Annotated in this window: 59 protein-coding genes, 1 tRNA gene and 1 pseudogene (1 of these 61 only partly in view); 30 read left to right on the top strand and 31 right to left on the bottom strand. The window is 56.7% G+C overall.

Annotated features, from left to right (window positions below; all coding sequences use genetic code 11):
- Positions 1-154: 154 nt before the first annotated feature.
- Positions 155-949 (bottom strand): annotated as a pseudogene (locus ACR0JE_RS00575) (enoyl-CoA hydratase); the annotation flags it as partial.
- 49 nt (positions 950-998) lie between these two features.
- Here ACR0JE_RS00575 and ACR0JE_RS00580 point away from each other — a divergent pair.
- Positions 999-1442, top strand: a complete 444-nt coding sequence (locus ACR0JE_RS00580) for a PaaI family thioesterase (protein ID WP_480541529.1) — start codon at positions 999-1001, stop codon at positions 1440-1442.
- Positions 1443-1501: 59 nt separating this feature from the next.
- Here the strand turns inward: ACR0JE_RS00580 and ACR0JE_RS00585 are convergent, their stop codons facing one another.
- A complete protein-coding gene (locus ACR0JE_RS00585) occupies positions 1502-1729 on the bottom strand; it encodes a YjiS-like domain-containing protein (RefSeq protein WP_170536815.1) in 228 nt (75 codons plus the stop codon).
- Positions 1730-1828: 99 nt separating this feature from the next.
- Between ACR0JE_RS00585 and ACR0JE_RS00590 the strand changes: the two genes are divergently transcribed.
- The 5 genes from ACR0JE_RS00590 to ACR0JE_RS00610 all read left to right on the top strand — a co-directional run bounded on the left by ACR0JE_RS00590 (position 1829) and on the right by ACR0JE_RS00610 (position 5802).
- Entirely contained in the window at positions 1829-3232 is a 1404-nt protein-coding gene (locus tag ACR0JE_RS00590; RefSeq protein ID WP_480862264.1) for an aminotransferase-like domain-containing protein, read from the top strand.
- 13 nt (positions 3233-3245) lie between these two features.
- Positions 3246-3767, top strand: a complete 522-nt coding sequence (locus ACR0JE_RS00595) for a GNAT family N-acetyltransferase (protein ID WP_480862266.1) — start codon at positions 3246-3248, stop codon at positions 3765-3767.
- Between the two features lie 152 nt (positions 3768-3919).
- A complete protein-coding gene (rplM, locus tag ACR0JE_RS00600) occupies positions 3920-4378 on the top strand; it encodes a 50S ribosomal protein L13 (protein WP_039536983.1) in 459 nt (152 codons plus the stop codon).
- Between the two features lie 6 nt (positions 4379-4384).
- Entirely contained in the window at positions 4385-4870 is a 486-nt protein-coding gene (gene rpsI / locus ACR0JE_RS00605) for a 30S ribosomal protein S9 (RefSeq protein ID WP_010440030.1), read from the top strand.
- A gap of 212 nt (positions 4871-5082) precedes the next feature.
- Positions 5083-5802, top strand: coding sequence for a class I SAM-dependent methyltransferase (locus tag ACR0JE_RS00610; RefSeq protein WP_480862268.1), 720 nt, complete (start codon positions 5083-5085; stop codon positions 5800-5802).
- A gap of 38 nt (positions 5803-5840) precedes the next feature.
- Here ACR0JE_RS00610 and ACR0JE_RS00615 read toward each other — a convergent pair whose 3' ends face one another.
- The 9 genes from ACR0JE_RS00615 to ACR0JE_RS00655 all read right to left on the bottom strand — a co-directional run bounded on the left by ACR0JE_RS00615 (position 5841) and on the right by ACR0JE_RS00655 (position 14543).
- Entirely contained in the window at positions 5841-7001 is a 1161-nt protein-coding gene (locus ACR0JE_RS00615; protein WP_170536808.1) for an ABC transporter substrate-binding protein, read from the bottom strand.
- Positions 7002-7027: 26 nt separating this feature from the next.
- A complete protein-coding gene (locus ACR0JE_RS00620; RefSeq protein WP_480862270.1) occupies positions 7028-8914 on the bottom strand; it encodes an AMP-dependent synthetase/ligase in 1887 nt (628 codons plus the stop codon).
- 5 nt (positions 8915-8919) lie between these two features.
- Positions 8920-9693 (bottom strand): ABC transporter ATP-binding protein, encoded by a 774-nt coding sequence (locus ACR0JE_RS00625; protein WP_480862272.1) that lies wholly within the window; start codon positions 9691-9693, stop codon positions 8920-8922.
- A complete protein-coding gene (locus ACR0JE_RS00630; RefSeq protein WP_480862274.1) occupies positions 9690-10454 on the bottom strand; it encodes an ABC transporter ATP-binding protein in 765 nt (254 codons plus the stop codon). Before ACR0JE_RS00630 ends, ACR0JE_RS00625 begins: the two co-directional genes overlap by 4 nt.
- A complete protein-coding gene (locus ACR0JE_RS00635) occupies positions 10451-11548 on the bottom strand; it encodes a branched-chain amino acid ABC transporter permease (protein ID WP_480862276.1) in 1098 nt (365 codons plus the stop codon). The genes ACR0JE_RS00630 and ACR0JE_RS00635 overlap by 4 nt, the downstream gene beginning before the upstream one ends.
- Before the next feature lie 3 nt (positions 11549-11551).
- Positions 11552-12427 (bottom strand): branched-chain amino acid ABC transporter permease, encoded by an 876-nt coding sequence (locus ACR0JE_RS00640; protein WP_480541511.1) that lies wholly within the window; start codon positions 12425-12427, stop codon positions 11552-11554.
- Positions 12428-12465: 38 nt separating this feature from the next.
- Positions 12466-13494 carry an alcohol dehydrogenase catalytic domain-containing protein gene (locus ACR0JE_RS00645; RefSeq protein ID WP_480862278.1) on the bottom strand — a complete coding sequence of 343 codons (1029 nt, stop codon included), beginning with the start codon at positions 13492-13494 and terminating at the stop codon, positions 12466-12468.
- A gap of 196 nt (positions 13495-13690) precedes the next feature.
- Complete coding sequence (locus tag ACR0JE_RS00650) at positions 13691-14236, bottom strand: hypothetical protein (protein ID WP_480862280.1); 546 nt, start codon at positions 14234-14236, stop codon at positions 13691-13693.
- Positions 14237-14453: 217 nt separating this feature from the next.
- A tRNA-Ser gene (locus ACR0JE_RS00655) sits at positions 14454-14543 on the bottom strand.
- 123 nt (positions 14544-14666) lie between these two features.
- On the opposite strand from ACR0JE_RS00655, the gene ACR0JE_RS00660 reads away from it, so the two are divergent.
- The 9 genes from ACR0JE_RS00660 to ACR0JE_RS00700 all read left to right on the top strand — a co-directional run bounded on the left by ACR0JE_RS00660 (position 14667) and on the right by ACR0JE_RS00700 (position 22143).
- Positions 14667-15509, top strand: a complete 843-nt coding sequence (locus ACR0JE_RS00660) for a DUF2059 domain-containing protein (RefSeq protein ID WP_480862282.1) — start codon at positions 14667-14669, stop codon at positions 15507-15509.
- Positions 15509-16309, top strand: coding sequence for a DUF2059 domain-containing protein (locus tag ACR0JE_RS00665; protein ID WP_480862284.1), 801 nt, complete (start codon positions 15509-15511; stop codon positions 16307-16309). The genes ACR0JE_RS00660 and ACR0JE_RS00665 overlap by 1 nt, the downstream gene beginning before the upstream one ends.
- A 208-nt stretch (positions 16310-16517) precedes the next feature.
- The gene (locus tag ACR0JE_RS00670; protein WP_480862286.1) at positions 16518-17177 is read left to right on the top strand and encodes a 50S ribosomal protein L21; all 660 of its coding nucleotides are present in this window, start codon (positions 16518-16520) and stop codon (positions 17175-17177) included.
- Between the two features lie 11 nt (positions 17178-17188).
- Positions 17189-17458 carry a 50S ribosomal protein L27 gene (gene rpmA, locus ACR0JE_RS00675; protein ID WP_039535512.1) on the top strand — a complete coding sequence of 90 codons (270 nt, stop codon included), beginning with the start codon at positions 17189-17191 and terminating at the stop codon, positions 17456-17458.
- A gap of 93 nt (positions 17459-17551) precedes the next feature.
- Positions 17552-18160 carry a LysE family translocator gene (locus ACR0JE_RS00680; protein WP_480862288.1) on the top strand — a complete coding sequence of 203 codons (609 nt, stop codon included), beginning with the start codon at positions 17552-17554 and terminating at the stop codon, positions 18158-18160.
- Positions 18157-18693: a GNAT family N-acetyltransferase gene (locus ACR0JE_RS00685; RefSeq protein WP_480541497.1), complete on the top strand. Its 537-nt coding sequence runs from the start codon at positions 18157-18159 to the stop codon at positions 18691-18693. Before ACR0JE_RS00680 ends, ACR0JE_RS00685 begins: the two co-directional genes overlap by 4 nt.
- 37 nt (positions 18694-18730) lie before the next feature.
- A complete protein-coding gene (obgE, locus tag ACR0JE_RS00690; protein WP_480862290.1) occupies positions 18731-19765 on the top strand; it encodes a GTPase ObgE in 1035 nt (344 codons plus the stop codon).
- A complete protein-coding gene (gene proB / locus ACR0JE_RS00695; protein ID WP_480862292.1) occupies positions 19753-20859 on the top strand; it encodes a glutamate 5-kinase in 1107 nt (368 codons plus the stop codon). Before obgE ends, proB begins: the two co-directional genes overlap by 13 nt.
- Positions 20860-20880: 21 nt before the next feature.
- The gene (locus ACR0JE_RS00700; RefSeq protein WP_480862294.1) at positions 20881-22143 is read left to right on the top strand and encodes a glutamate-5-semialdehyde dehydrogenase; all 1263 of its coding nucleotides are present in this window, start codon (positions 20881-20883) and stop codon (positions 22141-22143) included.
- On the opposite strand, the gene ACR0JE_RS00705 is transcribed toward ACR0JE_RS00700, so the two are convergent.
- Positions 22140-22736, bottom strand: a complete 597-nt coding sequence (locus ACR0JE_RS00705; RefSeq protein ID WP_480541489.1) for a histidine phosphotransferase family protein — start codon at positions 22734-22736, stop codon at positions 22140-22142. The genes ACR0JE_RS00700 and ACR0JE_RS00705 overlap by 4 nt on opposite strands.
- 43 nt (positions 22737-22779) lie before the next feature.
- On the opposite strand from ACR0JE_RS00705, the gene ACR0JE_RS00710 reads away from it, so the two are divergent.
- From ACR0JE_RS00710 to tsf, 5 genes are all read left to right on the top strand, one after another.
- The gene (locus tag ACR0JE_RS00710) at positions 22780-22962 is read left to right on the top strand and encodes a DUF3553 domain-containing protein (RefSeq protein ID WP_480541487.1); all 183 of its coding nucleotides are present in this window, start codon (positions 22780-22782) and stop codon (positions 22960-22962) included.
- Between the two features lie 100 nt (positions 22963-23062).
- The gene (gene olsB / locus ACR0JE_RS00715; protein ID WP_480541485.1) at positions 23063-23818 is read left to right on the top strand and encodes an L-ornithine N(alpha)-acyltransferase; all 756 of its coding nucleotides are present in this window, start codon (positions 23063-23065) and stop codon (positions 23816-23818) included.
- Complete coding sequence (gene olsA, locus ACR0JE_RS00720; protein WP_480541483.1) at positions 23784-24659, top strand: lyso-ornithine lipid O-acyltransferase; 876 nt, start codon at positions 23784-23786, stop codon at positions 24657-24659. Before olsB ends, olsA begins: the two co-directional genes overlap by 35 nt.
- Positions 24660-24825: 166 nt before the next feature.
- Entirely contained in the window at positions 24826-25626 is an 801-nt protein-coding gene (rpsB, locus tag ACR0JE_RS00725; RefSeq protein ID WP_480862297.1) for a 30S ribosomal protein S2, read from the top strand.
- Between the two features lie 76 nt (positions 25627-25702).
- Complete coding sequence (gene tsf, locus ACR0JE_RS00730; protein WP_480541479.1) at positions 25703-26578, top strand: translation elongation factor Ts; 876 nt, start codon at positions 25703-25705, stop codon at positions 26576-26578.
- 338 nt (positions 26579-26916) lie between these two features.
- Here tsf and ACR0JE_RS00735 read toward each other — a convergent pair whose 3' ends face one another.
- The 3 genes from ACR0JE_RS00735 to ACR0JE_RS00745 all read right to left on the bottom strand — a co-directional run bounded on the left by ACR0JE_RS00735 (position 26917) and on the right by ACR0JE_RS00745 (position 29243).
- On the bottom strand, positions 26917-27672 hold the full coding sequence (locus ACR0JE_RS00735) for a LuxR family transcriptional regulator (RefSeq protein WP_480862299.1): 756 nt from the start codon (positions 27670-27672) through the stop codon (positions 26917-26919).
- Entirely contained in the window at positions 27669-28118 is a 450-nt protein-coding gene (gene aroQ, locus ACR0JE_RS00740) for a type II 3-dehydroquinate dehydratase (protein ID WP_480549220.1), read from the bottom strand. The genes ACR0JE_RS00735 and aroQ overlap by 4 nt, the downstream gene beginning before the upstream one ends.
- A 123-nt stretch (positions 28119-28241) precedes the next feature.
- Positions 28242-29243, bottom strand: coding sequence for an NADPH:quinone oxidoreductase family protein (locus tag ACR0JE_RS00745; protein WP_480862302.1), 1002 nt, complete (start codon positions 29241-29243; stop codon positions 28242-28244).
- Between the two features lie 123 nt (positions 29244-29366).
- Here ACR0JE_RS00745 and ACR0JE_RS00750 point away from each other — a divergent pair, with 123 nt between their 5' ends.
- Both ACR0JE_RS00750 and ACR0JE_RS00755 read left to right on the top strand, forming a co-directional pair.
- Complete coding sequence (locus tag ACR0JE_RS00750) at positions 29367-30185, top strand: SDR family NAD(P)-dependent oxidoreductase (protein WP_480862304.1); 819 nt, start codon at positions 29367-29369, stop codon at positions 30183-30185.
- Between the two features lie 13 nt (positions 30186-30198).
- The gene (locus ACR0JE_RS00755) at positions 30199-31227 is read left to right on the top strand and encodes a phosphotransferase family protein (RefSeq protein ID WP_480862306.1); all 1029 of its coding nucleotides are present in this window, start codon (positions 30199-30201) and stop codon (positions 31225-31227) included.
- 27 nt (positions 31228-31254) lie between these two features.
- Here the strand turns inward: ACR0JE_RS00755 and ACR0JE_RS00760 are convergent, their stop codons facing one another.
- Entirely contained in the window at positions 31255-31860 is a 606-nt protein-coding gene (locus ACR0JE_RS00760) for a DsbA family protein (RefSeq protein WP_480862308.1), read from the bottom strand.
- A 167-nt stretch (positions 31861-32027) separates the two neighbouring features.
- Here ACR0JE_RS00760 and ACR0JE_RS00765 point away from each other — a divergent pair, with 167 nt between their 5' ends.
- Both ACR0JE_RS00765 and ACR0JE_RS00770 read left to right on the top strand, forming a co-directional pair.
- Complete coding sequence (locus ACR0JE_RS00765) at positions 32028-33260, top strand: serine hydrolase domain-containing protein (RefSeq protein ID WP_480862310.1); 1233 nt, start codon at positions 32028-32030, stop codon at positions 33258-33260.
- Between the two features lie 49 nt (positions 33261-33309).
- The gene (locus tag ACR0JE_RS00770; protein WP_480862312.1) at positions 33310-34173 is read left to right on the top strand and encodes an acyl-CoA thioesterase; all 864 of its coding nucleotides are present in this window, start codon (positions 33310-33312) and stop codon (positions 34171-34173) included.
- Here the strand turns inward: ACR0JE_RS00770 and ACR0JE_RS00775 are convergent.
- The 12 genes from ACR0JE_RS00775 to ACR0JE_RS00830 form a co-directional block, all read right to left on the bottom strand.
- A complete protein-coding gene (locus ACR0JE_RS00775; protein WP_480862314.1) occupies positions 34170-34937 on the bottom strand; it encodes an SDR family oxidoreductase in 768 nt (255 codons plus the stop codon). The two genes, ACR0JE_RS00770 and ACR0JE_RS00775, sit on opposite strands and share 4 nt — an antisense overlap.
- A gap of 156 nt (positions 34938-35093) precedes the next feature.
- On the bottom strand, positions 35094-36323 hold the full coding sequence (locus ACR0JE_RS00780; RefSeq protein WP_170536735.1) for an acyl-CoA dehydrogenase: 1230 nt from the start codon (positions 36321-36323) through the stop codon (positions 35094-35096).
- Positions 36324-36454: 131 nt separating this feature from the next.
- Positions 36455-37144: a phosphate regulon transcriptional regulator PhoB gene (gene phoB / locus ACR0JE_RS00785; RefSeq protein ID WP_480862316.1), complete on the bottom strand. Its 690-nt coding sequence runs from the start codon at positions 37142-37144 to the stop codon at positions 36455-36457.
- A 12-nt stretch (positions 37145-37156) separates the two neighbouring features.
- The gene (gene phoU, locus ACR0JE_RS00790; RefSeq protein ID WP_480541755.1) at positions 37157-37858 is read right to left on the bottom strand and encodes a phosphate signaling complex protein PhoU; all 702 of its coding nucleotides are present in this window, start codon (positions 37856-37858) and stop codon (positions 37157-37159) included.
- Between the two features lie 25 nt (positions 37859-37883).
- Entirely contained in the window at positions 37884-38681 is a 798-nt protein-coding gene (pstB, locus tag ACR0JE_RS00795) for a phosphate ABC transporter ATP-binding protein PstB (protein WP_353007616.1), read from the bottom strand.
- A 13-nt stretch (positions 38682-38694) separates the two neighbouring features.
- A complete protein-coding gene (gene pstA, locus ACR0JE_RS00800) occupies positions 38695-40026 on the bottom strand; it encodes a phosphate ABC transporter permease PstA (protein WP_480541459.1) in 1332 nt (443 codons plus the stop codon).
- Positions 40023-41495, bottom strand: a complete 1473-nt coding sequence (gene pstC, locus ACR0JE_RS00805; protein WP_480862318.1) for a phosphate ABC transporter permease subunit PstC — start codon at positions 41493-41495, stop codon at positions 40023-40025. Before pstC ends, pstA begins: the two co-directional genes overlap by 4 nt.
- Before the next feature lie 89 nt (positions 41496-41584).
- On the bottom strand, positions 41585-42625 hold the full coding sequence (locus tag ACR0JE_RS00810) for a substrate-binding domain-containing protein (RefSeq protein ID WP_170536726.1): 1041 nt from the start codon (positions 42623-42625) through the stop codon (positions 41585-41587).
- A 198-nt stretch (positions 42626-42823) separates the two neighbouring features.
- Positions 42824-43870, bottom strand: coding sequence for a sensor histidine kinase (locus tag ACR0JE_RS00815; protein WP_480862320.1), 1047 nt, complete (start codon positions 43868-43870; stop codon positions 42824-42826).
- 28 nt (positions 43871-43898) lie between these two features.
- Positions 43899-44423, bottom strand: a complete 525-nt coding sequence (locus ACR0JE_RS00820) for a gamma carbonic anhydrase family protein (protein ID WP_480862322.1) — start codon at positions 44421-44423, stop codon at positions 43899-43901.
- On the bottom strand, positions 44423-45061 hold the full coding sequence (gene gmk / locus ACR0JE_RS00825) for a guanylate kinase (protein WP_170537043.1): 639 nt from the start codon (positions 45059-45061) through the stop codon (positions 44423-44425). Before gmk ends, ACR0JE_RS00820 begins: the two co-directional genes overlap by 1 nt.
- Positions 45062-45078: 17 nt before the next feature.
- Positions 45079-45969: a YicC/YloC family endoribonuclease gene (locus ACR0JE_RS00830; RefSeq protein WP_480862775.1), complete on the bottom strand. Its 891-nt coding sequence runs from the start codon at positions 45967-45969 to the stop codon at positions 45079-45081.
- 245 nt (positions 45970-46214) lie between these two features.
- Between ACR0JE_RS00830 and ACR0JE_RS00835 the strand changes: the two genes are divergently transcribed.
- Entirely contained in the window at positions 46215-46883 is a 669-nt protein-coding gene (locus ACR0JE_RS00835) for a PAS domain-containing protein (RefSeq protein WP_480862324.1), read from the top strand.
- 55 nt (positions 46884-46938) lie between these two features.
- On the opposite strand, the gene ACR0JE_RS00840 is transcribed toward ACR0JE_RS00835, so the two are convergent.
- A complete protein-coding gene (locus ACR0JE_RS00840; RefSeq protein ID WP_480541449.1) occupies positions 46939-48309 on the bottom strand; it encodes a class II 3-deoxy-7-phosphoheptulonate synthase in 1371 nt (456 codons plus the stop codon).
- Positions 48310-48476: 167 nt separating this feature from the next.
- Here ACR0JE_RS00840 and ACR0JE_RS00845 point away from each other — a divergent pair, with 167 nt between their 5' ends.
- Positions 48477-49481 (top strand): GlxA family transcriptional regulator, encoded by a 1005-nt coding sequence (locus ACR0JE_RS00845; RefSeq protein ID WP_480549189.1) that lies wholly within the window; start codon positions 48477-48479, stop codon positions 49479-49481.
- Between the two features lie 4 nt (positions 49482-49485).
- Here the strand turns inward: ACR0JE_RS00845 and ACR0JE_RS00850 are convergent, their stop codons facing one another.
- Both ACR0JE_RS00850 and ACR0JE_RS00855 read right to left on the bottom strand, forming a co-directional pair.
- A complete protein-coding gene (locus ACR0JE_RS00850) occupies positions 49486-50580 on the bottom strand; it encodes a PQQ-dependent sugar dehydrogenase (RefSeq protein WP_480862326.1) in 1095 nt (364 codons plus the stop codon).
- 141 nt (positions 50581-50721) lie between these two features.
- Positions 50722-51609, bottom strand: a complete 888-nt coding sequence (locus tag ACR0JE_RS00855) for a DMT family transporter (RefSeq protein WP_480862328.1) — start codon at positions 51607-51609, stop codon at positions 50722-50724.
- A gap of 97 nt (positions 51610-51706) precedes the next feature.
- Here ACR0JE_RS00855 and ACR0JE_RS00860 point away from each other — a divergent pair, with 97 nt between their 5' ends.
- The 4 genes from ACR0JE_RS00860 to ACR0JE_RS00875 all read left to right on the top strand — a co-directional run.
- Entirely contained in the window at positions 51707-52612 is a 906-nt protein-coding gene (locus ACR0JE_RS00860) for a LysR substrate-binding domain-containing protein (RefSeq protein ID WP_480862330.1), read from the top strand.
- A gap of 153 nt (positions 52613-52765) precedes the next feature.
- Positions 52766-53947, top strand: a complete 1182-nt coding sequence (locus ACR0JE_RS00865; RefSeq protein WP_480549185.1) for an ABC transporter substrate-binding protein — start codon at positions 52766-52768, stop codon at positions 53945-53947.
- 127 nt (positions 53948-54074) lie between these two features.
- Positions 54075-54863 carry an ABC transporter ATP-binding protein gene (locus ACR0JE_RS00870; RefSeq protein ID WP_480862333.1) on the top strand — a complete coding sequence of 263 codons (789 nt, stop codon included), beginning with the start codon at positions 54075-54077 and terminating at the stop codon, positions 54861-54863.
- An 8-nt stretch (positions 54864-54871) separates the two neighbouring features.
- Positions 54872-55432: the 5' portion of an ABC transporter ATP-binding protein gene (locus ACR0JE_RS00875; protein WP_480862777.1), read on the top strand. Its footprint extends 270 nt past the window's final position; the window shows 561 of its 831 coding nt (coding positions 1-561); it begins with the start codon at positions 54872-54874; the stop codon falls past the right edge of the window.

Here is a 55432-nt window from a genome sequence, read left to right on the forward strand (position 1 = left end):
GCCGGTGAGAGAAACCAGCTTGGAGGGACCTTCCGCCCACGGCGACCCAAAAGTATGTCCGAGGCCTTAGCCTCGTCTCAGCTTTGCCACAGTGCTGCCCTTTTGAAAAGTGCAAAAATGAAAACAGTGGCAAAAAATATACCCCACAATTGCGTTATTGGGTCCAATTCGGGGGGCGTTTCTCGATAAAGGCGGAAATGCCTTCTTCTGTATCCCGATGCAGCATATTCTGCGCCATTACCTCTCCGGTATAGGAATAGGCCTGATCCAGTGGCATCTGAAGCTGTTGATAAAACGCTTCTTTCCCGATTTTCACCGCACTTCCCAACTTGCTGGCCAGCTGCTCTGCAAGCGAGATTGTCTCGTGTTCCAGCAGCATTTCAGGCACCACGCGATTGACCAAGCCGAGTTCCGCTGCGCGTTCGGCGGTGATGAAATCACCAGTTGTCAGCATCTCAAAGGCCAGTTTTCTGGGGATGTTGCGGCTAAGTGCGACCATGGGCGTCGAACAGAACAGCCCAATATTCACACCATTCACACCAAAACGTGTGCCTTCAGCCGCAACGGCCAGATCGCAGGTCGCCACTAACTGACATCCCGCCGCTGTCGCAATGCCGTGCACTTGCGCGACAACGGGCTGCGGCAGGGACTGGATTGACATCATCATCTTGGCACAGCGATTGAACAGATCCTGAAAATAGGCTTTGCCGCCATCCTCGGATTGCCGGCCTGCTGTCATCTGTTTCAGGTCATGCCCGGCGCAGAAGGCTTTGCCCGCACCCGATAGGGTGATGGCGCGGATCGATCTGTCCTCGCGCAGCTTGTCGAACTCAGTTTGCAGGGCCGCCAGCATCTCATCGCTCAGGGCGTTCAACCGATCCGGCGCATTCAATCGAAGCTGCGCGACCGCGCCAGTGTCGTTACGTTCCAAAATTGCCATCTTGCCCTCCTGCTGGCTGTTGGGCCAACTCTAGGGCGCAAGATACAGGAGGGGAAGCATGGGATTGGCGCTGAACAAGGACGAACTGTCACAATACCTGGCCGAGGTATTCCCACAGGTCCATAAGGATTTCGTGGTCGAGGCGCTGGATGAAGACAGCATCACCATGCGCCTTGTTGTGGCAGATCGTCACTTGCGCCCGGGTGGTACGGTGTCTGGCCCTTCGATGTTCGGGCTGGCTGATGTTTGTGTTTACGCCATGGTTCTGGCGCGCAAAGGTCGTCAGTCGCTTGCCGTAACCACCAACAGTTCTCTGGATTTTCTGCGAAAACCGGAAGGCGGCAAAGATCTGGTTGCAACTTGTCGGTTGCTGAAACTTGGGCGCAGCCTGGCTGTCGGGGATGTGCTGATCTACTCAGAAGGGTCAGATCAGCCCGTTGCTCGGGCCAGTATGACCTATTCCCTTCCACCGGCAGGGTCGGCTGCGGCCAAGTTTGGATAAAAAAGGCCGGGGATATACCCCGGCCCAGGAAGAGGTCCCAAAATGGGACTGGGGATCAATCAGAGCTGCCAGAAATGGCGGCTTACTTCACGTTTGGCCTGCATTGGGGTCAGACCAACATCCTCAAGAAGCCTGTCATCCAGATAGCTCAGGTTAATGCGACTGCGACGACGGCGTTCCCATTGAGTGACCGCCGCCGCAAACCGCACGGCCAGCGCGGCGATCAGCGGCAACCGGGGGCTGTCGTTCAGCAGCAAGAGGGCGGGGTTGTGCATTGTGCGTGTCATCTGAGTATTCCTTTCCAATTGTATTGACACAAAGCATTGATGTTCGATATGTGTACTTGATACATTCAAGATTGTGTCAAACGCAAAGGAAGAATTGTAATGGATACAATTTGGCCAAACACGCTGCCAAAGTCCAAGGGGCCAAAGTATACTCTGGTTGCCGACACAATACGAAAAGCTATTGATAACAAAACTTTAGATATCGGCACCAAACTGCCACCGGTGCGGGAACTGGCGTATCGATTGCAAATTACACCCGGCACTGTGGCACGCGCCTATACGATTCTCACCGATGAGGGGTTGCTACAAGCCGAGGTAGGACGTGGTACATTTGTGGCCCCGCCAAAATCTCCGATTCTGGATGATGTCTGGTCCAGGCAGCTTCATCTGGCCGAGGCGCAGAACACCCACCATGTCAGCCTATTCAGCCCCAGGCTGGTGGATATGGGGCAGGTGTCGTTGATCCGCGAGTGCTTGCAGAAAGTCTCTCAATCCGATCCCGCGTTGTTCATGAACTATCCCACGCGCGATGCGTATCAGCCCATGCGACAGGCTGTGGTTGATTGGCTGTCGGATCTTCCGCTGGGCCCGCTGAACGATGATGACATTGTCCTGACCCATGGGGGGCAGAATGGGCTATGCCTGGTGTTTCAAACCATCCTGCAAGGGCCCAAGCCGGTCGTTTTGGTCGAGGACCTGTCTTACGCCGGTTTCCGTCGTGCCGGAGAGTTGATGCGCGCCGAGGTGGTCGGCATCAGAATGGACAAATGGGGTATCGATCCCGGCGCAATGGAACATGTTCTGCGCCAAACCCCGGCGCAGGCGGTGTGCGTGTCACCCGAAGTGCAAAACCCAACCGCAACGCACACGCCTTTGGAAAGGCGCAAAGAAATCGTTGAGATCGCGCGGAAATTTGATGTCCAAATCGTTGAGGATGATTGCTATCGCATGGGGGATGCCAAAGAACCCAGCTTCCGCGCCCTTGCGCCCGAGCGTGGGTGGCACGTGTCTTCGATCTCGAAAATTCTGACCCCGGCCTTGCGGGTCGGCTTTGCCATCGCGCCACGTGAACGCAGCGTGGGTTTGCGACGGTCTGCCGAATATGGGTATTTTGGCTTGGCTCAGCCCTTGGCCGAGTTAACCCGCCTGCTTCTGTCCGATCCTCGAACGCGTCAGATTGCACAAGACGTACGTGGTAGGATGACGGAATATGTTCACATCACAGTAAACGCCTTGGGTGGGTTTGATCTGAACTGGGCCCCCGATGTTCCGTTTGTCTGGCTGAACCTGCCGTCGGGTTGGCGCGCCGCTGCCTTTAGCCGTGCGGCTGAGCGAGAGGGGATACAATTGCGGTCTGCGGATGAGTTCGCATTGCGGGATGGTCGTGCACCAAATGCAGTGCGCATTGCCATGAACGGGCATGTCTCGCTGCAACGATTTGAAGACGCGATGATGCGTCTGCGGTCTTTGCTGGACAATCCACCGGAACAGATCTCGGTCTAAAATGACTGGTTTAATGCATATCCCCCAATTGCGCGGCGGCGGGTTTGTAATCGACCCAATGACAGAAGCCGATTTCGAGCCGCTCTATGCTGCCGCCAGCGACCCTGTGATCTGGGCCGGCCACCCGGCAAGGACGAGGCACAAAAGAGATGTCTTTGGCCCGTATTTTGAGTTCCTGCTTGCGACAGAAGGTGCTGTGACGATCCGCGAATTAGGTGGTCAGGTCGTGGGATGTTCAAAATACTACAAACCACCCGAGGTTCCCGGGGGGATCGCGATTGGGTATAGTTTTCTGACTGTGGATCATTGGGGCGGCGCCAGTAATCGGGCGGTAAAGGCGCTGATGCTTGATTATGCCTTTCAGGATTGGGACCAAGTCTGGTTTCATATCGACCCTTCCAATATTCGATCGCAAAAAGCGACAGCAAAACTAGGGGCACGACACGTGGATAACCAATCACTTGACTTGGGGAATGGTCCTACGATGTGGATGCGCTGGGTTTTGCTGAAAGATGTGTGGAGTAATATGGGGTAAAATAATACCTATTTTTTAAAGCATTGTTATCTAACAAGTAAATCTATCTTTGCGCGCTTGACCTGCATGCTTTCACCCCATAAAACCCGTCCATCGAATTCGGGCCGCTCTGTATTAGGGCGGTCTTTCACATCAAACAGGACTATCCTGCCATGAAAACCTTTTCTGCAACACCTGCAGACATCGACAAGAAATGGATCCTGATCGACGCCGAGGGCGTTGTTCTGGGCCGTCTCGCCTCGATCGTCGCCATGCGCCTGCGTGGCAAGCACAAAGCGTCGTTCACCCCGAACATGGACATGGGCGACAATGTCATCGTGATCAACGCTGACAAAATCCAGATGACCGGCAAGAAGCGCGAAGAAAACTTCTACTGGCACACTGGCCACCCGGGCGGCATCAAGTCGCGCACCAAGCAGCAGATCCTTGAGGGTGCACACCCCGAGCGCGTCGTGACCCAAGCGGTCAAGCGCATGCTGCCGGGCAACCGTCTGGCGCGCCAGCAGATGACCAACCTGCGCGTTTATGCCGGTGCCGAGCATCCTCATGAGGCGCAAGCGCCCGAAGTTCTGGACGTGAAGTCCATGAACAAGAAAAACACCCGGAGCTAATGACCGATGGCTGATCAGATCAATACTCTCGAAGAGCTGAGCGCCGTCGCAGGCGTTGAAACCGTGGCCGAAGAAGTCATCGTGCGCGAACCCGTGCGTGACGAGCTGGGCCGCTCCTACGCCACCGGCAAGCGTAAAGACGCTGTTGCCCGCGTTTGGATCAAGCCGGGCTCCGGCAAAGTCACCGTAAACGGCAAGGACCAGGACAAGTACTTCGCACGTCCCGTTCTGCAGCTGATCCTGCGCCAGCCGTTCCAGGTTGCCGGTGTAGAAGGTGAGTTTGACGTTGTCGCAACCGTCAAAGGCGGTGGCCTGACCGGTCAGGCCGGTGCGGTCAAGCACGGCATCTCGAAAGCGCTGCAGCTTTATGATCCGAACCTGCGTGGCGCCCTGAAAGCCGCTGGCTTCTTGACCCGCGACAGCCGCGTTGTGGAACGTAAGAAATACGGTAAGCGCAAAGCCCGCCGTTCGTTCCAGTTCTCGAAGCGTTAATCACCAACTGCTTCCAGATTTCAAATCGGGCGTCTGCAATCGCAGGCGCCCTTTTTTTTGTGCTGATAGGCAACAATGCGCTGCCTGTCTCAAATTTTGAAACCAGCGCTGCCAATTCGTGTAAACCTGATCTCGAAGAGTACAGACTGTTAGAAGACCGTAGTTTCCTTTCAAAGCGGTGGCCTAAGGTTGTCGCGTAGTTCGAGGCACCCATGGACACGGCAGAGCTTGACGAAATTATTGAACAGGCGATCGGGATCAGTCAGGACCGGCATCAATTGTGGGTCAATCTCAGCTCGCGGCTGAAGTGTATATCTGTTTGTGAGGTTGGGGTCTGGAAAGGCCAGTTTGCAGAAACCCTGCTGACACAGGTCGCGCAAATTGAACACTATACCCTGATCGATCCATGGCGGAATCTGCCGGACTGGAACAAACCCGCCAACAAAACCGATATCGAGTTCGAAGAAATCCGAAACGAAGCGCTCAGACGGGTCAGCCCGTTTCTGGACAAGGTGACTGAAATTCGCGACACAACACGCAACGCACAGTCGCAGATACCAGACCGCTCGCTGGACTTGGCGTATATCGACGGCGATCACACCTTGCGTGGGATCACCATTGATCTTCATGCGATGCTACCGAAGATCCGCAAGGATGGGTTCATTGGCGGCGATGATTTCACCAAGACGATCTGGCAGCATAGCCAAGAATACAGCCCCAGCGAGGTTTTTCCCTATGCCATTTATTTCTGCGAGGCGCAGGGGCTTCCGATCTATACGCTTCCGTTCAACCAGTTTCTGATCGTCAATGCCCAGACGGGATTTCGCGTCATCGATCACGGTGGGTATGCAACTCTGACGCCAGCTCAGATCTATGCCCGGCCCAGAGCGCAGAAATTGCGGAAAAGACTAAAGAAATTGCTTAGGGCCTGAGAGTGCGAAAGGGGCCGCAGCCCCTTTCATTGGATGGCCTACTCCTCGTAGACGAGGTTCCAGGCTCCGTTTTCCACCACATTCACAAAGACCGTATCGGCGCCCTGATGATCATCCGCGCTGTACGAGATGTGGTTGCCGACCAGCTCATCCGTGTAGTCCAGCGATTCCATCGCGGCGATAAAGCTATCGTGGGTCAGGTCTGGGCCGGCGGCCTCTAGCGCTTTGACCATCATCTCAGCGGCGGAATAGCCCAGCATTGCAAAGCCAACCGGGTCTTCGCCTGTGGCGGCCTTGTATTCCTCGATAAACGCGGCAGGGACGGGTTCATCCGCGCGCGCCCATAGGTCCTGCCAGGATGCTGCGGCGTAGAACCCATCGGTCACACCACCCGGAACCTGTGCCACAACGGTCAGGAAGCTGGCCGATGTACCCAGGAATTTCATATCCGTCAGGCCCATCTTCTTGGCAGTCCCAACAACGGTGATAGCCTGACGCACCCCAAGCGCTATGGTGACGATGTCACAGCCATCTTCCTTAAGTTTGCTCAACGAGCCGACAAAATCCGTTTCATCCGGTTTGTGCGTGGTTTCCGAAGCAAATGAGATACCTGCCTCTTCCGCGCCCGATTTGCTACCTTCCAGTATTTCTTCACCAAAATCGGTTGGCAGATACATAGTGCAAACAGCCTGCGACCCGAACTCGCCGGCGAGGTATTTCACGCCAACCCGCGCCTGGTCGTAATAGGTTGAGAACGACGTGAACTTGTTCCTGACCGGCTCTTGCAGCATTTGCCGTGCAGCGGTCAGGGGGGCAACGTTGGGAATGCCTTTCGGGTCCAGCAGTTTAAACCCGGCTAGGTTCATGGGCGTGCCCAGCGATTGCAGCATGGCGAATACCTTGTCGCGGTTCAGCAGCTTGTTATAGCCCTGCATCGCGCGCGGCATCTGATAGCCATTGTCCTCGACCACATAGCGGATCGTGCGACCATGAACGCCGCCTGCCGCATTGACCCGATCAAAGACCACATTCGCGCCTTTGGTCGCCGGAACGCCCACGGCGGCGAAAATACCGCTAAGGTCATTGACCGCACCGATCACGATCTCATCATCGGTCACACCCTGCGTTTGTGCCCAGCCCATCGTGGCCGACGCCGTCAAAGCCGCCGCGACCGTTAGCCGGTTTATCAGCTTGCTCATAGTTCTCCTCCCGTTTCGTGCTTTGGTTAAGTGTACATGTCTTCAATCAGATGTGCGTGTTTCTTTTCCACGGCCCCGCGTTTCAGTTTCATCGTCGCAGTCAGCTCTTCATCTTCAGCCGTCAACAACACGTCGATTAGCCTGAAATCCTTGACCTGTTCGACGCGGGCGAAATCCGCGTTTACCGAAGCGACCTCGGCCCCGATCAGCTCTTTGATCTCGGGTGCTGCGCAAAGCGAGGCAAAATTCGAAAAGGGGATCTTTCGGTCCTGCGCGAATTTCTCGACATTCTCCTGATCGATCATGATGAGCGCCGTCAGGAACTTGCGCTGATCGCCAACAATCACAGCGTCCGAGATGTAGTGGCTGAACTTCAGCCGGCTTTCGATCTCGGCCGGGGTGATGTTCTTGCCGCCTGCCGTGATGATGATGTCCTTCATTCGGCCGGTGATCGAGACATAGCCATCCGCGTCAATCGTTCCGACATCGCCTGTGCGCAGCCATCCATCATCGGTGAAGCTTTCAGCCGTCTTGGCGTTGTTGCGCCAATAACCCTGAAAGATGTTCAGACCTTTGATCTGCAACTCACCTTCGTCCGAGACCCGGATATCGCAACCCTCTGCCGCGCGACCGATGGTTCCGATACGGTTCTCATCGGTGGTGTTCAGTGATGCCAGACCCGCGGTTTCGGTCATGCCGAACCCTTCGACCAGCGGAACGCCAATCGCCCAGTACCATTTCAACAGATCAGGCGAGATTGGGGCCGCACCAGACCCGCCTCGGCGCATCTTGTCCATGCCCAGCATTCGCCGCAGGTTGCGCAGGACCAGATGATCCCAAACCCAGAATTGGGCGGCGATACCTGCCGGGACAGGCTGTCCTCTGCTCAGGTACTCAGCTCGCGCCAGACCGGCCTTGACCGCCAGTCCAAACGCAATCCGCCCAAAGGGCGTTGCGTCCTGTGACATGATCTGGACCTGAGCATAAATCTTCTCCCACACGCGCGGCACAGCGGTGAAGGTGGTGGGCGAGACTTCTTGCAGGTTCGCAAACACCGTTTCCGGGCTTTCCGCGAAGTTCACCGTGCATTTGGAGGCCAAAGGGAAATAGACCGAGACATCGCGCTCCAGAATATGACATAGCGGCAGGAAGCAGAGCTGTTCGTCACTGGCCTTGGCAGGCAGGGCCCGCGCGCCACTTTCCATGGCGGCCAGAATGTTCTCATGGCTCAGCATCGCACCCTTGGGCTGGCCCGTTGTGCCAGAGGTGTAGACCAGCAAGGCGGTGTCGGATGGTCGGGCTTGGGCGATTTCGGCTTCGAACCGGCCCGAGCCCTCTGCCTCTGCCTGCTGACCAAGGGCGTAAAGCTGGTCGATCATCATACAGCGCGGGTGGTCGAGGTCATGCAGACCTTCATCTTCAAGGATGATGACCTTCTTCAAATCGGGAACCGCGTCTTCGACCTTGAGAAACTTGTCCAGTTGCTCTTCGTCTTCAACGATCAGAAAGCGGCTGGTGCTGTCGTTGATCAGATATTGCACTTGGCTGGCCGCATCGGTCGTATAGATGCCGGATGAAATCCCGCCGACACATTGAATGCCCATGTCGAACCACGCCCATTCCTTGCGGTCCTCGGACAGGATCGAGACGACCTGACCGCGCTCAAGCCCTAACTTACGCAAGCCAAGCCCGATCCACTTGGCGTGCTGCCAATAGTCGGCCCACGAGTAGGATCTCCAGATTCCCAGATCTTTTTCCCGATGCGCCGTGCGATCCCCCAGATCAGCGCAGCGGTTCTGGAACAATTCCGAGATCGTGACAGCCCCGTCGACCCGCACGGGGCGCTGACCTGCAGTTGCATTGAACTGAACGCCGTTTATGTCGATCTGAGGGGGCAGGGGCGTACTGTCCATCCGCGTCACCTCCACGTCTTTTTGCGTTTCCAGCGGCGGTTTTCCCGCGCACCTTCTTCCTGCACACCCAGATAGAAGTTCTGGATGTCCTCGGATTGCAAAAGCTTGTCAGCAGCACCGTCCATGACGATCCGCCCGACCTCCATCACATAACCATGATGGGCCAATTCCAACGCGGCGTGAGCGTTCTGTTCGACCAGCATCATTGTCATCTTCTGCTCTTCGTTCAGACGTTTCAGAATGCCAAAGATTTCCTGAACCAACAGCGGCGACAAGCCGAGCGAAGGTTCGTCCAGCAGCATGATCTTGGGGCTGGCCATCAGCCCCCTGCCGATCGCCAGCATTTGCTGCTGCCCGCCTGACAGCGTCCCGGCCTCTTGTCCGCGACGGTCTTTCAGAACCGGGAAGTAGCTGAACACCATCTCTCGGTCTTGTTCGATCTGGGATTTGTCTTTGGCCGTATAGGCCCCGAGGCTGAGGTTTTCATTGACGGTCAGCAGGGGAAACACTTCGCGTCCCTCGGGGACATGCACGATACCCTGTTGCACGACCTTATGCGGCTCAGATCCCTGAATATCCTGCCCGTCAAAGATGATCTTGCCTTTTTCGGGGTCCATGACACCCGAAACCGTTTTCATCAATGTGGTCTTGCCCGCGCCATTGGCCCCCAGGATCGAGACGATCTGGCCCGGGTGCACATCCAGCGACACACCGCGAATGGCCATGATCGGGCCATAGAAGCTCTCGATGTTGCGGATTTTCAGGATCGGCTCGCTCATGAGGCTTTTCCCAGGTAAGCCTCGACCACGGCGGGGTGGGATTGTACCTTAGCCGGAGTGCCGAGGGCCAGTTTGGCGCCGTCCGCCATAGCCAACACGCGATCAGACACGCCCGAGACCAGCCCCATATCATGTTCGACCATCAGAACGGTGATCCCCATCTGACGCCGAATATCATCGATCCACCAGCGCATATCCGTGGTTTCTTCGACCGACAGGCCTGAGGCCGGTTCGTCCAGAAGTAGCAGCTTGGGATCGGTAGCCAGCGCGCGCGCCACCTCGACCACTTTTCGCACACCGTAAGGCAGGCCCGAGATCATCTTGTCGCGATAGGCCTGCAGGTCGAGGAAGTCGATGATCTGTTCGACCTTCTCGCGGTTTTCCAGTTCCTGTCTGCGGGCCGAGGGGAAAAACAGAACCTCGGACAGCAGGTTGGTTTTGCGGTGCCGGTGCCGCCCAACCAGTAGGTTTTGAAGCACCGTGGCATGTTCGAACAGTTCGATATTCTGGAACGTCCGCGCCACACCGAATGCAGCAACGCCTGAGGGTTTCACCCGCAACAGATCATGACCGTCAAACCGGATCGAGCCCGCGACAGGGTCGTAGAAGCGCGAAATCAGATTAAATACAGTCGACTTGCCCGCGCCGTTCGGGCCGACGATGGCAAACACCTCGCCCTCCTCGACCTCAAACGACAGATCATCAACCGCGGTGACGCCGCCGAATTTCAGGGTGACGTTTTCAAACTCCAGCAGGCTCATCTCAGACGCTCCGTCTTGAGGTAGGATTTCTGCCGTTTGAACATGTCCTTGCGGTAGAACGGGAACAGCTCGAACCATGTACGGATTTTCAGCCAGCGGCCATACATGCCCAGGGGTTCGAACAGGATGAAGGCGATCAGGATCATGCCGAAGATGCCGAATTCTAGCCCCGGAATAGCAACTGTGTAGCCGCCGAAGACCGCACCGACGTATTCCTTTGAGATTGACAGGAATTGCGGCAGGAAGCCAATTACGATGGCCCCCAGAAACGCGCCATGGATCGAGCCCAACCCGCCGATCACGATCATCATCAGCAGCTGGATCGAAATCAGGACAGAGAAGGTCTCGTTATTAAACGCCCCGGAGAACATTCCCATCAGCGCACCCGCCCAGCCGGTCACCGCGCAAGACAGCGCGAAAGAGATCATCTTAGTGCGCGCGATATCCACGCCCATGGCTTGCGCGGAAACTTCGGAATCCCGCACTGCGATGAAGCTGCGCCCCAATGGCGCGCGCAGCAGGTTGATATAACCCAGCGTAACCAGCACGGCGACGCTTAGCACCAGCCAAAAGAACGGTGCGGGCGTATCCCAACGATCCACGCTCAGCCCGAAGATATCGACGCCACCTATGAACTTGCCCGCCACGCCGCCGGTCAAAGGTTCGCTCAGAACAATCACGTCATCCATCAGGATCGACAGCGCCATCGTGAAGATCGCGAGGTAAATGCCATGCAGGCGCAAGGCAGGGATGGCGACGGTTACTCCCGCTATGCCGGTCAACACACCGGCAAGCGGGAAGGCGATCAAAAAGGGCACCCCCGCTTCGATCAGGATCACGTTGGCATAGCAGCCAAACGCTAGAAACGCAGCGTGGCCCAGGCTGACCTGACCGGTGTGGCCGGTCAGGATCATCAGGCCCAAACCAGCGATAGCCCAAATTAGAACGTTGGTCAGTTCACCCAGATAGAAATCATCAAGCCACCATGGGGCCGCTGCGACGACAACAAGCAAGATCAGATAGAGGCTCAGCTGATAGCTGTCTTTCCAAGGGCGGATATCCTGCATGTAATCGGTTTTGAAAACGATACGCATGGCTCAGACCTTCTTGACCCGAACCTGGCTAAACAGGCCATTCGGTCGGAAAATCAGCACGGCCAGCAGCAGCGCATAGGGGGCGATCTGGCTGTAGCCAGCAGCGATATAGCGGCTGGCAAAGGGTTCGATCACGCCGACGATCAACCCGCCCGCAAGTGCGCCGGGCAGGCTGCCGAACCCTCCGATCACGGCTGCGGCGAAGGCTTTGATCCCCAGCAGGCCGGTGGTTGGGTCCACTGATCCTTTGGCAGCGAAGAGAATGCCCGCAATCCCTGCAACAACTCCGGCAAGCGCCCAGATGAAGCCCTGCACGCGCTTGACCGGAACGCCCATATAGTAGGCCGCCAACTGGTTCTGCGAGGCACCCTGCATTGCCAACCCAAGCTTGGTTTTGCTGAAAAACACGTAAAGCCCCCAGGTCAGCAGGATGGTTACGACGATGACGGCCACATCCTCCATCCCCAGTACAAGCCCGCCAAAACGAACTTCTTTCCCCGCCAGCGGGTTTTGCAGGGTATGAGGTTCATGCCCCCAGATCAGCCCGGCGACAAAGCGGATCACAAAGCCCAAAGCAATGGTCAGGATCACAACGGCGGTCTGGCTTTCCCCAAACATGCGGCGGATGATCAGCCGATCCAGCAGATACCCCAGCGCCCCCATGATGCCGAGTGAGATCGGCAGCGCCATCCAGAAGGGTAATCCCATATATTCGGTATTCGTCAGGCCAATGGTGACAAAGGCCCCCAGCATCATGAAATCGCCTTGTGCGAAATTCACCGCTTCGGTCGCCTTGTAGATCAGAACAAAACCAAGCGCGATCAGGCCATACACACACCCGTTCGCCAGCCCGCTGATCAGCAGCTGCGCGTTATCCAAGCTTTCCTCCCCATGCTGGTGATCCAGCGTTTGTTCTACTATGGCGTGATAATCACCTTCCCGTCACTCTTTTTCAGCGCATCGGCCAGATTTGGGATCAGATTGCGGAGTGTAAGCCGTTCCGATACATCGGTTTTCCACCGACCGTCGGCAAAGCGCGCTTGCACTTCAGCCACAACGCGCATTTGATCGGCAGGTGGTGTGGACATCATCCATTGGGTCAACCAGAACCCTTCGATCTGCTTGCCCATAAAGATCAACTGGCCGGTTTGTGTCAGGGTAGGGGCTTCGCTGCCGAGCTTGCCATAACAGACCCAGCGCGCCCGGTTTGGCATCGCGCAAAAGATCTGTTCCGAGAGTTGATCCATCACCGCATCCAGGAACATGCGAGGTTTGAGCGTGGCGCTCAGTTCGGAGAATTTCTGCGCAACATCTGTATCGGTGGTCACCAGCACCTCAGCCGCGCCAAGGTCTTTGAGCATATCAACCGCCTCGGTCCGTCGGACCAGAGCAATGGGCTTCAGACCCAGATCGCGCCCCAGGCTGCACATCAGTTTGCCCAGCTGGCTGGTCGCGGCCGAGAGGACAAAGGCGTCTCCTGCCTCTTTCGCCATGTCGACCATTGCCATCGCGGTCAGCGGATTGACGATTTGCGCCGCGCCGTCATCGTCCGAGATATCCGGGCGCAGCGGGATGCACATCTGCATCTGGGTCACGACATACTCGGCCCATGCACCTGAGCCTGCGGCGACAAATGCCACGCGCTGCCCTTGCAGGGCCTCGGCACCTTTGCCGCTGGCCACGACGTCTCCGCATCCTTCAAACCCGGCCGCAGCACCTTTGACCCGAGGCTGTCCATATTCGCCCTTTATGAAATGCAGATCAGACGGGTTCACCGATGCGGTGCGCAAGCGGATCAGAACCTGCCCAGGGCCGGGTTGGGGAACAGGCAGTTCCGCTTCGGCAAGCCAGTCACCAGCATTCTCGATCATCGGTCCGGTCATGGTGCCGGAATACCCATCATATTTGAGAATAGTTGCGAACATCGTTTTGGGAATTTCAGTCACAGATGCGCCCTCGATTCAGCGCGCTTTCCAATGAGTTCCGAAATCAAATGACGACGAGGGAAAGCAACGCGGTTGGTTTGAAGACAAGCCAAACAAATGGGCGGTGCCGCGTCAATCGCGTGTCGCGCTGACGTAGCGGAATTGGCAATTTCTTACATAGAAGCAGGGCCAGCCCTTAGGGCTGGCCCAATATCTTTTATTGTTGAGTCAGCAGGTTGCGCAGGTCCTGGATCTTCTGCAGCAGGGTTTCTGGTGATGCTTTGATTTCGTCAAATATCTGGATCGCCTGCGTTTTTAGCTCTTGCGTCAGGTCGCTGTCCTGAACAGAAGCGACCATCGCGTCATAGTCGAATTCTCCGGCGGTCAGCAGCCCGTCCTGCAGCCAGGAATTGAACAACTCCTGCCCCTGATTGGCCACGGCGGCCACTTGCTCGCCGGCCTGATCCGCGGCATCCGAAACCGATGAAGCGGCTTCGCTGGCCTGATCTGCAGCCGCGTCCAATGCGTCCGAGGCGGCATCCTGAGCGGTGTCTACGGCATCATTGACAGCCTCCTGCGCGTCAGTGACCACGTCATTTGCTGCGTCGCCAGCAGCATCAGCGGCATCATCCACAGCATCGGCAGTATCTTGCGCCGCGTCCTGCAATTGCTCACCCGGAGTTTTCTCTGCCTGGTTAAAATAGAAATAGCCGCCAGCGCCGATTGCAGCGATGACAATGGCCAGAATTAGTGTACGCGACATGTGGTTCTCCTTTGAAATATGTGTCGCCGAGATGGGGCAAAACTATCTGTTCTCAAAGGGGAATTCTTTGTGTTTTTCTGCAACTGCGAGATATGGGCCAAGCTACGCTGATCCCGCGCCACCCGCGTGGCAAGAACACGCCCAGTGCGAGATGGGAATGGGTTTAACCATGGTTTTGTATTGAGAAGAACGATCGATTTTGCTGGGCAAAACAAGCTGGCGGAGAGACAGGGATTCGAACCCTGGGTGGGCTTGCACCCACAACGGTTTTCGAGACCGCCCCGTTCGACCACTCCGGCACCTCTCCGCGGGGGTCTGTGAGGGGGGGATTTAGTTAGGAACGGGCAGGGGTGCAAGCAGAAAATTCCGGATTTCGGCAAAGCCGCGTTTTTCCATTGCCTACAGGGGTAAAACACCTAGGCTCATCCATATGATACATCAACCACGCCGCTTCGCCATCGCCTTTTTCGCCCCGTTTGTCGCGCTGATCCTGTTGCCGTCGCTTGTTATTGCCGCCAATCGGGATCGGATTGAGGCGTTTCTGACCACAACCGGATTTGACGTTGCATTAGAAAGTATCGCTTTGGCATCCGGTTCAGCACCGCAAATGCTGGGGATTGATCCAGAAGGGTTCGGGTCTGATTGGACGCGCTTGACAGAAGAGGTGTTCGACACCGAGGGCATGCATGAAACTGCCGTTTCGATCCTGGAAGAGACGCTAAGCGACGATGCCCTGAACCACGCAGTCGATTTCTACGCATCAGATCTGGGTCAGCGTCTGGTCGAAGCTGAAAACGCCTCGCACATGGAAGAGGATGACGACGTCAAACAACAGCAAGGGCAGGAGATTTTTGCCGCACTGGTGCAGGCTGGATCGCCGCGGGTAGAAAGCTACAAACGCATGAATGCGGCCATTGATTCCTCGGGCACGTCCTTGCGGGCGTTGCAGGAAATTCAGGTGAGGTTTTTGCTGGCTGCAAGCGCGTCCGGCGTGATCGAATTGCAGTTGAGCGCTGATGAGCTGAGGCAGATGTTGAAAAGCAACGAAGCCGGGATGCGACAATCCTTGCAGCTTTCTGGTTTGGCGGGGGCGGCCTATACCTATCAGGCGTTCTCGGACACCGAAGTTGACGATTATGTGGACGCTTTGGAACATCCGCTTATGCAGGAAGTCTATGAGCTGCTGAATGCCATTCAGTATGAAATCATGGCGATGCGCTTCGAAGTGCTGGCCGCTCGCATGGCTGAACTGCACCCCGCTCAGGATATCTGATGCGCCTACTGCCCTTGTTTTCAGCGCTATTTGTCGGGGCCTTGCCAGCGTTCGCCAGTGAGAAAGCCGAACAATTGGCCGAGGCCATGCGGCTTGACCAAGTGGCGCAAATTCTTGCGGAAGAGGGTGACATATATCGGCGCGAAGTGGATGAAACGCTGCTGGATAATGCGGGTGGAGATTTCTTCCAGGCTCAGGTGCAGGACATTTATGATCCGACCTGGATGCGCAACCAGATGCGTGACGCGTTTGCCACCCAAATGTCAGACGGACAGATGGATCAGGCCATCGTCTTCTACAAAAGCGATCTGGGTCAGATGGTGGTTTCACTTGAAAACTCGGCCCGTCGCGCCTTTCTGACCCCCGAAATCGAGGAAATGGCGCGCGCGACATACAAGGACGCATTACCTGACTCGATGTTGTTCGAACTCGTGACAGAGTTCATTGGGGTCAATGATTTGGTCGAGCAGAATGTGCAGGGTACGCTGAGCGCCCAATATAACTTCTTCAAAGGGATGACACTAGGCCAGCCCGGCGACGACGCCGAGTTGTTGGCGCAGCTTTTGGCCGAACAGGACGCCAAAACAGAAGACACCACCGAATGGCTCTATTCCTTTCTGCTAATGGCCTATGCACCGCTAGATGAGGCTGAAATGCGCGAATACATCGCCTTTTCCAGAACCAAGACCGGTCAAGCGCTGAATACCGCTTTGTTTGACGGGTTTGACCAGATGTTTAATACGATCTCGTTCCAATTGGGCGAGGCTGTGGCGCAGGTTTTGAACGGGTCCGATCTATGACACGCTTTGGTGTTGACTTTGCCCCCTAATCCATGGATAAGCGCGCATCCCGGCCGGAATACCGCGCCGGGTATCGTTATTATTTGACCCTTGGACTTGGTTCAAAGGTCATTCATCACAGCCCGTAAAGGGCGCGCTGTTCGAGGTGGCGAAAGCCGACAACACCCATGCGGGGACCGCAGAACGCGATTTGGAAAAGGAAAGACGCATGTTTGCGGTCCTCAAGACTGGCGGCAAGCAGTACAAGGTTCAGGCGGGCGATATCCTCCGCGTTGAAAAACTGGCTGCCGACGCAGGTGAAAAAGTTCAATTCAACGATGTTCTGATGCTGGGCGGTGACGCTCCGGTTGTTGGTGCACCTTTCGTTGAAGGCGCAGGCGTACAGGCCGAAGTGATCGACCAGATCAAAGGTGACAAGGTCATCAAATTCGTCAAACGCCGTCGTAAGCACAGCTCGAAGCGTACCGTTGGCCACCGTCAGAAGCTGACACTGGTCAAAATCACCGACATCCTGTCGTCGGGTGCGGACAAGTCGGGCATCAAAGCGGCGACCGGTTCGGTTTCTGCGGCGGCTGTCGAAGCAGCTGCGCTGAAGAAAGCACCGGCCAAGAAAGCTGCTGCGAAAAAAGACGCGGCACCCAAGGCCGAAGCACCCTCTGCTGACGCTAGCGCAGACGATCTGAAGAAACTGTCCGGTGTTGGCCCCGCGCTCGAGAAGAAGCTTCTTGCAGCTGGCATCACCACGTTTGCCCAGATTGCGGCATGGACGGAAGAAGACGTTGCTGCTATGGACGAGAAACTGTCGTTCAAGGGTCGGATCGAGCGTGAAGGCTGGATCGAACAGGCGAAAGAACTGGCTAAAGGCTAAGGAGAGAGAGAATGGCACATAAAAAAGCTGGCGGTTCCTCCCGTAACGGTCGCGACTCAGCGGGTCGTCGCCTTGGCGTGAAACTCTATGGTGGCCAGGCCGCCATCGCAGGCAACATCATCGTGCGTCAGCGCGGCACCAAGTTCTGGCCGGGCGAAGGCGTAGGCATGGGCAAAGATCACACCATCTTTGCAACCACCGATGGCGCCGTGAAGTTCCACAAGGGACTTAAAAACCGCACCTTTATTTCGGTCCTGCCAGTGGCGGAGGCCGCAGAGTAAGCCGAGACCCAGAAGGTTAATAAAAAATTCACAGGGGACCGGCAGAAAGTGCCGGTCCCTTTTTCGTTTTAATGCAGTCATGATCAAAACCAGATGACAGTCGCAACCACCAGTTTCCTTATCTTTGCCGCCAGTCAGGTCGGCACGCCGGGACCAGCCAATATGGTCCTGCTGGGGACAGGTGCGCGCTATGGCTTTCGGGCTGCCTTGCCGTTTGTTGCAGGGGTCATCCTGGGCAAGCAGTTGATCATATGGCCCGTTGGTTTTGGCCTGATGCAGTTGGCGGATCGGGTGCCCTTGGTGTTTGAGGTGCTCAAATACGCCTCGGCGGCCTATATCATCTGGTTGGCCTGGAAAATCGCGAACCTGCGCCTGTCGCGTGGGCAAGGCGATGTTGCGGTGCCGGGCTTTTGGTCAGGGCTGATCGTGCATCCGCTGAACCCCAAGGCCTGGGCCATGATCATCGCAGGCTTCACTGGTTTTGTCGCTGCGGGGACTTCGGCCTTTCAGGCGACTTTAACAATCGCACTTTGTTTGTTGTTTTGTCAGGTAATTCTTCATCCGATCTGGACTTTTGCGGGCGATAGAATCGCCCATGCGGTTGAAGGACGGCCTATGGAAAAATATCTGATGTGGACGTTAGCGAGTGTCACAGTTGCGTCCGTACTTTTCGTGTTGTTCGGAGGAGGAGCACAGACATGAAACTTGAGACGATAATCAACCAGCCGGTCATCGAAACCGAGCGGTTCGACCTGCGCCCACTGCGCCGTTCGGATATGGGTCTCATTGAACATTATGCAGGCGATGAGCGCGTGGCGCGCATGACCACAACGATTCCACATCCGCTGCCACCCGGTTCGACCGAGGCTTTTGTAACCCGTGCCATGGCGGATGAACGGGATGAGGACGTATGGGCGCTGGATGCCACCAAGGATGGCGGGCCGGAATTGATCGGCCTGATCTCGCTACAGCGGTTGGATCGTAACCAGGCCGAAATCGGCTATTGGGTCGCACCGGTTTACTGGAACACCGGCATCGCCTCATTGGCGGTAGAGGCTTTGGTTCTGGCCAACCCCCTACAGCATTCCAGCATGTTCGCCAGTGTGTTTCAGGACAATCCAGCCTCGGCGCGAGTGCTGACGCATTGCGGGTTTGAATATCTTGGCGATGCCGAGACCTATTCGGTTGCGCGCGACGCAAATGTGCCCACCTGGACATATAGCAAAAAACTCTGACTTGTGGCCGATGGGGCCTTTGCAGTAGGGGACAGTTATGAAATTTCTCGATCTTGCAAAGGTCTACATCCGGTCCGGGGCCGGAGGTAGCGGCTGCGTCAGCTTTCGACGCGAAAAATACATCGAATATGGCGGCCCTGATGGCGGGGACGGCGGCAAAGGTGGTACAGTTTGGGCCGAAGTTGTCGATGGGCTGAACACCTTGATCGACTTTCGCTATCAGCAGCATTTCTTTGCCAAGAACGGACAGCCAGGTCGCGGCCAGCAGCGCACTGGCAAGGATGGTGATGACATCATCCTGCGTGTGCCGGTCGGGACCGAGATCCTGGATGAGGACGAAGAAACCGTGATCTGCGACCTGACAGAGGTCGGGCAGCGGTTTTTGCTGGCCAAGGGCGGCAATGGCGGGTTCGGCAATCTGCATTTTAAATCCGCCACCAATCAGGCCCCGCGCCGTGCCAATCCGGGGCAGGCGGGAATTGATCGTACGATATGGCTGCGATTGAAGCTCATCGCGGATGTGGGCCTGCTGGGCATGCCGAATGCGGGCAAGTCGACCTTTCTGGCCGCCACATCAAATGCGCGACCCAAGATCGCCGATTATCCGTTTACGACCTTGCATCCCAATCTGGGCGTTGTCGGCGTCGACAATGTTGAGTTCGTGGTGGCCGATATTCCCGGTCTGATCGAAGGTGCGCACGAAGGGCGCGGGATTGGCGACCGGTTTCTGGGACATGTTGAACGCTGCGCCGTGCTGCTGCATCTGGTCGATGGCACCTCAGAAACTGTGGCCGAAGACTATCGCACCATCATCCATGAACTCGAAGCCTATGGCGGTGAACTGGCTGATAAGCCACGCATTACCGTGCTAAACAAGGTGGATGCGTTGGATGAAGAAGAACGCGACCTCGCCAAGGCCGAATTGGAAGAGGCGGTTGGCGGCCCTGTCATGACCATGTCAGGCGTTGCCCATCTGGGCGTGACCGAGGTGTTGCGTGCGCTGCGGGCCGAGATCGATGAAAACCGGCTGCGCCAGAAACCCGCGGAGGAGGCCCAATCGTGGCAACCCTGACCGCAGCCCGTCGTTTGGTGGTCAAGATCGGGTCGGCCTTGTTGGTGGACCGGCATTCCGGCGTGCTGCGTTCGGACTGGTTGAAATCGCTTGCACAGGATGTGGCCTGGCTGAAGGGGCAGGGGGCTGATGTCATTCTGGTGTCTTCGGGCTCAATTGCGTTAGGCCGTGGTGTTTTGGGCCTTCCCGCCGCGACACTGCCGTTGGAGCAATCTCAGGCTGCCGCAGCGGTGGGTCAAATCCGACTGGCCCGCGCTTACGAAGAAGCGCTGACCCCGCATGAGATCACAACGGCTCAGGTGCTGGTCACTTTGGAAGATAGTGAGGACCGCCGCCGTTATTTGAACTCGCGCGCAACGTTAGAAACTCTGTTGGGTCTCGGCGTTGTGCCGATTGTCAATGAGAACGACACTGTAGCGACAGATGAAATCCGCTATGGCGACAATGATCGTCTGGCGGCCCAGATCGCGGTGACGGTAGGCGCGGATCAACTGATCCTGCTATCTGATGTGGATGGGTTCTATTCGGGCAATCCGAACGAAGATGCCTCGGCCACGCGGTATGAGACCATTGATGACATCACACCTGAGATTGAGGCGATGGCGGGTGATGCCGGGTCTGGCCTGTCCAAAGGTGGGATGAAGACCAAATTGTTGGCGGCCAAGATGGCAACAGCCGCCGGATGCGATATGGCGATTACCGAAGGGTCAACGCTTAAACCTCTGCAATCGCTTGAGAATGGCGCAAACTGTACATGGTTTACAGCCAAGCTGGACCCGCACGCGGCGCGTAAGCGGTGGATTTCAGCAATGAAACCTCGGGGCGAGATCACCGTGGATGAGGGCGCGGCCAAGGCTCTTGCAAACGGCAACAGCTTGCTGCCTGCTGGAATTACCGAAGTGACCGGGGATTTCGGTCGCGGCGATCCGGTCGCGGTTCTGGATCCTCAGGCGCGGCGGTTGGCTCAAGGGATCAGCCGCTATACGGCGCAAGAGGCGGATGCGATCAAAGGGCGCAAATCCTCGGAGATTGAGGCGACACTGGGCTATCCTGGGCGTGCGGCGCTGATCCACAGGGACGATTTGGCGCTTTAGCGGCGCAGAAAGGTGCACAAGATGAAAGACCTCGACAATATCCCCGCTCTGATGGCCGATCTCGGCAAACGCGCTAAGGATGCCGCACGAGAGCTGGCCTTTGCCAGTGCCGAGCGTAAACATGCCGCCCTGATCGCCGCCGCCGATGCGGTTTGGGCAAATCGTGCCGATATCATCGAGGCCAACAAAAAGGATCTGGAGTTCGGTCGCAATAAAGGCCTCAGCCCCGCAATGATGGACCGCCTGATGCTGGACGAGACCCGCATTCAGGGCATGGTCGATGGGCTGCGCACCGTTGCAGAACAGACTGACCCTGTGGGTGAGGTGATGACCGAATGGGATATGCCTTCGGGCCTGCATATCCAGCGGGTCCGCACGCCTTTGGGTGTGATCGGGGTGATCTATGAAAGCCGCCCGAACGTGACTGCAGATGCAGGCGCGCTCTGTCTGAAATCCGGCAATGCGGTGATTTTGCGCGGCGGTTCTGAAGGGTTCCATTCGTCGACTGCTATCCACGCCTGTCTGATCGAAGGTCTGAAAGCGGCAAACCTGCCGGAAGATGCCATTCAACTCGTGCCGACCCGTGATCGCGCCGCGGTTCAGGAATTGCTGACCATGACCGACTACGTGGACGTTATCGTGCCGCGCGGGGGCAAAGGGCTGGTCGGGTTGGTGCAGCGTGAGGCGCGTGTGCCTGTCTTTGCGCATCTGGAAGGTATTGTTCACATCTATGTCGACAAAGCCGCTGATCCGCAGAAAACGCTTGAGGTGGTGCTGAACGCCAAAACTCGACGCACAGGTATCTGCGGTGCGGCGGAATGCCTTTTGATCCATCAGGATATTGCCGAAACTCTGGGGCGTGACCTGATCGCTGCTCTGATCGCCGCAGGCGTCGAAGTCCATGCCGAGGGCGCGTTGGCCGTTGATGGAACGCTCCAGGCGACGGCCGATGATTGGGGCAAAGAGTTTCTAGACAGCATCATTGCCGCCAAACCGGTAGCCGATATTGATGCCGCCATCGCGCATATCCAGCAGTTTGGCTCGAACCATACCGATTGCATCATGACCGAGGATGATCAGGCGGCAGCACGTTTCTTTGAGCGGCTCGACAGTGCGATCCTGATGCACAACGCCTCGACCCAGTTTGCCGATGGTGGCGAGTTTGGGATGGGCGCAGAGATTGGGATCGCAACCGGCAAGATGCATGCGCGTGGCCCGGTAGGTGCGGCACAGCTGACTAGTTTTCAGTATCTGGTGCGCGGCAACGGCACGGTCCGGAGCTAAAACCTCAGCGCTACACGGGTCGAACTGGTTTCGACCGCGACCCGCCGTCCCATCGTTGCTGCCGATTCGGGCAATAGTGCAAATTGCACCTGTGCAGGCGTGATTTTGCCCAAGGGGTGTCCTGTGGCGACACTTTTCCACAAGTCGCTGTCAACATTCAGTTTATCAGCAGTTCCGACGACCTGACAGCCCGAGCCAATGGTTGAGATTTCGACTTCACCCCCCAAAGGCATCGCGCTTTCGCAGCACATCAGTGCCAGAAAGGCCAGCTTAACCTGATTGCGCGGCACCGGCTCCGTCAGGTTCCACCTGACCCGAACGCGCCCGGCACGTTCGATATCGTTCAGCAGCTCTGCTATTTCGGTCTTGCCCAAGGGCTGATCGCTGGCCGCACCAAAGGCCACGCGAAAAAACCGGATGCGCGCACCAGCGCTGCCGACGCTGCCCGAGATCAATTCCATCTCAGGGCCTTGAACCGCGCCCACCATCTCGAGCAGTTCCAACCCGTTGGTGATTGCGCCGATCGGGCTGATCAGATCGTGACAGATCCTCGATCCGATCAATTCGGCCAGGTTGACGTCTGATGCGCCCATGCGTACCTCCTGCTGTATCTGCCGCAGGATACAAGGGACCCGCATGACAGACATGAATGCTATTCTTGCACCGGGCATGTTTGTTCGCCACCCGGATTTCCCCGAATGGGGTGTCGGACAGGTACAGTCCAACATCGCAGGCAAGATCACCGTAAACTTCCGCGAGCAGGGGAAAGTGGTAATCAATGGAACGCGCATCGCCCTGATGCCCGTCTTTGATCCGTGAAACTGGTTTAGGAAAGGTTAACAACCCTGACCAAAGGCGCAACAGTTGCGCCTGGTCGAAAGACTGCGGTATCAGCCCCTAAACGAGAACGGATCACCTTATGCCAGATACTGGCCCCACCTTTACAGTAAAGCTCGCCGAGACCGAGGCTGAGCTGCGCGCCGCACAGAAGCTGCGCTATGACGTCTTTGTGAGTGAACTGGGCGGTGGTGGTGACCTGGTAGATCACGAAGCCGGGCTCGAGAAAGACAGGTTCGATCCGTATTTCGACCATATGCTGGCTTATGACGACGGCACCGGGGAAATCATCGGCGTTTACAGGATGTTGCCTGGGGAACGGGCAGCAGATATCGGGCAATTTTACTCCGAAGATGAATATGATCTGAGCGTGCTGAAAAACAGCGGACGCCGGCTGTTGGAGCTAGGTCGATCCTGCCTGCACAAAGATTATCGCGGCGGCTCGGCGATGTATCATCTTTGGAACGGGCTGGCCGGTTATGTCGCAGAGCGCCAGATCGAAGTTCTGTTTGGTGTGGCCAGCTTTCACGGCACGGATGTGGCCGCCTTGGCCCAGCCCTTGGCGATGCTGCATCACAACCACCTTGCCCCGCCTGATCTGCGCGTGCGGGCGCAGGCGGATGTGTTCCAATCCATGGATCTTGTCGCGCCTCAGGATCTGGATCGCCGCGCCGCAATGGTTCAGGTGCCGGCGCTGATCAAAGCCTATCTGCGGTTGGGCGGTTTTGTGGGCGAGGGGGCATTTATCGACCACAACTTTAACACGACGGATGTTTGCCTGATCCTCGACACCGCGCGCATGAATGAACGCCAAAGGCGCATCTACGGTGGAGCGTAACGCGGTGAGCGATCCCCTCTGGAACAGCGAAGACGCGCCGGACCCGATTGAGTTGGGGCCGGTTGGCTGGGTTCTGGTCCTGCTTCGCGGCGTGCCCTTGGCCGTTCTGGTCTTTGGCGGGCTGATCATCTTGCTGCTGGTGCGCCTTGTTGAACGGCCACTTTATGGACTACACCGCCCGGTCACGCCATTCATCACCCAATTCGTCTGCCGCAACGCCTTTCGCATCCTCGGAATTACGTTCACGACATCGGGTGCGTTAATGCAGCATTGCGGGGCTGTTGTGGCCAACCATACTTCGTGGCTGGATATTTTTGCCCTCAATGCACGTAAGCGGATTTATTTTGTCTCAAAAGCCGAAGTGGCGCGTTGGCCCGGCATTGGCTGGCTGGCGCGGGCAACGGGCACGGTCTTTATCGAGCGGAACCCCAAAAAAGCAAAAGAACAGACCAAGATTTTCGAAGATAGGCTGAAAGCCGGACATAAGCTGTTGTTTTTTCCAGAAGGCACCTCGACCGACGGGTTGCGGGTTTTGCCATTTAAAACAACGCTTTTCGCCGCGTTCTTTACAGAAGAGTTGCGCGATTTCATGTATGTACAGCCCGTTACAGCGGTGTTCCACGCGCCAGATGGACAACCAGCCCGCTTTTATGGCTGGTGGGGAGATATGGAGTTCGGTCCGCATCTGCTCAAGACACTAGGTGCCCGGCGACAGGGAGCGGTCGAGTTGATTTACCACGCACCAGCCAAGGTCCGCGACTTTGAAAACCGCAAAGCGCTGGCGGCCTGGTGTGAGCAAGCCGTTCGTCACGCACACAGCTTGGCGCGGCTTGAAAAATAAGGGCATTTGACGCTTGCACTACCCCAAAACCTGCCGTATACGCGCGCCATTCAAACCCGCAGGCGGGGTTTGGGCTTTTTGAGGGAGACATCCTTATCAGGCCCGCCGGTTGGAGCATCCGCTTCTTTCACCCCCGCCCAGGCGTAAACCGGAAAAGGAAAATAGCATGGCTCTTCCCGAGTTCACCATGCGTCAGCTGTTGGAAGCTGGCGTTCACTTTGGTCACCAGACACAGCGTTGGAATCCCCGCATGGGCCCGTTCATCTACGGCTCGCGCAATGGCATCCACATCATGGACCTGACCCAGACCGTTCCAATGCTGGATCAGGCGCTGCAGGCTGTTCGTGACACCGTTGCAAAAGGCGGCCGTGTCCTGTTCGTTGGCACCAAGCGCCAGGCGGCTCAACCGATCGCTGAGGCAGCCGAAAAGTCGGCTCAGTATTTCATGAACCACCGCTGGCTGGGCGGCACGCTGACCAACTGGAAAACCGTTTCGCAGTCGATCAACCGTCTGAACCAGATTGACGAAGCAATGGAATCGGGCGCAGAAGGCCTGACCAAGAAAGAGCGTCTGGGCATGGAACGTGACCAGGCCAAGCTGCAAGCTTCGCTAGGCGGTATCCGTGAGATGGGTGGCGTTCCTGATCTGCTGTTCGTCATCGACGTCAAGAAAGAAGCACTGGCCATCGCCGAAGCCAACAAGCTGGGAATCCCGGTTGTGGCTGTTGTCGATACCAACTGCTCGCCTGACGGTGTAGACTACATCATCCCTGGCAACGACGACGCAGCGCGCGCCATAGCTCTGTACTGCGATCTGGCCGCACGTGCCGCTCTGGACGGTATGACCGCTCAGATGGGTGCCGCTGGTGTTGATCTGGGTGCGTTCGAAGAAGCTCCGGTTGAAGAAGCCGTTGCTGAAGAAACACCTGCAGAAGAAGCCGCGCCGGAAGCCAAAGCCGAAGCGTAAGCTGCCCGTCACGTTACTGACATATGGGGCAGGGTAGACCTGCCCCAAATCCGTTTGAATTGAGGAGAGCCTAAAGATGGCAATCACAGCAGCAATGGTTAAAGAACTGCGCGACTCGACCGGCGCAGGCATGATGGACGCAAAAAAAGCGCTGACCGAAACCGGCGGCAACATGGACGAGGCCGTTGACTGGCTGCGCACCAAAGGTCTGGCCAAAGCGGCGAAGAAATCGGGCCGTACCGCAGCAGAAGGTCTGGTTGCTGTTCACGTCAACAGCGGCACCGGTGTTGCAGTCGAAGTGAACTCGGAAACCGACTTCGTTGCGAAAAACGCTGAATTCCAGGAAATGGTTGGCAAGATCGCATTTGCGGCAGAAGGTGTCGACGATGTTGACGCGCTGCTGGCGGCTGACCTGGGCGGCAAAAACGTTGCCGACACGCTGACCGACAAGATCGCCACCATCGGCGAGAACATGTCGGTTCGGCGTATGGCCAAACTGTCGGGCGACACGGTTGTGTCCTACGTCCACAACGCCGCCACCAACGGCATGGGTAAAATCGGTGTTCTGGTTGCTCTGACTGGTGGTGACGAGGCGATCGGCAAGCAGGTTGCGATGCACATCGCGGCTGTGAACCCGGCGGCCCTGTCCGAGGCGGACATGGATCCGGCGATTGTCGAGAAGGAAAAGCAGGTTCAGATGGACATCGCCCGCGAATCCGGCAAGCCGGAGCAGGTGATTGAAAAAATGATCATCGGTCGCATGAAGAAATTCGTCGCCGAATCGACTCTGCTGAATCAGCAGTTCGTTGTGAATCCTGATCTGACCGTCGAAGCGGCGGCCAAAGAGGCAGGCGCCACCATCACGGGCTTCATTCGTCTGGAAGTTGGCGAAGGCATCGTGGTCGAAAAAGAAGACTTCGCAGCCGAAGTCGCCAAGGCGGCTCAGGGCTAAGGCCTTTCAAAGGCCCCGGTCTGGGGCCTTTTCAAAGCATCGAAACGGGTTGTGCTGGTCGCAGCCCGTTTTTTGCTTCCAACAAACTGAAAATAGAATGGAGGGCCCCGCATGATGGGGATGGTCGAGGCCCCCCAAATTTCCGACCTAGTGACGCGGACAAATAGGCGCCCCTGTGTCAGAGTGATCAGAGAGCTCTGGTATTGCAAAGATCTGATCGAAGTGTTCCCTGGCAAAAGCCACCACTCACGGAACAAGACCAATTTGCAATTTTGTGGACCAATTCGGAAGTCATGATTTCCTTACCTAAGGTAAGCTGTCGTGAACACTCCAGGTGCTCAGGCTTCCATAAGGAACATCTGATTGTGCAGAGATGCCTTTAGTACGGCCTGTGCTGTGGTCTCAACCGACAGAGACTCGCGCGCCAGTCTCAGGTGCTTTTCTACGGTTGCCGAGGTCAGCCCCATCAACAGCGCGATATCCTGTGTTGTCTTGCCATCGCCGACCCATTCCAACGCTTCGCGCTGCCGCTTTGTCAGCGCGCGGTTGGGTGGGTTGTAGGGCAGGGTCAGGATTTTCAGATGCGCCATATTGTTCATGAGCAATATGTCATCTCCGTGCTCAGCCCAGATCGCATCAACCTCATCCTGGCTAAGCCCGTCCTGCGCAGACAGCGAAATGGCCCCTTTTGAGCGCAAAGAAACAGAGTTGAAACTGACCGTATAGCCGTTCACAACGCCCATCGATCGATTGAAATCGATCACTCTCTGCTCTTCAGCACTCATCTGGCCTGTGGACATCATCTGTTGGATCATTTGCCAACTGGCCGCGCCTTCATTGTCCAGCGCCCATTTGAGCATCGGGGCGTGAAAATACATCCCATGTTGCAGAAAGCCATCCGTGTAGGCCGGATCATGGTTGGATAGGATTACAAAATCTTCGGGATCGCCCAACGAGGTTTCGGTCCGGTACTGCGTATAACCATAGATCAGCCGGTCAAAGCCAAACAGCGCCATTTGGCGGCAATGGGCGTCCCACAACTCTTCCAGCGTTTTGGCATAGCTCACAAAGTGCAGATACTCGTTTAGCTTCATCTGCCACCCGTTGCCCCAAGATGGGCCGCTATAGCGTCTAGCGCCAGAACGTAACTTTGCACACCAAATCCGCAGATTTGCCCCAGCGCGACTGGCGCAACAAAGGACTTATGACGAAACGCTTCACGGGCGTGAATATTCGACAGATGCACTTCGACCAGCGGCAACCCGACGGACGAGATCGCATCCATCAGCGCCACGGATGTATGCGTGTAGCCGCCCGCATTCAGGATCAGCCCATGCTGTGTTTCGCGCGCTGCGTGAATGGCATCGATTAAGGCGCCTTCGTGGTTCGACTGGAAATGGGTTACGGTCAGACCAAGCTTAGCGCCATGGTCAACGCACAGATCCTCGACCATCTGCAATGTGGTGCTGCCATAAACCTCCGGCTGGCGGGTGCCAAGCAGGTTCAGGTTCGGACCATTCAAAACCAGAATGTTCGTCATGTCTTTTTATTCCCCATCACTGGTTCATAGCCACGATTAGCCTGAGTTGTCTACTGCGCTTTGTTGCACAGTGATACAATGCCTGCCGGCTACAGAACCGTCTTTCACGCCATTCTGTGACCCTCAGGTCGCGTCCGGTGTGATGACCAGTTTGCCCAACACGGAACGATCCGGCATTAGCTTCAACGCATCGGCAGCCTGATTCAGGGGGAACTGCGCGCTGATGCGGGGTTTGATTTGACCCTTTGCATAGAGTGTAAATAGCTCTGCAACATTCTGCGCATGACCCTGAGGATCACGGTACACCGACGCGCCCCAAAAGACGCCAACGATCTGGCACCCTTTGAGCAAAGGTAGGTTCAGCGGAAGGTTGGGGATGCCAGCAGGGAACCCCACCACCAGAAAACGCCCGTTCCACGCCATGCTGCGCAACGCGGGTTCGGCAAACGACCCGCCGACGGCATCATAGACAACATCCACGCCATTGGGACCGGCCAGCGCTTTGATCTGGCCCGAGAACGCCTTTTGGGCGTCTTTGTCCATCTCGCGCGGATAGACGATCGTTTCATCCGCACCAATCTGTTTGCAAAATACGGCCTTGTCCTCGGATGACACGGCGGCGATCACCCGCGCACCCATAGCTTTGCTCAGCTCAATCGCGGCAGAGCCGACACCACCCGCGGCCCCCAAGATCAGTATGGTTTCACCGGCTTGAAGCAATGCCCGGTCCTTGAGCGCGTGGTATGAGGTGCCATAGGTGAAAATGAAACAAGCCGCGTCCTCATAGGGCATACCATCCGGAAACTTGATGGCAGTGGCGGCCTTGATCGTCAGGTGGGTCGCAAACCCGCCATAACCCGTCAGCGCCAGCACCCGATCACCAGGTTCAAACCCTGTTACGCCCTCTCCGATGGCCAGAACCTCTCCGGCGATTTCTCCGCCGGGGGCAAAGGGGCGCGGTGGTTTCATCTGATAGAGGTCACGAATGATCAGCGTATCCGGGAAATTCACCCCGGCCGCCTTCACAGCAATCAACAGCTCGCCCTTGCCGGGCGATGGATCGGGCAGGGTGGTCAGTTCCAAAGTCTCTGGCCCACCGGGGGCGACGCTGAGTAATGCTTGCATGTTGACCCTGTTGTCCCTGTTATTCCGGTATCGGAAACTTTTGAGGCTGGGTTATGTATTGTCAACGGCCACCTCTGGTTCCCGTCACGGCAACCGCCACCACGTGTAAGTCAGGAGACACCCATGACCCCCGAAACCCTTTTTTCACTTCAGGGTAAAACCGCGCTGGTCACAGGCGGGGCCACTGGAATTGGCCGCATGGCTGCCGAAGCACTGGTGCGGGCCGGGGCCCATGTGATGATCGCCTCACGCAAGGGTGAGGCCTGCGCTGCGGTCGCTGAAGAACTCAACGCGCTGGATGCGCCGGGAGGCGCGGTCGGGTTTGCGGGCGACCTGGGCAGCAAAGAGGGGATCGAGGCACTTGTTTCCGACATCAACGCGCGGACCGAGACACTTGATATTCTTATGAATAATTCTGGTGTCAGCTGGGGTGCGCCGATGGGTCAGTTCCCCTATGAGGCCTGGGATAAGGTGATGTCTGTCAACGTGACGGGCATTTTCGAACTGACGCAGAGACTGCTGCCGTTGCTGATGAAATCCGGAACAGCCGAGGACCCGGCGCGGGTCATCAATGTCGGCTCGGTGATGGGTGAAGTGCCCATGGGCGATGGCGCTTACAGTTATTCCGCCTCGAAGGCAGCTGTGCTGCATCTGACCAAAATCCTGGCCAAAGAGCTGTCGCCCTATCATGTCACCGTAAACGCGCTGGCCCCAGGGCCGTTTGTATCGCGGATGACCGCTTTTGCGACCGCGGACGAGGATACGCGCGACAGGGTTGGTAAATCCGTGCCATTAGGGCGCGTAGGTCGGGATGAGGATATTGCAGGTTGTATGCTGTTCCTTTGTGGTCGTGGCGGAGGATACGTGACAGGTGCAGTCATTCCTGTGTCGGGCGGTATTAACGTCGTAACCGCCCCTAATATCTTTGCCGAAGCCCTTTAGGTGAGGATCGGACATGACAACCAACACCGATTTGGACTTGGCTGCCATCGACACCTACCTATCAGCGCATTTGAAAGGCTATAGCGGCCCGCTTGAAGCCAGAAAATTTGCGATCGGGCAATCCAACCCGACCTATGAACTGCGCACGCCTACAAGGTCTTATGTGCTGCGTCGCAAACCGCCCGGGGTGCTTCTGAAATCAGCCCACGCCGTAGATCGCGAATTTCGCGTGCAAAGTGCCTTGGCCGACAGCCCGGTTCCGGTGCCCAAGATGCTGGCGCTGTGCGAGGACGAAACCGTCATAGGTTCAGCCTTTTATGTCATGGAGCGTCTTAAAGGTCGGGTCTTCCTGCAACCCACGCTGGAAGGGGAAAGCAATCAGGTTCGTAGCGCTGTTCTGGACGAAATGAACCGCGTTCTGACAGAGCTTCATATGGTGGATATCGATGCCGTAGGCCTGTCTGACTACGGGCCAACTGGCAATTACTTTGAACGCCAGATATCCCGATGGACCAAGCAGTATCGCGCCTCTGAAACCGCTGATATTGCTGATATGAACGCGCTTATCGAAGCGCTCGCCTCTGTGATCCCTGATGATGACGGGCAGCGCACGCTTGTGCATGGGGACTACCGCATCGACAACCTAATGTTTGCTGCAGATGGGACCAGCTGTATCGGCGTTCTGGATTGGGAATTGTCCACAATCGGGCACCCTTATGCCGATCTGGCCGCAGTGATCATGCAATGGCAGATGCCAGCCGGTAAAGAAGGGCGAGGGCTGGCTGGTTTTGATCGGGACCAGCTGGGTCTGCCCAGCGACGCGGACTTTGTCGCGCAGTATTGTGCACGGCGTGGGTTGCCGGGGATTGACAACTTCGGCTTCTACCTAGCGTTCAACTTCTTCCGAATGGCAGGAATCCTACAAGGTGTCTATAAACGCGCGCTGGATGGGAACGCCTCTGACCCGAAACGAGCGCAGGCGTTCGGAGCCTATGTTCCCGTTTTTGCGCAGCATGGTTTGGCCGCTTTGAATCAAGATTAGATAGGTCGAATAAAGCGTTGTTTTAGCTCATCTATGCAGTGAAAGTTCCAAGTCCAGATTGCCGAGGCTATTCTTTCCAAAGAACATCTCAGACCCTGCAAACATGCTGGGCACTCCAAAGACGCCGCGCCTGACCATAGCCTTGGTTTGCTCTTTCAACATCTGCTTGGTTTCAGGCGCTGCAATCGCTTCACGGATTTTGCGAACGGGCAGTTCTGCCTCACGCAGGATGTCGGTCAGCACACCCAGTTCTTCCACCTTTTGACCATGCACCCAGATCGCGTCAAAAACGGCATCTATATATTTGTTTTCCCACGACTTGCCCGATGCATAATATGCACCGCGCATGGCGAATTTGCTATTAATCGGGAAGTGCGGGCTCATGTGGAAACTCACACCACGCCGCCGGGCAAAGCGGTGCAGATCGTGGGTCAGATAGGCTGTTTTTTGACGATTTTCGGAGTAGGCCTCGAACGGGCTCTGGTTGTTGGTCGATTTGAACACACCGGACAACAGCACCGGGATCGGGTTGATCTTCGCCTTGTGCTTTTTGGCGAGTTCCGGCAGCATCTTATATGCAAGAAACGCGTTTGGGCTGCTGAAATCGTAAACGAAATCTATAGTTTGCGCCATGTTGATACTCCAATCCGGGGTGTCAGCAGATTTTAGAACAGGCACACAACGAATCCGCGACAAGGGCCGTCTTTATGTGGAAACAATCGCTTAAGGGCTGGGCAAAGCAAAGGCCAAATTTCTCGATTTATCCCTGACCAGTTCCACTCAGCAAAGCAATAAATTTCATGACACACCCCGTACACAGCTTCGACCCAGACCGCCTTAACCGCATTCGCAGTTGGATGGAGCGCTACGTCACCGAACGTAAATACGCTGGCAGCGCCTTTCTGCTGCATCACAAAGACGCCGAGGTGTTTTTTCATGCCTGTGGTCAGCGCAGCATTGAAAACAACTTGCCATTCCAACGCGATACTCTGGCGCGGATTTATTCGATGACCAAGCCCATTACCTCGGTCGGGTTGATGATGCTGGTCGAACAGGGTTTGATCCATCTTGATGCGCCATTGTTTGAATTTATACCGGAATTCAATGATATACAGGCCCTTGCTCCCGGTGCCACCCGGCTGGATCAAACCGAAACAGCAACCAGTCCGACGCTGCATCACCTACTGACGCATACAAGCGGTCTGAGCTACCCGTTCAATCCCGGCGTTTTGCCTGAGGCCATGGAACAGCAGGATTTGCTGTTCAAACCCAATCAGGGCCTTCTGGCAGATCGGGTCCGTGATCTTGCGCGCTTGCCACTGGCATTTCAACCCGGTGCGCGTTGGGAATATTCCGTCGGCATTGACGTTCTGGGTCGCGTGATCGAAATTGTCTCAGGCCAACAGTTGGATCAATATTTCGACCAGCAGATCTTTGCGCCTCTGGGCATGTGGGAAACCGGTTTTTCCGTGTCCAAAGGGGTAGGGGATCGCTTTGCGTCTCTTTATTCTCCCTTGTCGGGTGATGCGATGGCGCTGAACTCAGCCGAACGGGGCAGCGATACACTTCGGCTGGTGGATGAGGCCGGGTCGTCCCCCTTCGAAAACACCTCGACTTTTTCGGGTGGGGGCGGATTGATCGGCACCATCGATGATTATGCCAAATTCGTCGGAATGCTGCGCAATCGAGGGACAGCGAACGGGCATAGGATTCTGGGCCCCAGAACCGTAGACTTTATGCTTTGCAATCACTTACCCGGCGAAATTGCATCAATGGGTCCTAGCAGTTTTGCCGAACAACCGATGGAGGGGATGGGCTTTGGCCTCGGTGGGTCCGTGGTTCTGAACCCTGCAAGGATGCGTGTGCCCGGCTCGGTTGGCGATTTCAGTTGGGGTGGCATGGCCTCAACCTATTTCTGGCTTGATCGCGAAAGCGATCTGAGCGGTATCTTTTTTACTCAGTTGTCGCCCTCGAGTTCTTATCCGTCACGGGCCGAGTTAAAGGCGCTGGTACTAGGTGCGGTGATTGATTGATCCGAAGGCGACTGATAGGCGGATATCTGTCACACTCAGAGAGCAGAATATGACCGAAGCAGAACGCATTCTTCTTGATCTTTTAGATGTTGAACGTCTGGAAGTTGATCTGTTCCGGGGCACGGGGTCCGGTGGTGAAACACCAACGCGTATCTTCGGCGGCCAAGTGATCGCACAGGCACTGGCTGCGGCCTATAGAACAGTCGAAGATCGGCTATGTCATTCGCTACACGCCTATTTCATCCGCCCGGGTGATCCATCGATACCCGTTATATATCAGGTGGATAGAGCGAGAGATGGAAGTTCCTTCACAACCCGCCGTGTGGTCGCAATTCAGCATGGAAAACAGATTTTAAACATGTCCGCCTCGTTCCATGTTCAGGATGAAGGCTGGGCGCATCAACATCCAATGCCGGATCTGGATGCGCCCGAAAGCTATCCCGCACGGTCCGATTTGCGCCATCAATATTTGGAGCGCGTTCCCGAGAAAATGCGAGGCGAATTGCTGCGTGAACGTCCCATCGAGGTGCGTGAGGTGGATCACCTTGATCCGTTTAACCCCGTGGCCGCTGACGACCGCAATCAAATCTGGTTCCGGATGGGGGCCGCGGAAACTGCAGACACGCGCACTCAGCACCTGTTGCTGGCATATGCCTCGGATATGAGCTTGCTGAGTTCTGGCATGCGTCCACACGGGCTCAGCTGGTTTACTGGTCAGGTTAACGGCGCGAGCCTCGATCACGCGCTATGGTTCCATGCTCCAGTGCAGTTCGACAATTGGCATCTTTACGCGATGGATTCGCCGTGGACAGGGCAGGGCCGGTCATTCAACCGGGGCTCTATTTACACACAGGACGGAGTTTTGGTCGCTTCTGTTGCCCAAGAAGGTTTGATGCGTAAACCGAAGACTTAAGTACCTTCCACAAAGGTTTGATTTAGCTTGCGCATTCCAGCCAACCAGCGGTCATAGTCTGCTGTTTTGTGTCGCATATAGTCTAGCACCTGAGGGTGCGGGAGAACAAGAAACTGCTCAGCCCGAATGGCCTCAACGCACGCGTCTGCAACGTCCTCGGGTTCGAGCATTCCATCGATGGAAGCGACCGATGTTTCGTGTCCGCGTGTCATCTCGGACCGAACGGCTTGAGGACATAACGCTGACACACGCAAGCCCTTATGGCCATAGGTCAGCGACAACCATTCGGCAAATCCAACCGTTGCGTGTTTCGTGACGCCATAAGGCGCGGCTCCGGGCTGGTTCAGTAATCCTGCAGCAGATGCGGTGATCAGCATGTAACCCTGACCGCGCTCAAGCATTTTGGGCACAAGATGGCGCGCGGCCCAGACATGAGACATTACGTTAATGTCCCAGATGCGGTTCCAGTCTTGATCTGGCACATCCAGACCGCCAAGTGTCAGTATTCCTGCATTGGCGCAAAACAGATCGATCGGCGCGACCTCAGCTTCGACGTAGTCGATCAAAGCCTTGATCTGAGCTTCGCTGGCCACGTCGCAGGGATAAGCATGACCACCAATGCGATTGGCGAGATCCTGTGCCGCCTGTAGATCGACGTCAGAACATATGACCGTAGCGCCATCATGGGCGAACCGTTCTGCAAGACCTTTGCCAATCCCGCCAGCGGCGCCGGTAACTACGACGGTTTTTCCATTCAGTTCCATTTAGCTGTCTCAAGTTGGATAAAGTTGATTTAGTAAGCTGTTGTTTTCTGGCGTTATACTAGATTTAATATTTACCATAATACCAATTATGCGAATTATTAATTGCAGGGAACTAGGCCACCTGCTGAACGCGTGATGGCCCAATTCAGCACGATCTCAATAGAACGCCTGTAACCCGGTTTGCGCACGTCCAAGGATCAACGCGTGGACATCATGTGTGCCCTCATAGGTGTTCACGGTTTCCAGATTGACCATGTGGCGGATCACGTGGAATTCAAGCGAGATACCGTTGCCGCCATGCATGTCACGCGCCATGCGCGCAATATCAAGCGCTTTGCCGCAGTTATTGCGTTTGACGATTGAGATCATCTCGGGCGCGGCCTCGGCCTGATCCAACAAGCGCCCCACACGCAGACTGGCTTGCAGACCCAATGCAATTTCGGTCTGCATATCGGCCAGTTTGCGCTGGAACAGCTGAGTTTGCGCCAGAGGTTTGTCAAACTGCTTGCGGTCCAGACCGTATTGCAACGCTGCATGCCAGCAGCTTTCTGCAGCCCCCATGACGCCCCAGCTGATGCCATAGCGCGCACGGTTCAAACAGCCAAACGGGCCTTTCAGGCCTTGAACATGCGGCAGCAAGGCACCCTCGCCCACTTCAACGCCATCCATCACAATCTCGCCGGTGACTGACGCACGCAGGCTCAGCTTGTTTTCAATCTTCGGCGCGCTGAGACCTTTGAGGCCTTTGTCCAGAACAAAGCCCCGGATTTTACCATCATGGGCATCAGATTTGGCCCAAACGACAAACACATCAGCTATCGGGGCGTTTGATATCCACATCTTGCTACCGGTCAAACGGTAGCCGCCGTCGATCTTCTCGGCCCGTGTTTTCATACCCGCCGGGTCCGACCCAGCATCCGGTTCAGTCAGGCCAAAGCAGCCAATCCATTCACCCGAGGCCAATTTCGGCAGGTATTTCCGGCGTTGATCTTCGCTGCCATAGGCGTAGATCGGATACATGACCAGAGAGCTTTGCACCGACATCATCGAACGATAGCCGGAATCCACCCGCTCAATCTCGCGCGCGACCAAACCGTACGAGACGTAGTTGCCACCCAGACCGCCATATTCTTCGGGAATGGTTGTGCCCAGCAGGCCCATTTCCCCCATTTCACGGAAAATCTCGGGGTCAGTTTCTTCGTTCTGATAGGCTTGGGTCACACGCGGTTGCAGCTTTTCCTGCGCATAAGCGCGTGCGCTGTCAGTGATCATCCGTTCGTCTTCGTGCAACTGGTCGGTCAGGCGGAACGGATCCTCCCACGAAAATTTACCCAAATCTGGGGCATCTTTTGCCCGCAAGGTCGGTTTCGTCTGAGGCGCGTTCATTTTGCTTCTCCGTTGGATCAATTTTGCCGAACCCTAGCGCGGGTCCGACGCAAACAACAACAGGAGTTTGGCACATTGCGACAATCAAAGACAAAGCGGCGTGAACGACCCCGCGCCCCCTGCCCTTGGCATTAGCCCAAGGCGTATCCGGCGCCACGCACGGTGCGCACCGGGTCTTCGCCCCCATGCTGCGTCAATGCTTTGCGTAGCCGTCCGATATGCACGTCTACGGTGCGCGTATCGACATAGATATCGCGCCCCCAGACCCGATCCAGCAATTGCTCACGGCTCCAGACGCGGCCGGGCTTTTCCATGAAAGTGCTCAGCAGGCGGAATTCGGTCGGGCCCAGTTTCAGCTGTTTGCTATCGCGGCTGACCTTATGCGTTTCCGAATCCAGGATGATATCGTCAAATTCCAACAGAATCCCGACCGTCGCCGGACGTACACGGCGCAGTTGGGTGCGCACACGGGCCATCAGCTCGACCACCGAGTATGGCTTGACCACATAGTCATCCGCACCTGTTTCCAGCCCGCGCACCTTATCCACCTCTTCCGATCGCGCCGACAGCATGATGATCGGGATCGAACGCGTATCGGGCCGCGTTTTCAAACGCCGGCAAACCTCAATCCCGCTGAGATTGGGCATCATCCAATCCAGCACGATGATATCCGGGCAATCTTCGTCGACCAGCAACAGTGCTTCATCGCCGCTGGCCGCTTTGGAAACCCGAAAGCCTTCGGCCTCAAGATTATAGGCCAGCACTTCACGCTGGGCCAATTCATCCTCGACAACCAGGACAGTCGGCTGATCTGCGGACATGGTCTGCGTCTCCTAGACGGTTTGCGACGTGTTATCGGCCTTGGGCCGCGCCTCGGCCGGGCGTTCACCCGTGACCAGATAGACCACCTGCTCGGCAATCGAGGTTACATGGTCGCCCATGCGTTCGATGTTCTTGGCAATGAAATGCAGGTGCATACAGGCCGAGATGTTGCGCGGGTCCTCGGCCATGAAGGTCAGAAACTCGCGGAACAAGCCGTTATACATCTGATCGACTTCCTCATCACGATTGATGACGTCAGTGGCAAGTTCAGCATCGCGTTGAATATAAGCATCCAGCGCATCACGCAGCATCAGTTCAACCTCGCGCGCCATGCGGCGCAATGCGGCGGCACTGCCGTTGATCTCGCCCGCATCGACCAGAACCGTGGTGCGCTTGGCGATATTCTTGGCATAATCGCCAATCCGCTCAAGGTTGCCCGACACTTTCAGAACCGAAAGCACAAGACGAAGGTCGCTGGCGGTTGGCGCGCGCAGCGCGATCAGGCGCGCTGTCTCTTCGTCGATCACCTCTTCCAGCGCATCGATGGCCTTGTCGCCATCGCGCACCTCTTCCGCCAGCTCCACGTCGCGGGATTCAAGGGACCGGGCCGCACTCATGATGGCCGCTTCAACCAGCCCGCCCATCTTCATGATATGCGCCTGGATCGCCTCAAGGTCGCGGTCGAAGGCAGATGCAATATGTTGTTCGCTCATTTCGGTCATATCTGAATACCTGTGCTCAGCCGATGCGGCCGGTGATGTAGCTTTCCGTGCGCGGGTCTACGGGGTTGGTAAAGATCGTTCCGGTTTCGCCGAATTCGACCAGATTGCCGAGATGGAAAAAGGCGGTTTTCTGGCTGACCCGTGCGGCCTGCTGCATCGAGTGGGTCACGATGACCACCGAATATTGTGCGCGCAGCTCGTCAATCAATTCCTCGACCTGGGCCGTGGCGATCGGATCCAGTGCCGAGCATGGCTCGTCCATCAGCAGAACTTCGGGTTCTGTTGCAACGGCGCGGGCAATACACAGGCGCTGTTGCTGACCGCCGGACAGGCCAGTGCCGGGCGAATCCAAGCGATCCTTGACCTCATCCCAAATTGCACCACGGCGCAGGGATTTCTCAACGATTTCATCCAGCTCGGCCTTGTTCTTGGCCAAACCATGAATGCGCGGGCCGTAAGCAACATTATCATAGATCGATTTCGGAAACGGGTTCGGTTTCTGAAACACCATGCCGACCTTTGCACGCAGCTGCACAGGGTCAACGCGCTTGTCATAGATGTCTTCGCCGTCCAGCTTAAAGCTGCCCTTCACCCGCGCGATGTCGATTGTATCGTTCATCCGGTTCAAACAGCGCAGGAACGTGGATTTACCGCAGCCCGACGGGCCGATGAAAGCCGTGACTGTCTTATCTTCGATATCGACATTCACGTCTTTGATGGCGTGGGTGTCACCGTAAAAGACCTGGCAGTCCCGGCACTCCAGCTTGATTTCATTGGTATCCACTTGTCTCTCCACTCGTGACATGTCGTTCATGGGTCTGCCCTTCTTACCAGCGGCGTTCAAAGCGGCGGCGCAGAATGATTGCGATGATGTTCATAGTCAGCAGGAAAATCAAAAGGATGATGATCCCGCCCCAGGCTTTTTCATAGAAACCCACATCAGCTCGTGCAGCCCAAGTGTAGATTTGGGCGGGCATGGCCGAGTTCGGCTCGGTAAACCCTGCGATGAAACCATCGGGGTAACCACGGGCGACAAAGCCCACCATGCCGATCAGCAGCAGAGGGGCGGTTTCACCCAACGCCTGCGCCAGACCGATGATGGTTCCGGTCAGGATGCCAGGCGCGGCCAGCGGCAGCACGTGATGGAACACCGCCTGCATTTTCGAGGCCCCTACCCCAAGCGCCGCATCGCGGATCGACGGCGGAACCGCCTTCAGCGATGCACGGGTCGAGATAATGATTGTCGGCAAGGTCATCAGCGTCAGCACCAGCCCACCAACCAGCGGCGCCGATTGCGGCAGGTGCATGAACTGGATGAAGACGGCCAAACCAAGGATACCAAACACGATCGAAGGAACCGCGGCCAGGTTCGAGATATTCACCTCGATCAAGTCCGTAAACCTGTTCTGCGGTGCGAACTCTTCCAGATAGATCGACGCGGCCACACCGATGGGCAGCGACAGGCCCAGCACAACCAACATCATAAAGAATGAGCCCACGACCGAGGCGCCGATTCCAGCACCGCCGGGATTATCCACGCCCGAGTCTGCCCCGGTGATGAAGGGCCAGTTGAAGACCTGTTTGATGATGCCAGCCTCTTGCAGCGCATCCACCAGATCCAGGTCGCTTTTCTGCAGGAAGCGACTGTCCTGAATTGTGTCTCGCGAAACACGGCCTTTGTAGTAGCCATCGACACGGCTGGAGGCGGCCAGATCAAACTCGACAGGTTCACCCAATTTGTCCGGGTTGGCAGCATAGAAGGTTCGGATGGTTCCGCCGACCTTGCCAAGCAGACGCTCAATCGCGGCTTCGTCGAAATCAACCTCAAGACCGCTTTCATCAAGCTCTTTGTTGAGGGCCGCGATGAACAGGTCAGAATAGGCTTTGGTCTTGAACAGCGTACCTTCTGCCTCTTCCTGCTCTTGCTGAGTCAGGGTGAAGTCAACGCTGACAACGGTCCGAGTGAAGGCCGGAATACCCTCGGACAGGATCGAGGCGAACAGGACGATCAAGAAAAACAGACCGGTCGCAATTGCGACGATGCCATAGGCGCGAAACCGTTTTTCTGCCTTGGCGCGTTTGCGGGTCCGCGCATCATACGCAGTCAGGGAAACAGCGTGGCGCCCCGTTTCAGGGGTTTGCATGCTTGCGTCGGTCATTCGTACTGCTCCCGGTACTTGCGCACGATGTAAAGGGCAAAGACGTTCAGCCCAAGCGTGACGATGAACAGCGTCATGCCTAGGGCAAAGGCCACCAGTGCTTCGGGTGAGGCGAAGTCTGCGTCACCTGTCAGCTGGCTGACGATCTTTGCGGTCACGGTTGTCATGGCCTCGAAGGGGTTCAGGCTGAGCCTTGCGGCGGCCCCTGCCCCCAGAACCACGATCATGGTCTCTCCAATGGCACGCGAGGCGGCCAGCAGGATCGCACCAACGATGCCGGGCAAGGCAGCGGGCAAAACCACCTGACGGATGGTTTCAGACTGCGTTGCACCCAACCCGTAGGAGCCATCGCGCATCGCCTGCGGCACGGCGTTGATGATGTCATCGGACAGAGACGATACAAACGGGATCAGCATGATGCCCATGACCAGACCGGCTGTCATCACCGCGGTGCCTGCTTTCATCCAACCCAGCCCGTTGTCCCCGAACACATCCAGCAAAAGCGGACCGACTGTCAGCAAAGCGAATAGACCATAAACGATGGTGGGAATACCGGCGAGCACTTCCAGCAGCGGCTTGGCGAAAGCGCGCACCGCAGGCGAGGCATACTCGCTGAGGTAAATTGCGGCAAACAGACCGATTGGCACGGCAACCAGCAGCGCGACGATGGAAATATAGAGCGTGCCCCACAACAATGGGATGATGCCCAGATCAGAGGCCCCGCCGCGACCCGAAAAGCTGGGCGACCAAGTCAGGCCAAAAAAGAAATCAGACGCCGGGTACAACCGGAAGAATTCCCAGGTGTTGAACACCAGCGAAAGAACAATGCCGATGGTGGTCAGAATGGCAATCGATGCGGCGCCCAGCAGCAGGACCCGGATGCCTTGTTCTACAACGTTGCGGGCGCGGTAGTCAGCGTTGGTTTGCGCCCAGCTGACGGCAGCCCCGATCAAGGCCACAACAATCACCGCGATGGCCATGATCCGATAACCGGTCGCATTCATGATACGATAGCTTTGTGCACCGCGCAGAACGGTTTGGGTGATGTTCGACGTTACCACCTGACCGGCATCCTTCAGACGCTGCGTCATATCCGTGAAATCCGCGCGCGCATTGCGAGCGGTATCTTCTGTGATCGCCCCTTGCGCAACTGCATTGTCCAGACCGGTCGCTGTCCGGCGCACCTCGGCCAGAACCAGACCGCGTGACGATCCTTCCTTGATCGCACTGTCGGGAATCATGCCTGAAACCTGAGAATTCACATAGAGCGGCTGTACCAGCAGCCATATCAGAAGAAGTCCAAACGCAGGAACAACCACCTTAAGCGCGACGTTCGCGCCGTAGAACGCGGGAAGGGAGTGCAGGTTTCGGATATCACCGCCGGCGCTTTGCATAGCCCGAGATCGGCCGAGCACAAATCCGACCACAGCGACCGCAGCAACGATCAAGAAAAGCCAAAGTATCGGCATAACACCCCCACTGGTCCGATTGGGAATTCAATAAAGAAGCAAAGGGGCGGCGACTACGGCCGCCCCCGGCAATTAGACCAATGTCAGGCTTAGCTGCCCGAACCCATGGTGACTTCGTTGGCAATCGCGTCCTGAGTTTTTGCCAGCTCAGGGTCAGCAACCAGGCCGTAGTTGGCCAGCGGGCTGGTGGGGCCGGCGATTTCGTCAGCAACGAAGAACTGAGCGTACTCTTTCAGGCCAGGGATCACGCCGATATGGGCTTTCTTCACGTAGAAGAACAGCGGGCGCGATACAGGGTATTCACCGGTCGAGATGGTTTCGGTCGACGGCGCGATACCCGACATGGTCGCAACTTTTAGTTTGTCGGTGTTGTTCTCGTAGAATGCCAGACCGAAGATGCCGATACCGTTCGGGTTGGTGTCGATACGGGCCAGGGTTTCGGTGTAGTCACCGTCGATGTCGACCGACTTGCCATCAGTGCGCACGTCCAGGCATGCATCTTCTGCGTCATCTTCGCTCATGCCGCCAGCGATCATCGCTTCCATGGCGCCAGTTTTTTCACAGCCGATCAGCAGAACTTTTTCTTCGAACACTTCACGTGTGCCGTGCTTGGTGCCGGGGATGAAGCCTGCGATTTCAACATCAGGCAGATCGCCGTTGAACTCGGCCCAGGTGTTGTACGGGTTGTCAACGATCGCGCCGTCTTTCAGAACCTTCGCACCCAGTGCGTTGAAGATGTCTGCGGGCTCAAATGCGGTGAAAGCGGGGCCAGACTGCTGGCTTGCAAACACAATGCCGTCATAACCGATGCGGACTTCCATGATGTCGGTCACGCCGTTTTCGGCACAGGCTTTGATCTCTTTTTCGCGGATCGCGCGCGACGCGTTTGCGACGTCGATGGTGTTTTCGCCAACGCCTTCACAGAAGCGCTTGAGGCCAGCCGAAGAGCCGCCCGATTCAACAACAGGTGTTGGGAAGTCGGTGTTTTCACCAAACAGTTCAGCAACGATCGACGCGTAAGGCAGAACGGTCGAAGAACCGGCAACCTGAACGTTGTCACGAGCAGCAGCAGCAGTGGCCGAAACAGCAGCGATCGCCAGCGCAGAAGCTGACAGTTTTACAAAGGACATTACAGTCTCCCTGAAAAAGGAATGTTTGATCACCCCCATGATGATCTCGGCTGAACCCCTAGGGGTCCCGCGTAAGGCTTTTGTGACATGTTTGTAACGCTTTTATGACAGCTGAAGTTTTATTTGAAATCCGCCTCGCACAAAGGCGCAAACTACACCCTGAGTTGAACCCATCGCCCGCCGCAAACCCGGTGCGCGTTATCGCGGTAGAATAACCGTGAAGACCGATCCTTTGCCGAGATCGCTTTCAACTCGAAGGCGCCCCCGATGACGGTTGACGATGTGTTTCACAATCGCCAGCCCCAAGCCTGTGCCGCCCAATTGCCGCGAGCGATGGCTGTCCGCGCGATAGAATCGCTCTGTCAGTCGCGGCAAATGAACCGAATCGATCCCCGGCCCTTTGTCGACGATCTGAACCCGCACAGCTGGACCACGCACTGCCGTGTCCCGCTCGGACGGTGCGATACGAACCTCAACACTGCCGCCGCTGCCGCCGTATTTGATCGCGTTTTCAACCAGATTGGTGAAAACCTGCCGCAGTTGATCGCTGTCTCCAGTGATCGAGACCGGATCACCAGGCGTGGTCAATGACAGAACAACATCTGCATCTTCAGCCAAGGGTTTCAGAGAATTCAGCGTCGATTCCAGCAAGCCATTCAGCTCCAGCTGCTCTTTCGGGCGCACCCGTTCTTCGCTTTCAACACGGTTGAGCGACAACAGATCACCAACCAGACGGTTCATCCGGTTCGCCTCGTCCGTCATGATCTGCAAAAACCGATCCCGGGCCGCCGCGTCCTCGCGCGCTGGGCCGCGCAGGGTTTCGATAAAGCCCATCAAAGCGGTCAATGGCGTGCGCAATTCATGGCTGACATTAGCAACGAAATCACGCCGCATCTGACTGGCTTGCTCTAAATGGGTTATATCCTGAAATACGGCCAGAACCGCCCCCCCGGAGACCGCGCCGATCCCGTTCATATAGCGGCACTGCATCTCGAATGTTGTATCCTGCGCACCATCGTTTGACAGATGCCGGGTCTTGCGCGGGCCTTTGCTGCGCAGGCTTTGTTCCATTGCGTCTATCACCTGCGGCTGACGCAGGATCGTTGCAAAATGTCGGCCCAACATGTTCTGGCCCAAAAGCGTGCGCGCATCGGTATTGGCTGCAATGATACGTTCAGTCTGATCAACCATCAGCGCGGGCATCGGAATGGCCGACACAATTTCCGCAAGTAAATCCTCTGACATCGCCTGTAACCTTGTTCGCTTCGGCCGGTTAGGACACGGGCGTTAGAGTTTCACGAAACCTGCGCATGTTTTCCTGATAATATTGTGCACTGAATGTGATCCGCTGCGCGGCAGAGCTGTCCAGTTGGCGCACGACCTTGCCGGGTGATCCCATCACCAGAGAGTTGTCTGGTATCTCTTTGTTTTCAGTGATCAAAGCCCCTGCCCCGATCAAGCAGTTCTTGCCGATCTTTGCCCCGTTCAGAACAATCGCGCCCATGCCGATCAGGGTGTTTTCGCCAATGGTGCACCCGTGCAGCATGACTTTATGGCCAATGGTGCAATTCGCCCCGATGGTCAGCGGGAAGCCCGCATCGATATGCATCACACAGTTTTCCTGCACATTGCTGCCAGCGCCCACGCGAATTTCTTCGTGATCCGCGCGGATGGTGCAGCCGAACCAAACCGATGCGCCCTGCTCTAGCACCACTTTGCCGATCAGATTGGCGTCCGCTGCAACCCAAGTGTCTTCGTGTATTTCGGGGGCGTCTTTGCCCAAAGCATAGATTGGCATCACAGGGCCTCGAACTCATTTTGTAGTTTACGTACGTGGTCTTGCAGCCTGGGTTGCTGAATACGGCGCATGCGTTCGGCGCTAACGATGGTTTTCAACTTTTCTTCGGTCGCATCCAGATCGTCATTGACCAGAACGTAGTCGTAATAGCCCCAATGGCTGATCTCATCCCAGCTTTTGAGCATACGTTTGGCGATCACATCGTCGCTGTCTTGGCCGCGGGTTTCCAGGCGGCGGCGCAGTTCCTGGATCGAGGGCGGAAGGATGAAGATCGACAAGGCGTGTTTGCCAAGGTCGGAATTGCGGATCTGAACCTCACCCTGCCAGTCGACGTCAAACAGAACATCTCGACCTGCGTTGATCGACTCGCGCACCGGTCCGGCCGGAGAGCCGTAGAAATTCCCAAAGACGTGGGCGTGTTCCAGCATCTGGCCATCGGCGACCTGCTGTTTGAACGCATCCTCGGTTTGGAAATAGTACTCACGCCCATCCTGCTCGCCGGGACGCGGTGCGCGGGTGGTGGCCGAGATTGAAAACTCCAGCCCCTCATCCCAGGCCATCAAACGCCGCGCCAAGGTGGATTTGCCCGCGCCAGACGGCGAAGACAGGATGATAAGAAGGCCTCGACGATCTGCCATTTCAATATGTTCCGTCATTATTCAACATTCTGTACCTGCTCGCGCATCTGGTCGATCACAGCCTTTAGTTCCAATCCGACCGAGGTCAGATCGGTGCTTTGCGCCTTGGAACACAAGGTGTTTGCCTCACGGTTGAATTCCTGCATCAGGAAATCGAGTTTACGACCCACCGCCCCGTCCTGAGCCAGTAGATCACGCGCGGCGTTCACATGGGCGGTCAGGCGGTCAATCTCTTCGGTCACGTCTGCCTTGACCGCGATCAGTGCCAGTTCCTGCGCCACCCGTTCCGAATCGACGCCTTGAGCATTCTCCATCACCCGAGCCAGATTCTCGCGCAGGGCTTCGGCCATTTTATCCTTGCGCTGTTCGGCCAAATCAGCCGCTTGCGCGGTCAGCGCGGCAACCTGATCCAGCTGCGTCGTCAATACCTCGGCCAAGGCTTCACCCTCGGTTTGCCGCATCTGCAGGAACGCGTCCAACAATGCGGGAAACGCCTTTATCAGATGCGCGACCAGAGAGGTTGGATCATCGCTATCAGATCCCGCATCCATCATGCCTTTCAGGGCTAGCAAATCCGTCGCTTTGGACGGGGTTAGCGCAATACCTTTGGCCTCAGCCATGTCCTGGGTCTGCTGCAACGCCTCCAGCGCGGCGGACATCGCGGCTGTATTCAGCGCAAGCTCAGTAAGCGTTTCGTCTCGACTAATGCGCATGGAAAGCGTTACGTTGCCACGGCTCAAAGACTTGGACAGGGTTGCGCGCAACCCGGCCTCAAGCCCGGTCAGCCAATCCGGGACGCGAATGCGCATGTCCAGCCCTTTGCCGTTGACGCTGCGCAGCTCCCACGTCCAGCTATGCGGGCCAAACTCGCCTGTCCCCGAGGCGAACCCGGTCATGGATTTGATCATGACAGACCTTTCTATGGCTTTCCGCATTTTCAACTCTTGCCGCACCTAATGCCATTGGCCTTGCAAGGGCAAGAGTTTGCTCAAGCGGCAATTCATCCGCAGAAGTTAACCATTCGTTAAAGAATTCCTCCAAAATTGTATTAACCCGTGTCAATTTGGCCAAAGCAAAGGCTGTCGGGCCGCAGATGCCCCGGATGCGTTGCATTTTATGAAAATAGCGGCTGAATGGCGTTAGGGTGATGGAAATGAAAACCTTTTTCGGGACTGATTCCGGGTCAGAATTTGGAAAGATCGTCGCAATGGATCGCTTTGACAGTGGACGTTCTCTTTCGCCGATCCGTCAGGCCGAGGCGTATTGGACCGCGCTGTTGTCCGGCGACGGGGTGCCCAAGCGGTCGCAAATCGATCCGCGCGGGTTGGAAAATGTGCTGGAATACACATTCATTCTGGAACGCATCGCGCCTGGATTGGCCCGTTTTCGCTTGGCGGGAAGCCATCTGAGTAAGCTTGCCGGTATGGAAGTGCGTGGCATGCCGCTGACTGCGTTCTTCGAGGCCGAAGCACGACCCAAAGTCAAAGAGACACTGGAACAGGTGTTCAGCGCGCCCGCCACGGCCGAGCTTGGCCTGACCTCCAGCGGCGCATTTGGCCGCGCCCGCATGCAAGCCCGGATGATCCTGCTGCCCTTGCGCAGCGATCTGGGTGATGTCAGCCGTGTGCTGGGCGTGATGCTTAGCGATGGTGCCATCGGGTCGACCCCGCGCCGCTTTGAGATCTCAGACCAGCGGATCAAGCAGGTTTCCGATCTACACAGCCCGGTCGAACCTCAGCGTGATGCCGCAGGCTTTGCCGAAGATCAGACCGAGTTTAGCCGAAGAAGCCATCTACGACTGGTCGTCTCGCGCGACGACTAGCCGCCACAAAACGGCGAGCCCTTGGCCCGCCGTTTCGATGCTTGGATTACTCTATTCAGCTGGCCGCGCGCTTGGAACCGTTCCGGCGCAGATTGGTCAGCTCTTCGGCGACCAGGAACGCCAGTTCCAGCGACTGTGACGCGTTCAGGCGCGGGTCGCACGCGGTGTGATAGCGGTCGGACAGATCTTCTTCGGTCACGGCACGCACGCCGCCGGTGCATTCGGTCACATCCAGACCGGTCATCTCGAAATGCACGCCACCGGGGATGGTGCCTTCGGCTTGATGCACGCCAAAGAAGTCACGCACCTCGCGCAGGACCGAGTCGAACGGACGTGTCTTATACCCCGTGGCCGACTTGATGGTGTTGCCATGCATCGGATCGCAGACCCAGGTCACCTTGGCGCCTTCTTCCTTCACGGCCTTGACCAGACGCGGCAGATGCTCACCGGCTTTGCCAGCCCCGAAACGCGCGATCAGGGTCAGGCGACCCTCTTCGTTGTCCGGGTTCAGCTTTGACATCAGAACCTTCAGGTCTTCAGCGGTCGTGGTCGGTCCGCATTTCAGACCAATCGGGTTCTGAACGCCACGACAGAATTCAACATGCGCTCCGTCAGGCTGACGGGTGCGGTCACCGATCCAGATCATATGACCCGAGCCAGCCAACCAGTTGCCTGAGGTTGAATCTAGACGGGTCAGCGCCTCTTCATATTCCAGCAAAAGCCCTTCGTGGCTGGTGTAGAATTCCACGGTTGAGAACTCATGCGTTGTATCCGCCGTGATCCCGGCAGCACCCATAAAGTCGATGCTGTCCTGAATGCGATCTGCAATCTCGGAATATTTCTGCACGTCCTGATCGTCAGCGAAGCCCAGCGTCCAGGCATGAACGCGGCTCATATCCGCGAAACCACCGGTCGAGAACGCACGCAACAGGTTTAGTGTGGCAGCCGCCTGAGTGTAGGCCTGCAGCATCTTGGATGGATTCGGAATTCGCGCCTCGGGCGTGAAGGCCAACTCGTTGATGATGTCACCACGATAGCTGGGCAGTTCCACGCCATCCACAACTTCGGTCGGCGCGCTGCGCGGCTTGGCAAACTGGCCGGCCATGCGGCCAACTTTGACCACCGGCACCTTGGCGCCATAAGTCAGAACCATCGCCATTTGCAGCATCACCTTGAACGTGTCACGGATCGCATCCGCGCTGAATTGTTCAAAGCTTTCAGCACAATCCCCGCCCTGCAACAGGAAGGCCTCGCCGCGACCGGCGGCACCCAGATGTTGCTTGAGACGCCGCGCCTCACCGGCAAAGACCAGCGGGGGATACTGCGAAAGCTGCGCCTCGACTTTGGCCAGGGCGGCCGCGTCGGTATAGTCTGGCATCTGAACCCGGGGCTTGTTGCGCCAGTTCGATTTCTGCCATTCGGTCATAGCCTTGATCTCCGCTGATAGTATTCAGGTGGTCTCTATACAAAATGCAATGAAGAGTGACCATATCCCATTTGCGCCTCTTGACGCCGGAAACAAGCTTTGAGCATGGTGTCTGGCAAAATACGCGCGACGAGGTGCAGCCGTCGTGGATTCGGGGAACAACAGCCATGCAAGAGCAACGCCAAGTTGTCACAGTGGACGGCGACACAGATAAGCCGGTCAACTTTGTATTCATCTTGTTAGACAAATTCTCGCTACTGTCTTTTGCATCCGCGCTAGACAGTCTGCGCATTGCCAACCGTATGGCAGGCAAAGAGATTTACACCTGGTCGCTGGTCGGCGAAGGCGGCGAGGTGGTGTCGTGTTCGGCCGGAACCACCTTCAAGCTTGATGCGGATCTTGGCGATTTGCGCCGTGACGATGTGATCATGGTGTGTGGTGGCGTCGATGTTCAGAGCTCGACCACCAAAAAGGTTCTAAGCTGGCTGCGCCGCGAGGCGCGCAAGGGCCTGAAGATCGGTGGTCTGTGCACCGCAGCCTATACGCTGGCCAAAGCAGGCTTGCTGGATGACAAACGCGCGACCATTCACTGGGAGAATGCCGACAGTTTCGCAGAGGAGTTCGACACCGTTGAACTGACCAAATCGGTCTTTTTGATCGATGGCAATCGCATGACAACTGCTGGGGGCACATCTTCAATCGATTTGATGCTGAAGCTGATCGCAGATGATTTCGGCGAAGAACTGGCCAACGCGGTCGCCGATCAGATGATCTATTCCTCGATTCGCACGGATCAGGACACACAGCGCCTTTCGACGCCGACCCGTATCGGCGTTCGTCACCCCAAGTTGAGCCAGGTCATCCTGATGATGGAAAAAAATACGGAAGAACCGATCTCACCCTCGATCTTGGCCAAAGACGTGGGCATGTCGACGCGGCAACTTGAACGTCTGTTCCGCCGCTACCTGAGCCGCTCACCCAAACGGTACTACATGGAACTGCGCCTGCACAAAGCGCGCAACTTGCTGATGCAGACGGATATGAGCGTGATCAACGTGGCGCTGGCCTGTGGCTTTGCTTCGCCCAGCCATTTCTCAAAATGCTACCGGGCGCATTACAACACGACGCCCTATCGGGAACGAGGATCGCAAAGCGGGCGCCTGTCGATCTGACATCTCAGCCAGGTGTCATACGATAGACCGCACTCTGACCCACGGAAATGAACCAGATCGATCCATCTGGGGCTTGAACGATATCGCGGACACGTTCTGTTTCCGGTCCCTTAATCTGCTCGACCTCGCGCAAAGGCGATCCGGACAGTCGCGCGATGTAGTCAAACTTGAGCGAACCGACGAAGATGTCGCCGCGCCATCTTGGAAACAAATCACCGGAGTAAACCAGCAAGCCTGAGGGCGCGATGGAGGGGTCCCAATAGAAAGCAGGCTGTTCAAGGCCGGGCTTTGACGTACCCTCGCCTATTTTCTCACCTGAGTAATGCGTGCCATAGGAAATAATCGGCCAGCCATAGTTTTTGCCCGGCTGCGCCAGATTCACTTCATCCCCACCGCGCGCACCATGTTCTGAAACCCAGAGCGCGCCACTGGCATCCAAACCAGCCCCTTGCGGGTTTCTGTGGCCAAAAGACCAGATTTCGGGCCGAAAACCGGGCTGCCCGACAAAGGGGTTATCGGCCGGAACCGTCCCATCACGGTTGATACGGATGACCGAACCCATCTGATTTTTTGTATTCTGTGCTGAAGGCCGATCCCCCCGGTCGCCAATGGTTAGGAACAGCGTTCCATCCTGCGCCTCGACCACGCGTGATCCGAAGTGGCGACCGCCCGAGCCGCCTGGCTCGGCCTCGAACAAGACACGCAGGTTGGTCAGGCGTTTTCCGTTTTCTGACAACCGCGCCACCGCCAAAGCCGTGCCTGCGCCGCCCGACTGAGGTTTGGAAAACGTCAAAAAGACCTCGCGGCTCTGACTGAAGTCACGAGGGATTGTTATGTCCAGCAACCCGCCCTGCCCGGCAGCGGCCACTTTCGGAGCGCCTGATACGCGGTTGGTTTCGCCATCCGATACATAGATCAGTTCTCCGTCCCGCTCGGTCACCAGAAAGCTGCCATCTGGCAGGAGACCCAGGGCCCAGGGTGTATCCAATCCGCCCAGCATCTGTGTGGCCTGAACCGCGCCCTCTTTGGTTTGCAGCACTCCGGCAAAGGCTACGCCGCCCGCACAAATTGATAGAATGAGAGCAAATAGTCGGAACATCGCTGTCCTCCGCAGGTTCAGGTTGCGCGACCATTAGAGGCCGGTACCTTCCATTAGATAAGGGCGTTTCCAAAAAATGTAGCCTCAGAATAGCGCTGTATAGGTTATCGAAGTCCAGTGCAAAACACCCTAAGCGCCTTTCTAAACCTGACGTTTTGGCAATGCAAAAAATCCTGCACCGGCAATCACGCCAATACCGAGGAGCCCTATGATGTCTGGCAGCTCATTAAAAAACATACCGCTCCAAATCAGGCTGAACACCAGGTAGCTGTAGTCAAAGGCTGCAATCGTTGCCGGTGGTCCGTTTTGATAAGCGAAGGCAGCACCCACGCTGCCGATGAGCACCAGAACCGCCAGCGCAACAACCGTCGCAAGCAATTGTAGGTCAAGCGTCTGCCACGTTCCCAAAATGAATGAACCCTGTCGACCGGCGAACATCCAAAGGAATGCGCCGCAGCCGATAAACGAAGCGTTCAGTATCAGCGCTAGGACGAGCGGGTCATCCTCTCTGCATTTGGCTGAGGTTATCACCATCGCGCAGCCATACAGGAAAGCGGCGATGATCGGCAGCCAGGTTGCCAGCGCAATGTCAGCAGTGTCCGGTCGGATGACCAGCAATACGCCGAAAAACCCTCCGACGATTGCCAAGGCCACTCGGATAGAAGGCTTTCGACGGGCTATCAAAGCGGCAAGCGCAACAATGAATATCGGTCCCGTGTAATAGGCTGCTGCTGCAAGTGACAGCGACATTGACGACAATGCTGAGTAGTAGCTGAGCCACATGCAGACCAGCAGCGCGCTTCGAAGAAATATCCAACCGATATTCGACCAAACGATCTTACCGCGCCGCTGCAGCAGCCACCAAAGTAGGGGAAGCACAATGGCGGACCGCAGAATGAACATCTGCCAGAGGGGTAAGGCAAGCCCCGTTGCTTTGACTATCGCATCACCCAGCGACAGTGCGGCGACCGATATGACTATGGTTGCGACGGCGGTACCTGTCCGAAATGGTTTTGCGGTTGTTTTCATGGCAACGGGTCATCATGTCAGTTCATCTGCGCCTAAAAAATCATGTATTACCTCATATATTAAATGATATTCCGTCTTATATGCATGAGATTTTGGAATGGAAATTGACAAGAAATCCCTGCCTCCGTTGTCTCGGTTGAGACCGTTTGAAGCTGCCGCAAGGCACGAAAGCTTCTCACTGGCCGCGGACGAACTTGGGATGACACAGACAGCGATCAGCAAGCAGATCGCAGCCCTGGAGCGTGAGTTGGAAACGCCTCTGTTCGAGCGGCGCAACCGTGCGGTTTTCCTGACTGACGCCGGACGGCGATTTGGTCGCGTGGTAGAAGCTGCGCTATCGGACATCGCTGCCGAAGTCGCCACCTTGAAGGGTGAAAGACGGACAAATGAGCTTGTGCTTCATTGCCAGCTTTGCGAGGCCTTCTACTGGCTTATGCCACGGCTTGCGGGTTTTCATGAACGCCATCCAAGCGTCGAGCTACGTGTTGTGAGCAGTCTCAACCCACTGACAGAAACGTCCGAACGCTACGATGTCGCCATGCAGACCTCCGGTCGCGCGACGGGTTCGGCACGCCTTGCATTCACCGCATCAGACAACATCTTTCCCGTTTGCTCTCCGTCGTTTCTGCCAAAGAACGCTCTGCCATTGGCTCCTGAGATGCTTCTGGCATACCCGCTATTGGCCCATTCAGTTACGCCGCAGGATTGGACCGACTGGCGTGGTTGGTTTTCTGGAATCGGTGCTGAATTGACCGATCGACCGCGTTTGGTTTCATTCGACAGCTATCCGCTTGCGCTGCAGGCTGCGGTGTCTGGTCAGGGCATCGCTCTTGGTTGGCAAAGGACGACTCAAGGCATGATCGAAGAAGGCAAGTTGATCCGACCGTGCAACGCGCAAATGGAACGACCGACCGAACTCTCGGTGTTCCGCGGTAATACACGTAACCGACATCCCAAGACTGATCAGCTTTTGGAATGGCTGCAGCAAGAACTGAATTCTTAGCCGACGTTCGCACCAAGTTTATCACCCTGGAATTTGGGCTGTGCGTAGTCACCAGAGTTTCTTCAATGAGCATGCGTTTCTAGGGACTTTTCTTTTGCGAACAGCTTGCCTAGGGTCGTGCCCAGTTGGAATACCAAATCAGGGAGTAACTTCATGAAAAAGCTGCTTACAGCAACTGCAGCAACCGCTTTGCTGGCGGGCACGGCCATGGCCGAGGATGTCAAACTGGGCATTCTGTTCGGCTTCACCGGCCCAATTGAATCGCTGGCCCCGGCCATGGGCTCGGGTGCCGAAATGGCAATTGCCGAAGTCACAGAGTCGGGCAAGCTGCTGGACGGCGCGACGGTTGTTGGCACCCGTGCCGATACCGGCTGTATCGACAACGGTCTGGCCACTTCGAACGGCGAGCGTTTCATCGCGGATGGCGTCAGTGGCATCATCGGCGGTGACTGCTCGGGCGTAACCGGCGCGATCCTGCAGAACGTCGCGATTCCGAACGGCATGGTGATGATCTCGCCATCGGCCACTTCGCCTGGTCTGTCGACCATGGAAGACAACGGGTTGTTCTTCCGCACCGCACCGTCGGATGCGCGTGAAGGTCAGGTGATGGCTGACATCCTGAACGATCGCGGCATCAGCTCGATTGCTCTGACCTACACTAACAACGACTACGGCAAGGGTCTGGCGGACGCGATCCAGTCCTCGTTCGAGGCTTCGGGTGGCGAAGTGACCATCGTCGCAGCACACGAAGACGGCAAGGCCGACTACTCGGCTGAAGTTGGCGCGCTGGCCTCGGCCGGTGGCGATATTCTGGTCGTTGCAGGCTATCTGGATCAAGGTGGTCTGGGCATCATCCAGTCGGCTCTGGACAGCGGCGCGTTTGACACGTTCGGTCTGCCTGGCGGCATGATCGGTGACTCGCTGCCTGCGAATGTCGGTCCGGACCTGAACGGCTCGTTCGGTCAGATCGCTGGTTCGGGTGGTGAAGGCGCCGAGAAGTATTTTGCCATGGCCGAAGCTGCAGGCTTTGATGGCTCGTCGCCCTACTCTCCGGAAAGCTACGACGCCGCTGCTCTGTTCATGCTGGCCATGCAGGCTGCAGGCTCGACCAGCCCGGCGGACTATGGTTCCAAAATCATGGACGTTGCCAACGCTCCGGGTGAGAAAATCTATCCCGGTGAGCTGGCGAAAGGCCTGGAGCTGCTGGCTGCTGGTCAGGAGATCGACTATGTCGGCGCATCGGGTGTTGAGCTGATCGGCCCCGGTGAAAGCGCGGGTTCGTATCGCGAGATCGAAGTGACCGACGGCGAGAATAAAACCGTCAACTTCCGTTGATCCGAGAACAATAGTCATAAAATCAAGCAGCCCGGGCCTTGTGTCCGGGCTGTTTCAATGAAAAAAGGCCGCACCCCGAAAAACGGGGGCGTGACAAGAATGCCAGGACCGGCAGCTGGGGGAAAAGATGATCGTCGTCGATGACGTGCACAAGCATTTCGGCGGGTTTCACGCGGTGGATGGGGCATCGCTGGAAATCCAAAAGGGTTCGATCACCGGCCTGATCGGGCCGAATGGGGCCGGAAAAACGACGCTGTTCAATGTAATTGCCGGGGTTTTGGCCCCAACCTCTGGCCGTGTGTTCATGGATGGTGAGGATATCACCGGTCTGCCGCCGCATGATCTGTTCCACAAGGGGCTGCTGCGCACGTTCCAGATTGCGCATGAATTCTCGTCGATGACCTGCCGCGAGAACCTGATGATGGTGCCAGGCGCCCAGGCGGGGGAATCGCTGTGGAACACTTGGTTCGGGCGCAAGCGGATCGCGGATGAAGAACGGGCGTTGAAGGCCAAGGCCGACGAAGTTCTGGAGTTCCTGACCATCGAACATCTGGCCGATCACAAGGCCGGTCAGGTCTCGGGCGGGCAGAAAAAGCTGCTGGAGCTTGGCCGCACCATGATGGTGGACGCCAAGATCGTATTTCTGGACGAGGTCGGCGCGGGTGTGAACCGCACCCTATTGATGACAATCGCCGATACGATCCTGCGCCTGAACAAAGAACGCGGCTATACCTTTGTGGTCATTGAACATGACATGGATTTCATCGGCAAGATCTGCGACCCGGTTATCTGTATGGCCGAGGGTAAGGTTCTGGCCCAAGGCACTCTGGATGAGATCAAGGCCAATGAGCAGGTGATCGAAGCTTATCTGGGCACCGGCCTGAAGAACAAAGACAAGCTGGAGGCCCACACATGACCGCTGGCATGAGCGACAACCCCTACAAGGATGACAAGGGCAACAAAGACGCCTCGATCACCAATACTCACGGGGTCGGCACCCTGACGCCTGCGCGCACCAAAAGCGGCGAAACGCATAAGGTCGAGGGCGGCCCCTTTCTGATCGGCGACACTATGACCGGCGGCTATGGTAAGGGCCCGGACATTCTGCACGACTGCACCATCTCCGTCGACAAGGGGGAGATTGCAGTCATCGTTGGTCCCAACGGCGCGGGCAAGTCGACGGCCATGAAAGCGGTGTTCGGCATGTTGGACGTTCGGTCCGGTTCTGTGCGTTTGGATGGTGAGGACATCACCAACCTCACCCCGCAGGATCGCGTCATTCGCGGCATGGGATTTGTCCCCCAGACCTCGAACATCTTCACATCGATGACGGTGGAAGAAAACCTCGAGATGGGGGCATTTATTCGCCGCGACGACATCAGCCAGACCATGGAGCAGGTCTATGACCTCTTCCCTATTTTGCGCGACAAACGCAACCAAGCCGCCGGGGAGCTGTCGGGCGGTCAACGCCAACAGGTCGCTGTT

Source organism: Ruegeria sp. H3, assembly GCF_056533095.1.

Bases quoted from the DNA above. Each gene is read 5' to 3' on its own strand.
- ACR0JE_RS00660 (WP_480862282.1), top strand. From the start codon at position 14,667: ATGATACATCAACCACGCCGCTTCGCCATCGCCTTTTTCGCCCCGTTT.
- obgE (WP_480862290.1), top strand. From the start codon at position 18,731: ATGAAATTTCTCGATCTTGCAAAGGTCTACATCCGGTCCGGGGCCGGA.
- ACR0JE_RS00830 (WP_480862775.1), bottom strand. From the start codon at position 45,969: ATGATCAAATCCATGACCGGGTTCGCCTCGGGGACAGGCGAGTTTGGC.
- ACR0JE_RS00860 (WP_480862330.1), top strand. From the start codon at position 51,707: ATGGAAATTGACAAGAAATCCCTGCCTCCGTTGTCTCGGTTGAGACCG.
- ACR0JE_RS00855 (WP_480862328.1), bottom strand. From the start codon at position 51,609: ATGAAAACAACCGCAAAACCATTTCGGACAGGTACCGCCGTCGCAACC.
- ACR0JE_RS00780 (WP_170536735.1), bottom strand. From the start codon at position 36,323: ATGAACGCGCCTCAGACGAAACCGACCTTGCGGGCAAAAGATGCCCCA.
- ACR0JE_RS00775 (WP_480862314.1), bottom strand. From the start codon at position 34,937: ATGGAACTGAATGGAAAAACCGTCGTAGTTACCGGCGCCGCTGGCGGG.
- ACR0JE_RS00865 (WP_480549185.1), top strand. From the start codon at position 52,766: ATGAAAAAGCTGCTTACAGCAACTGCAGCAACCGCTTTGCTGGCGGGC.
- ACR0JE_RS00580 (WP_480541529.1), top strand. From the start codon at position 999: ATGGGATTGGCGCTGAACAAGGACGAACTGTCACAATACCTGGCCGAG.
- ACR0JE_RS00590 (WP_480862264.1), top strand. From the start codon at position 1,829: ATGGATACAATTTGGCCAAACACGCTGCCAAAGTCCAAGGGGCCAAAG.
- ACR0JE_RS00810 (WP_170536726.1), bottom strand. From the start codon at position 42,625: ATGTCCTTTGTAAAACTGTCAGCTTCTGCGCTGGCGATCGCTGCTGTT.
- ACR0JE_RS00670 (WP_480862286.1), top strand. From the start codon at position 16,518: ATGTTTGCGGTCCTCAAGACTGGCGGCAAGCAGTACAAGGTTCAGGCG.
- ACR0JE_RS00610 (WP_480862268.1), top strand. From the start codon at position 5,083: ATGGACACGGCAGAGCTTGACGAAATTATTGAACAGGCGATCGGGATC.
- olsB (WP_480541485.1), top strand. From the start codon at position 23,063: ATGCCAGATACTGGCCCCACCTTTACAGTAAAGCTCGCCGAGACCGAG.
- ACR0JE_RS00625 (WP_480862272.1), bottom strand. From the start codon at position 9,693: ATGAGCGAGCCGATCCTGAAAATCCGCAACATCGAGAGCTTCTATGGC.
- tsf (WP_480541479.1), top strand. From the start codon at position 25,703: ATGGCAATCACAGCAGCAATGGTTAAAGAACTGCGCGACTCGACCGGC.
- ACR0JE_RS00705 (WP_480541489.1), bottom strand. From the start codon at position 22,736: ATGGGCGCATCAGACGTCAACCTGGCCGAATTGATCGGATCGAGGATC.
- olsA (WP_480541483.1), top strand. From the start codon at position 23,784: ATGAACGCCAAAGGCGCATCTACGGTGGAGCGTAACGCGGTGAGCGAT.
- ACR0JE_RS00700 (WP_480862294.1), top strand. From the start codon at position 20,881: ATGAAAGACCTCGACAATATCCCCGCTCTGATGGCCGATCTCGGCAAA.
- ACR0JE_RS00620 (WP_480862270.1), bottom strand. From the start codon at position 8,914: ATGGACAGTACGCCCCTGCCCCCTCAGATCGACATAAACGGCGTTCAG.
- pstB (WP_353007616.1), bottom strand. From the start codon at position 38,681: ATGAACGACATGTCACGAGTGGAGAGACAAGTGGATACCAATGAAATC.
- ACR0JE_RS00615 (WP_170536808.1), bottom strand. From the start codon at position 7,001: ATGAGCAAGCTGATAAACCGGCTAACGGTCGCGGCGGCTTTGACGGCG.
- ACR0JE_RS00665 (WP_480862284.1), top strand. From the start codon at position 15,509: ATGCGCCTACTGCCCTTGTTTTCAGCGCTATTTGTCGGGGCCTTGCCA.
- ACR0JE_RS00685 (WP_480541497.1), top strand. From the start codon at position 18,157: ATGAAACTTGAGACGATAATCAACCAGCCGGTCATCGAAACCGAGCGG.
- ACR0JE_RS00835 (WP_480862324.1), top strand. From the start codon at position 46,215: ATGAAAACCTTTTTCGGGACTGATTCCGGGTCAGAATTTGGAAAGATC.
- ACR0JE_RS00745 (WP_480862302.1), bottom strand. From the start codon at position 29,243: ATGCAAGCATTACTCAGCGTCGCCCCCGGTGGGCCAGAGACTTTGGAA.
- ACR0JE_RS00585 (WP_170536815.1), bottom strand. From the start codon at position 1,729: ATGACACGCACAATGCACAACCCCGCCCTCTTGCTGCTGAACGACAGC.
- ACR0JE_RS00770 (WP_480862312.1), top strand. From the start codon at position 33,310: ATGACCGAAGCAGAACGCATTCTTCTTGATCTTTTAGATGTTGAACGT.
- phoU (WP_480541755.1), bottom strand. From the start codon at position 37,858: ATGAGCGAACAACATATTGCATCTGCCTTCGACCGCGACCTTGAGGCG.
- ACR0JE_RS00595 (WP_480862266.1), top strand. From the start codon at position 3,246: ATGCATATCCCCCAATTGCGCGGCGGCGGGTTTGTAATCGACCCAATG.
- ACR0JE_RS00820 (WP_480862322.1), bottom strand. From the start codon at position 44,423: ATGCCAATCTATGCTTTGGGCAAAGACGCCCCCGAAATACACGAAGAC.
- pstC (WP_480862318.1), bottom strand. From the start codon at position 41,495: ATGCCGATACTTTGGCTTTTCTTGATCGTTGCTGCGGTCGCTGTGGTC.
- rpmA (WP_039535512.1), top strand. From the start codon at position 17,189: ATGGCACATAAAAAAGCTGGCGGTTCCTCCCGTAACGGTCGCGACTCA.
- ACR0JE_RS00630 (WP_480862274.1), bottom strand. From the start codon at position 10,454: ATGAGCCTGCTGGAGTTTGAAAACGTCACCCTGAAATTCGGCGGCGTC.
- ACR0JE_RS00755 (WP_480862306.1), top strand. From the start codon at position 30,199: ATGACAACCAACACCGATTTGGACTTGGCTGCCATCGACACCTACCTA.
- phoB (WP_480862316.1), bottom strand. From the start codon at position 37,144: ATGTCCGCAGATCAGCCGACTGTCCTGGTTGTCGAGGATGAATTGGCC.
- ACR0JE_RS00760 (WP_480862308.1), bottom strand. From the start codon at position 31,860: ATGGCGCAAACTATAGATTTCGTTTACGATTTCAGCAGCCCAAACGCG.
- pstA (WP_480541459.1), bottom strand. From the start codon at position 40,026: ATGACCGACGCAAGCATGCAAACCCCTGAAACGGGGCGCCACGCTGTT.
- ACR0JE_RS00680 (WP_480862288.1), top strand. From the start codon at position 17,552: ATGACAGTCGCAACCACCAGTTTCCTTATCTTTGCCGCCAGTCAGGTC.
- ACR0JE_RS00735 (WP_480862299.1), bottom strand. From the start codon at position 27,672: ATGAAGCTAAACGAGTATCTGCACTTTGTGAGCTATGCCAAAACGCTG.
- rplM (WP_039536983.1), top strand. From the start codon at position 3,920: ATGAAAACCTTTTCTGCAACACCTGCAGACATCGACAAGAAATGGATC.
- gmk (WP_170537043.1), bottom strand. From the start codon at position 45,061: ATGGCAGATCGTCGAGGCCTTCTTATCATCCTGTCTTCGCCGTCTGGC.
- rpsB (WP_480862297.1), top strand. From the start codon at position 24,826: ATGGCTCTTCCCGAGTTCACCATGCGTCAGCTGTTGGAAGCTGGCGTT.
- ACR0JE_RS00850 (WP_480862326.1), bottom strand. From the start codon at position 50,580: ATGTTCCGACTATTTGCTCTCATTCTATCAATTTGTGCGGGCGGCGTA.
- ACR0JE_RS00815 (WP_480862320.1), bottom strand. From the start codon at position 43,870: ATGTCAGAGGATTTACTTGCGGAAATTGTGTCGGCCATTCCGATGCCC.
- ACR0JE_RS00635 (WP_480862276.1), bottom strand. From the start codon at position 11,548: ATGCGTATCGTTTTCAAAACCGATTACATGCAGGATATCCGCCCTTGG.
- ACR0JE_RS00840 (WP_480541449.1), bottom strand. From the start codon at position 48,309: ATGACCGAATGGCAGAAATCGAACTGGCGCAACAAGCCCCGGGTTCAG.
- ACR0JE_RS00765 (WP_480862310.1), top strand. From the start codon at position 32,028: ATGACACACCCCGTACACAGCTTCGACCCAGACCGCCTTAACCGCATT.
- ACR0JE_RS00710 (WP_480541487.1), top strand. From the start codon at position 22,780: ATGACAGACATGAATGCTATTCTTGCACCGGGCATGTTTGTTCGCCAC.
- ACR0JE_RS00845 (WP_480549189.1), top strand. From the start codon at position 48,477: ATGCAAGAGCAACGCCAAGTTGTCACAGTGGACGGCGACACAGATAAG.
- ACR0JE_RS00750 (WP_480862304.1), top strand. From the start codon at position 29,367: ATGACCCCCGAAACCCTTTTTTCACTTCAGGGTAAAACCGCGCTGGTC.
- ACR0JE_RS00650 (WP_480862280.1), bottom strand. From the start codon at position 14,236: ATGTCGCGTACACTAATTCTGGCCATTGTCATCGCTGCAATCGGCGCT.
- ACR0JE_RS00870 (WP_480862333.1), top strand. From the start codon at position 54,075: ATGATCGTCGTCGATGACGTGCACAAGCATTTCGGCGGGTTTCACGCG.
- aroQ (WP_480549220.1), bottom strand. From the start codon at position 28,118: ATGACGAACATTCTGGTTTTGAATGGTCCGAACCTGAACCTGCTTGGC.
- rpsI (WP_010440030.1), top strand. From the start codon at position 4,385: ATGGCTGATCAGATCAATACTCTCGAAGAGCTGAGCGCCGTCGCAGGC.